The organism is Micromonospora sp. NPDC053740, assembly GCF_040677775.1.
GTDB classification, from domain to species: domain Bacteria; phylum Actinomycetota; class Actinomycetes; order Mycobacteriales; family Micromonosporaceae; genus Micromonospora; species Micromonospora alfalfae.
The window spans coordinates 677,266-734,936 of sequence record NZ_JBFASO010000003.1 but is presented as its reverse complement, the minus strand read 5'-3'; the positions used below and the strand labels follow the sequence as shown (position 1 = coordinate 734,936).

At 69.5% G+C, this 57,671-nt stretch carries 49 protein-coding genes (2 of these 49 only partly in view); 18 read left to right on the top strand and 31 right to left on the bottom strand.

Annotation, left to right across the window (positions count from 1 at the left end):
- Positions 1-438, top strand: partial view of a hypothetical protein gene (locus tag AB0K35_RS12240; protein WP_238668797.1) — the 3' portion only. It extends 141 nt beyond the left edge of the window; only the last 438 of its 579 coding nucleotides appear in the window; its start codon lies off the left edge, out of view; the stop codon is at positions 436-438.
- 253 nt (positions 439-691) lie between these two features.
- Positions 692-1,540: a phosphotransferase gene (locus tag AB0K35_RS12235; RefSeq protein ID WP_363885161.1), complete on the top strand. Its 849-nt coding sequence runs from the start codon at positions 692-694 to the stop codon at positions 1,538-1,540.
- Between the two features lie 60 nt (positions 1,541-1,600).
- On the opposite strand, the gene AB0K35_RS12230 is transcribed toward AB0K35_RS12235, so the two are convergent.
- The 10 genes from AB0K35_RS12230 to AB0K35_RS12185 form a co-directional block, all read right to left on the bottom strand.
- Complete coding sequence (locus AB0K35_RS12230) at positions 1,601-1,957, bottom strand: Rv3654c family TadE-like protein (protein WP_363885159.1); 357 nt, start codon at positions 1,955-1,957, stop codon at positions 1,601-1,603.
- Complete coding sequence (locus tag AB0K35_RS12225; protein WP_274525631.1) at positions 1,957-2,385, bottom strand: TadE family type IV pilus minor pilin; 429 nt, start codon at positions 2,383-2,385, stop codon at positions 1,957-1,959. The genes AB0K35_RS12230 and AB0K35_RS12225 overlap by 1 nt, the downstream gene beginning before the upstream one ends.
- Before the next feature lie 71 nt (positions 2,386-2,456).
- Positions 2,457-2,624 (bottom strand): DUF4244 domain-containing protein, encoded by a 168-nt coding sequence (locus AB0K35_RS12220; protein WP_081883916.1) that lies wholly within the window; start codon positions 2,622-2,624, stop codon positions 2,457-2,459.
- Between the two features lie 22 nt (positions 2,625-2,646).
- A complete protein-coding gene (locus AB0K35_RS12215; RefSeq protein ID WP_238668792.1) occupies positions 2,647-3,378 on the bottom strand; it encodes a type II secretion system F family protein in 732 nt (243 codons plus the stop codon).
- Entirely contained in the window at positions 3,375-4,670 is a 1,296-nt protein-coding gene (locus tag AB0K35_RS12210) for a hypothetical protein (protein WP_363885157.1), read from the bottom strand. Before AB0K35_RS12210 ends, AB0K35_RS12215 begins: the two co-directional genes overlap by 4 nt.
- The gene (locus AB0K35_RS12205) at positions 4,667-5,878 is read right to left on the bottom strand and encodes a TadA family conjugal transfer-associated ATPase (RefSeq protein WP_363885155.1); all 1,212 of its coding nucleotides are present in this window, start codon (positions 5,876-5,878) and stop codon (positions 4,667-4,669) included. The genes AB0K35_RS12210 and AB0K35_RS12205 overlap by 4 nt, the downstream gene beginning before the upstream one ends.
- Positions 5,875-6,978 carry a septum site-determining protein Ssd gene (gene ssd / locus AB0K35_RS12200; protein WP_363885153.1) on the bottom strand — a complete coding sequence of 368 codons (1,104 nt, stop codon included), beginning with the start codon at positions 6,976-6,978 and terminating at the stop codon, positions 5,875-5,877. The genes AB0K35_RS12205 and ssd overlap by 4 nt, the downstream gene beginning before the upstream one ends.
- A gap of 221 nt (positions 6,979-7,199) precedes the next feature.
- The gene (locus AB0K35_RS12195) at positions 7,200-8,201 is read right to left on the bottom strand and encodes a CU044_5270 family protein (protein ID WP_363885151.1); all 1,002 of its coding nucleotides are present in this window, start codon (positions 8,199-8,201) and stop codon (positions 7,200-7,202) included.
- Positions 8,201-8,755, bottom strand: coding sequence for a sigma-70 family RNA polymerase sigma factor (locus AB0K35_RS12190; RefSeq protein WP_363885150.1), 555 nt, complete (start codon positions 8,753-8,755; stop codon positions 8,201-8,203). Before AB0K35_RS12190 ends, AB0K35_RS12195 begins: the two co-directional genes overlap by 1 nt.
- A 111-nt stretch (positions 8,756-8,866) precedes the next feature.
- Positions 8,867-10,057: a serine hydrolase domain-containing protein gene (locus AB0K35_RS12185; RefSeq protein ID WP_363885148.1), complete on the bottom strand. Its 1,191-nt coding sequence runs from the start codon at positions 10,055-10,057 to the stop codon at positions 8,867-8,869.
- Positions 10,058-10,907: 850 nt separating this feature from the next.
- Between AB0K35_RS12185 and AB0K35_RS12180 the strand changes: the two genes are divergently transcribed.
- The 3 genes from AB0K35_RS12180 (at position 10,908) to AB0K35_RS12170 (ending at position 14,094) form a co-directional block, all read left to right on the top strand.
- Positions 10,908-11,405, top strand: coding sequence for a GNAT family N-acetyltransferase (locus tag AB0K35_RS12180; protein ID WP_363885146.1), 498 nt, complete (start codon positions 10,908-10,910; stop codon positions 11,403-11,405).
- A gap of 269 nt (positions 11,406-11,674) precedes the next feature.
- The gene (locus tag AB0K35_RS12175) at positions 11,675-13,222 is read left to right on the top strand and encodes a hypothetical protein (protein ID WP_363885144.1); all 1,548 of its coding nucleotides are present in this window, start codon (positions 11,675-11,677) and stop codon (positions 13,220-13,222) included.
- Complete coding sequence (locus AB0K35_RS12170; protein ID WP_363885142.1) at positions 13,219-14,094, top strand: DNA adenine methylase; 876 nt, start codon at positions 13,219-13,221, stop codon at positions 14,092-14,094. The genes AB0K35_RS12175 and AB0K35_RS12170 overlap by 4 nt, the downstream gene beginning before the upstream one ends.
- A 40-nt stretch (positions 14,095-14,134) precedes the next feature.
- Here the strand turns inward: AB0K35_RS12170 and AB0K35_RS12165 are convergent, their stop codons facing one another.
- The 4 genes from AB0K35_RS12165 to AB0K35_RS12150 all read right to left on the bottom strand — a co-directional run bounded on the left by AB0K35_RS12165 (position 14,135) and on the right by AB0K35_RS12150 (position 18,243).
- On the bottom strand, positions 14,135-15,361 hold the full coding sequence (locus AB0K35_RS12165) for a pentapeptide repeat-containing protein (protein ID WP_363885141.1): 1,227 nt from the start codon (positions 15,359-15,361) through the stop codon (positions 14,135-14,137).
- 589 nt (positions 15,362-15,950) lie between these two features.
- Positions 15,951-16,310 carry a hypothetical protein gene (locus tag AB0K35_RS12160; RefSeq protein ID WP_363885139.1) on the bottom strand — a complete coding sequence of 120 codons (360 nt, stop codon included), beginning with the start codon at positions 16,308-16,310 and terminating at the stop codon, positions 15,951-15,953.
- 62 nt (positions 16,311-16,372) lie between these two features.
- On the bottom strand, positions 16,373-16,918 hold the full coding sequence (locus AB0K35_RS12155) for a GNAT family protein (RefSeq protein WP_363885137.1): 546 nt from the start codon (positions 16,916-16,918) through the stop codon (positions 16,373-16,375).
- 14 nt (positions 16,919-16,932) lie between these two features.
- Complete coding sequence (locus AB0K35_RS12150; protein WP_363885136.1) at positions 16,933-18,243, bottom strand: hypothetical protein; 1,311 nt, start codon at positions 18,241-18,243, stop codon at positions 16,933-16,935.
- Between the two features lie 739 nt (positions 18,244-18,982).
- Between AB0K35_RS12150 and AB0K35_RS12145 the strand changes: the two genes are divergently transcribed.
- Positions 18,983-19,303, top strand: a complete 321-nt coding sequence (locus AB0K35_RS12145; protein ID WP_363885134.1) for a DivIVA domain-containing protein — start codon at positions 18,983-18,985, stop codon at positions 19,301-19,303.
- Positions 19,304-19,686: 383 nt separating this feature from the next.
- The gene (locus AB0K35_RS12140) at positions 19,687-20,490 is read left to right on the top strand and encodes an HAD-IB family hydrolase (RefSeq protein WP_030486293.1); all 804 of its coding nucleotides are present in this window, start codon (positions 19,687-19,689) and stop codon (positions 20,488-20,490) included.
- 132 nt (positions 20,491-20,622) lie between these two features.
- Here the strand turns inward: AB0K35_RS12140 and AB0K35_RS12135 are convergent, their stop codons facing one another.
- On the bottom strand, positions 20,623-21,369 hold the full coding sequence (locus AB0K35_RS12135) for an oxidoreductase (protein ID WP_363885132.1): 747 nt from the start codon (positions 21,367-21,369) through the stop codon (positions 20,623-20,625).
- A gap of 461 nt (positions 21,370-21,830) precedes the next feature.
- Between AB0K35_RS12135 and acs the strand changes: the two genes are divergently transcribed.
- The 4 genes from acs to AB0K35_RS12115 all read left to right on the top strand — a co-directional run bounded on the left by acs (position 21,831) and on the right by AB0K35_RS12115 (position 30,766).
- On the top strand, positions 21,831-23,795 hold the full coding sequence (gene acs / locus AB0K35_RS12130; RefSeq protein ID WP_363885130.1) for an acetate--CoA ligase: 1,965 nt from the start codon (positions 21,831-21,833) through the stop codon (positions 23,793-23,795).
- Positions 23,796-24,062: 267 nt separating this feature from the next.
- Positions 24,063-26,858, top strand: a complete 2,796-nt coding sequence (locus AB0K35_RS12125; protein WP_238668776.1) for an immune inhibitor A domain-containing protein — start codon at positions 24,063-24,065, stop codon at positions 26,856-26,858.
- A 333-nt stretch (positions 26,859-27,191) separates the two neighbouring features.
- Positions 27,192-29,633: an immune inhibitor A domain-containing protein gene (locus AB0K35_RS12120; RefSeq protein ID WP_238668907.1), complete on the top strand. Its 2,442-nt coding sequence runs from the start codon at positions 27,192-27,194 to the stop codon at positions 29,631-29,633.
- Positions 29,634-29,833: 200 nt separating this feature from the next.
- The gene (locus AB0K35_RS12115; RefSeq protein ID WP_238668775.1) at positions 29,834-30,766 is read left to right on the top strand and encodes an alpha/beta hydrolase; all 933 of its coding nucleotides are present in this window, start codon (positions 29,834-29,836) and stop codon (positions 30,764-30,766) included.
- Between the two features lie 4 nt (positions 30,767-30,770).
- On the opposite strand, the gene AB0K35_RS12110 is transcribed toward AB0K35_RS12115, so the two are convergent.
- Together AB0K35_RS12110 and AB0K35_RS12105 are read right to left on the bottom strand one after the other, a co-directional pair.
- Entirely contained in the window at positions 30,771-31,136 is a 366-nt protein-coding gene (locus AB0K35_RS12110) for a hypothetical protein (RefSeq protein ID WP_030334177.1), read from the bottom strand.
- Complete coding sequence (locus AB0K35_RS12105; RefSeq protein ID WP_363885128.1) at positions 31,133-34,027, bottom strand: SseB family protein; 2,895 nt, start codon at positions 34,025-34,027, stop codon at positions 31,133-31,135. The genes AB0K35_RS12110 and AB0K35_RS12105 overlap by 4 nt, the downstream gene beginning before the upstream one ends.
- A 152-nt stretch (positions 34,028-34,179) precedes the next feature.
- Here AB0K35_RS12105 and mycP point away from each other — a divergent pair, with 152 nt between their 5' ends.
- On the top strand, positions 34,180-35,403 hold the full coding sequence (mycP, locus tag AB0K35_RS12100; protein WP_363885126.1) for a type VII secretion-associated serine protease mycosin: 1,224 nt from the start codon (positions 34,180-34,182) through the stop codon (positions 35,401-35,403).
- Positions 35,404-35,572: 169 nt separating this feature from the next.
- On the opposite strand, the gene AB0K35_RS12095 is transcribed toward mycP, so the two are convergent.
- Positions 35,573-35,866: a WXG100 family type VII secretion target gene (locus tag AB0K35_RS12095; protein ID WP_238668772.1), complete on the bottom strand. Its 294-nt coding sequence runs from the start codon at positions 35,864-35,866 to the stop codon at positions 35,573-35,575.
- 21 nt (positions 35,867-35,887) lie between these two features.
- The gene (locus AB0K35_RS12090; RefSeq protein WP_091395516.1) at positions 35,888-36,208 is read right to left on the bottom strand and encodes a WXG100 family type VII secretion target; all 321 of its coding nucleotides are present in this window, start codon (positions 36,206-36,208) and stop codon (positions 35,888-35,890) included.
- Between the two features lie 480 nt (positions 36,209-36,688).
- Here AB0K35_RS12090 and eccE point away from each other — a divergent pair, with 480 nt between their 5' ends.
- The 4 genes from eccE (at position 36,689) to rarD (ending at position 40,458) form a co-directional block, all read left to right on the top strand.
- Positions 36,689-38,461: a type VII secretion protein EccE gene (eccE, locus tag AB0K35_RS12085; RefSeq protein ID WP_363885124.1), complete on the top strand. Its 1,773-nt coding sequence runs from the start codon at positions 36,689-36,691 to the stop codon at positions 38,459-38,461.
- Between the two features lie 61 nt (positions 38,462-38,522).
- Positions 38,523-38,909 carry a phage holin family protein gene (locus AB0K35_RS12080; protein WP_091395522.1) on the top strand — a complete coding sequence of 129 codons (387 nt, stop codon included), beginning with the start codon at positions 38,523-38,525 and terminating at the stop codon, positions 38,907-38,909.
- A gap of 128 nt (positions 38,910-39,037) precedes the next feature.
- On the top strand, positions 39,038-39,535 hold the full coding sequence (locus AB0K35_RS12075; protein WP_363885122.1) for a GNAT family N-acetyltransferase: 498 nt from the start codon (positions 39,038-39,040) through the stop codon (positions 39,533-39,535).
- A complete protein-coding gene (rarD, locus tag AB0K35_RS12070; RefSeq protein WP_238668767.1) occupies positions 39,532-40,458 on the top strand; it encodes an EamA family transporter RarD in 927 nt (308 codons plus the stop codon). Before AB0K35_RS12075 ends, rarD begins: the two co-directional genes overlap by 4 nt.
- 101 nt (positions 40,459-40,559) lie before the next feature.
- On the opposite strand, the gene AB0K35_RS12065 is transcribed toward rarD, so the two are convergent.
- Together AB0K35_RS12065 and AB0K35_RS12060 are read right to left on the bottom strand one after the other, a co-directional pair.
- Entirely contained in the window at positions 40,560-41,258 is a 699-nt protein-coding gene (locus AB0K35_RS12065) for a zf-HC2 domain-containing protein (protein WP_238668766.1), read from the bottom strand.
- Positions 41,255-41,749 carry a sigma-70 family RNA polymerase sigma factor gene (locus AB0K35_RS12060; RefSeq protein ID WP_238668906.1) on the bottom strand — a complete coding sequence of 165 codons (495 nt, stop codon included), beginning with the start codon at positions 41,747-41,749 and terminating at the stop codon, positions 41,255-41,257. Before AB0K35_RS12060 ends, AB0K35_RS12065 begins: the two co-directional genes overlap by 4 nt.
- A 249-nt stretch (positions 41,750-41,998) precedes the next feature.
- Between AB0K35_RS12060 and AB0K35_RS12055 the strand changes: the two genes are divergently transcribed.
- A complete protein-coding gene (locus AB0K35_RS12055; RefSeq protein WP_363885120.1) occupies positions 41,999-44,125 on the top strand; it encodes a PhoX family phosphatase in 2,127 nt (708 codons plus the stop codon).
- 132 nt (positions 44,126-44,257) lie between these two features.
- On the opposite strand, the gene AB0K35_RS12050 is transcribed toward AB0K35_RS12055, so the two are convergent.
- Positions 44,258-45,040, bottom strand: coding sequence for an IclR family transcriptional regulator C-terminal domain-containing protein (locus AB0K35_RS12050; protein ID WP_238668762.1), 783 nt, complete (start codon positions 45,038-45,040; stop codon positions 44,258-44,260).
- A gap of 154 nt (positions 45,041-45,194) precedes the next feature.
- Between AB0K35_RS12050 and AB0K35_RS12045 the strand changes: the two genes are divergently transcribed.
- A complete protein-coding gene (locus AB0K35_RS12045; RefSeq protein WP_238668761.1) occupies positions 45,195-46,424 on the top strand; it encodes an MFS transporter in 1,230 nt (409 codons plus the stop codon).
- On the opposite strand, the gene AB0K35_RS12040 is transcribed toward AB0K35_RS12045, so the two are convergent.
- The 9 genes from AB0K35_RS12040 to AB0K35_RS12000 form a co-directional block, all read right to left on the bottom strand.
- Positions 46,400-47,485: a polyprenyl synthetase family protein gene (locus tag AB0K35_RS12040; protein ID WP_238668759.1), complete on the bottom strand. Its 1,086-nt coding sequence runs from the start codon at positions 47,483-47,485 to the stop codon at positions 46,400-46,402. The genes AB0K35_RS12045 and AB0K35_RS12040 overlap by 25 nt on opposite strands.
- Positions 47,486-47,574: 89 nt before the next feature.
- On the bottom strand, positions 47,575-49,128 hold the full coding sequence (nuoN, locus tag AB0K35_RS12035; protein ID WP_238668757.1) for an NADH-quinone oxidoreductase subunit NuoN: 1,554 nt from the start codon (positions 49,126-49,128) through the stop codon (positions 47,575-47,577).
- Positions 49,129-49,180: 52 nt separating this feature from the next.
- Positions 49,181-50,716 carry an NADH-quinone oxidoreductase subunit M gene (locus AB0K35_RS12030; RefSeq protein WP_238668756.1) on the bottom strand — a complete coding sequence of 512 codons (1,536 nt, stop codon included), beginning with the start codon at positions 50,714-50,716 and terminating at the stop codon, positions 49,181-49,183.
- Between the two features lie 64 nt (positions 50,717-50,780).
- Positions 50,781-52,706 carry an NADH-quinone oxidoreductase subunit L gene (nuoL, locus tag AB0K35_RS12025; RefSeq protein ID WP_238668754.1) on the bottom strand — a complete coding sequence of 642 codons (1,926 nt, stop codon included), beginning with the start codon at positions 52,704-52,706 and terminating at the stop codon, positions 50,781-50,783.
- A gap of 11 nt (positions 52,707-52,717) precedes the next feature.
- The gene (nuoK, locus tag AB0K35_RS12020) at positions 52,718-53,035 is read right to left on the bottom strand and encodes an NADH-quinone oxidoreductase subunit NuoK (RefSeq protein WP_238668753.1); all 318 of its coding nucleotides are present in this window, start codon (positions 53,033-53,035) and stop codon (positions 52,718-52,720) included.
- Entirely contained in the window at positions 53,035-53,805 is a 771-nt protein-coding gene (locus AB0K35_RS12015) for an NADH-quinone oxidoreductase subunit J (protein ID WP_238668751.1), read from the bottom strand. Before AB0K35_RS12015 ends, nuoK begins: the two co-directional genes overlap by 1 nt.
- Positions 53,802-54,443 (bottom strand): NADH-quinone oxidoreductase subunit NuoI, encoded by a 642-nt coding sequence (gene nuoI / locus AB0K35_RS12010; RefSeq protein WP_091395563.1) that lies wholly within the window; start codon positions 54,441-54,443, stop codon positions 53,802-53,804. The genes AB0K35_RS12015 and nuoI overlap by 4 nt, the downstream gene beginning before the upstream one ends.
- Position 54,444: 1 nt before the next feature.
- Positions 54,445-55,794 (bottom strand): NADH-quinone oxidoreductase subunit NuoH, encoded by a 1,350-nt coding sequence (nuoH, locus tag AB0K35_RS12005; protein WP_238668750.1) that lies wholly within the window; start codon positions 55,792-55,794, stop codon positions 54,445-54,447.
- Positions 55,795-55,855: 61 nt separating this feature from the next.
- Positions 55,856-57,671 carry the 3' portion of an NADH-quinone oxidoreductase subunit G gene (locus tag AB0K35_RS12000; protein WP_238668749.1) on the bottom strand. It continues 692 nt past the right edge of the window, so 1,816 of the gene's 2,508 nt are visible here — the last part of the coding sequence; its start codon lies beyond the right edge, outside the window; it ends in the stop codon at positions 55,856-55,858.

The window sequence follows — 57,671 nt, the reverse complement described above, 5'->3', positions numbered from 1 at the left end:
CTCGCCTTCAAGGAGCAGGTGACCATCTACACGGATGACTCCAAGCAGCAGCCCCTGCTCGGCTTCAAGGCCCGCCAGCGCATCGACCTCGGCGCCACGTACGACGTCACCGACGCGGCCGGCAACCCGATCGGCCTGTTCCGCAAGGACTTCGCCCAGTCGCTGCTGCGCTCCACCTGGCACGTCGAGCAGGCCGGCCTGCCGCAGGTGACGGGCCAGGAGCGCAGCATGCCGGTGGCACTGCTGCGTCGATTCGTCGACTCGCTGTCCTGGCTGCCGTACCACTTCGACTTCACCGCGGGCGGCCAGCCGGTATTCACCGTGGTCAAGAAGTGGGGCCTGCGCGACAAGTACGTCGTCGAGGTGCAGAACCCGCAGATCGACCGCCGCCTGGTCATCGCGATGGCCGTCGCCCTCGACGCGCTCCAGGCCCGCTGACACACCCGGCCTCACCCCCCGTTTGCCCGCTGGCCGGGGCCTGGGCCTCCGCTGCCCGTGCCCCGGCCGGCAAGCTGCCGCTGCCCCGCTCCCTCGCCCTGCGCCCTCGCCCTGCGCCCTCGCCCTGCGCCCGCTCCCTGCCCTTCCCGCGCCCTGCCGCTGCCCGCGCCCTGCCCTGCCGTGGCACGGCACGGGTTCACGGGCCCGCTGCGGCTGGCTCGGCTCGGGTCCTCCCTCTTCTAGGATTCCCGCCATGGGCCCTGGACTCGCCAATCTCTCCGTGCGGCAACTGGCCCTGTTGGAGAAATGGCTTCCCGGTGCCAAGGTCGAGCGGGATCACAGTTGGGGCCTGGTGCAGACCACTGTCCTGGAGATGGCGTACGCCGGGTCACTATTCATCGTCAAAGCCGGCGGCGACGATGACCATCACGTCGAACGCGAACTTCACGCCCACCTCAACTGGCTGAGCCCGTGGACCAGGCTGGGCCGCGCGCCGATCATGGAGCATGGCGACGCGGCGGCGAAACTACTCGTCACGAGATACCTGCCGGGTGAGCTGGTGCTGGGCAGTGAACACGCCAATACTCCCGCGACCTACCGGGAGGCGGGCGAACTGCTCGCACTGCTCCACGCGCAGACCCGCATCACTGACGACGGCTACGAGAAGCGGGAGAACCGAAAGTCGCTCACCTGGCTCGACGGAGCGCACCGAATCGCTTCGAGCACTGTGCACCGGCTGCGCGCCGAGATAGGCAGTTGGCCCACGCCGGCAGCGCTGCTCGTGCCGACCCACGGAGACTGGCAGCCCCGGAACTGGCTCGTCCACAACGGCACCGTCAGCATCATCGACTTCGGTCGCGCCGCGATGCGCCCCGCCTACACGGACTTCACCCGGCTGTCGGTCCAGGACTTCCGCCGCGACTCGCAGCTTGAGAGCGCGTTCCTCGACGGGTACGGGGCCGATCCGCGCCGGACGCCCGCCTGGCACCGCACCCGAGTCCGCGAGGCGATCGGCACCGCAGCCTGGGCCTACCGCGTGGGCGACGAGTCGTTCGAGGCCCAAGGGCACCGAATGATCGCCGAGGCTCTCGCTTCGTCGTAGCGCCCACTGGCTTCGTCGTGGCCCCACTGGCTTCGTCGTAGCGCCCACTGGGCCGACCACTCACCCCCGCACCGGCCCGGCACGGGCCGTCGACGCCGCGACCCGGGTCAGGCCGGGCAGTGGCGTGACAGTCACCTCGGTGGTCACCAGCAGGTCCAGCCCGTCGAGACGACAGCCGACCAGCCGCGCGCCGTTGCGAACAGCGATGTCCACAGCTGACGCGCACGCCGCCGCCTCGCCATCGAGCGCCTTGGCGGCCCCGGCCAACGCCCCCAGGTCGGCGGCTACCGCCGCCCGCTGAGCCGCCATCGCAGCGCCGGCGACAGCAGCGCCGAACGTGCCCATCAGCACGAACACCAACCCCACTGCCAGCAGGATTACGGTCGCCCCACCCCGCTCGTTGTCAGGTCCCGGCATCACGGCATTCCCTCTCCGCCGCGGGGTTCGAGTGCCGCGACGGCGGTGGCGACCACTGTGATCCGCGGCAGTCGGCCGCCCAGCGCACGCACGGGTGCCCGAACCGTCGCCTGCGCGCGACCCCCGTCAATCGACACCGACACTTCCGCGCCCGACGGTGCCGCGTATCCACCGCCGCTGTTGTCCGCCTCGTCCCGAGCGGCGGCCAGCGCCGCCTCCCGGGCCGCGTGTAGGCAACTAGCCCTGGTGCTGACGGCGTTGACTGCGGTCAGACCGGCGAGCAGGAGTAGAAGCAGCGCCGGCAGGCCGGCCGCCAATTCGGCGGTGAAGGACCCTCGGTCTGCGTCGGCGCGGAATTCCCTCTCACCACCGCCGGATGCCCGGACGAATCTCCGCTCGTCGCCGGATACCCCGCCGACGAGACGCAATGTCCGGCTGCCGACGAACGTGCGTGCGGCGACCTCAGACCCCGGGACCCGGCCGGCCTGCCGGCGCCCGATCACTTCAGTGCCCGGTCGATGACGGCGGTCAGCGCCGACTGGACGTTGCCGGAGGTCAGCACCTTCAACAGGATCCCGGCGAAGGCGACCGCGGCGAGGGTGCCCACGGCGTACTCGGCCGTGTTCATTCCGGCATCGCCGCGCAGGCGAGCGATGAGTTTGCGCATGACTGTTTCCCTTCTCGATGGGTCAGAGCACATCGCCGAGAACGGCGACGATCACCGGCACGAGGCCGGCGAGAATGAACGCCGGCAGGAAGCAGAGCCCCAGCGGCAGGACGATGAGCACGCCCGCCCGACGGGCCGATGCCTCGGCGGCGGTGGCCCGGTCGGCGCGCAGGTCGTCGGCGAGCCGGGTCAGTGCGCCGGCCAGGGCGGCACCACTGTTTGCCGAGCGCAACGCCGCCGCGGTCAGGCGCTCAGCGCCGGGCACGCCGTTCAGCGCGGACCATGCCTCCGCTGGGCCACCACCAAGCAGCAGCGTGCGGCCAACCCGGGCCAACCGGCCGGCGAGCGGCCCGTCCAGTGCCTCGGCGACGGCCAGCACCGAGCGATCCACCGGCGCGCCCGCCCGCATCGCCGCCGCCAGCAGGTCGGCGGCGAGCGGCAGGTCAGCAGCCTCCTGCTGCCGCCGCCTACGCACGGCGGGCGACTCGATCCGCCGCAGCAGGACATCGAGCAGGAACGCGGCCGGGAAAGCGCCGAGCAGCCCGAGCCAACCCTCGACGACGATGGCCACGGCAAGCCCGGCCAACACCGCCACGAGCCGGATCACGTCCGGCCGTCGCCGACTGGTCGAGCTGGGCGGGCCCGCCGGGCTGGGCAGGCCCGCTGCCCTGAGTTGACCCGCCGAGCTGGGCTGACCGGCTGAGCTGGGCTGGCCCGCCGAGCTGAGGTGGCCGGCCGGGTTCCGGGCCGTCATCCGGCCCGCCCCGGTGTCGCGCCCAGCCGTTCTGCCCAGAGGAGGCCCACGATCTGCAGGGCGACCGCGACGACAGCGCAGGCTCCACCGACGGTGCTGTGCAGGAGCACCGCCACGGGGTCGACGCCGATCCCGTACCCGAGCCCGATCCCGCCAATCGGCAGCGCCGCGAGTAGCCAGGCCGTGGCCCGCGCACCCGCCGCCTGGGCTGCCGCTGCGGCCAGGCCCCTGTCGGTCGCCCGGGCGTCCGCCTCGATCCGCTCGACGAGCTCCGCCAGCGGCGCGCCGGTCCGGTCGGCCAATCGCACCGCCGCCGAGGTCAACTGATGTAGTCGGTCCGCCCTTCCACGTTCAAGGTCCGCGACATCGAACGCGTGCGGCACGGGCAGACCGGCCCGCAGGTCCGCCGCGAGGCCGCAGAGCTGGTCCAGCCCACGTCGCCTGTCCCGCTCGGCGCTCCGGTTCACTCGCCAACGCAGCGCGGCGCGCACGGCCAGCGTGCCGTACCCGGCCATCGCGACAGCGGCCACCGGACCCCCGACCACGGCACCCACACAGCCGCCGAGCAGACCGGCCACCGGCAGCACGCGGGCCGTCGATCGCGAGATGCGCAACGACGCAGGCGTACCTCGCCTTCCGGCGGTCGCGCCGACGCGCCCGTGAGCGCGGCAATCGGCGATCGCGCACCCGTCGGACGCCGCCCCGGCGGACGCGCCCCGACAGCAAGCGTCCAGGTCGCCGTGCCCGTCTGCGGTTGCCGGACCGGCGACGTCGTTCCGACCGGTCACGTCCACACCGTTGACGCCGATCGTGGTCGTGGCCGCCGAGGTGCCAGGCCGTTGTTCGGCGTCGAGCATGGTGGGGGCCAGTTCGGGGCGGGTGGTGCCGGTCGGGCGTCGGAGATCCCTGCGGGCCGGCGGGCGCGTCGGGCCCTCCGGACGCGTGAACCCGCCTGCCGCTCCCGGCCACCTCGGGCTGCCTGTGACGTCCCGGTCGGGCCAACCGAGTGCCGTCCGTCTTCCGTTGGCACCCGCGGTAGGTGCCGACTCGAACGCGATGCCGACCGCATGGCCGTTGGTCGGGGCGGCGCCAGCGCCGTCGACCGGCCCGTCCGGCGTGCGACCGAGCTCCCTGATCCACCGCACCAGGGCGTCATCCGGATCGGCGCCGCCGCCCCTCCGTCCCGGTGCCAGCACGCGACGTCGACGGGCCCGAATGCTCTGCACGGGCCACGCCACCAGGGCGGCGGCGACCAGGAGCAGCGCCGCCACCAGAATCGTCTCGGTGGTCATGCCGGACCCGCCGATCCGGGCCAGGGCTCGCTGAGGATGGGCGGGACCGCCACCCCACGCTGGCGCAGCAACGCTCCGAGGGCACGGGCGGCGAGACCGAGCCCACTGCCGCGTACCCAGGCGGGCACCACTGTCACCATCCGATCGGGCCCCTCGGGCAGCAGCAGGCAGACCGACTCCAGGACCCGACCACGGTCGCCGCGTCGCACCTGGAACAGCACCTGCAACGCGGCGGCCACCTGGGCGTGCAGCGCGGCGCGGGGCAGCCCACCCAACATGCCCAGGGCCTCCAACCGGGCCGGCACGTCCGACGGTGTGTTGGCGTGCAGGGTGCCGGCACCCCCGTCATGGCCGGTGTTGAGCGCGGCCAGCAGGTCGACCACCTCACCGCCCCGGCACTCCCCGACCACCAGCCGGTCCGGGCGCATCCGCAACGCCTGCCGGACCAGGTCCGCCAGGCTGACCACGCCCGTGCCCTCCACATTGGCGGTACGTGCCTGGAGCCCCACCACGTGCGGATGCCCCGGACGCAGCTCGGCGGCGTCCTCCACCAGCACGATCCGTTCGGTGGCCGGCACCATCCCCAGCAGGGTGTTGAGCAGTGTCGTCTTGCCCGACCCGGTGCCCCCGGTCACCAGGTACGCCAGTCGGGCCGCGACGACTGCGGCGAGCAGTGGTGCCAGCGGTCGCGGCACGGTGCCCTGGCGCACCAACTCGTCGAGGGTGAACGGCCGGTGCCGGAAGGTTCGCAGCGACAGGTAGGGGCCGTCGGTCGCCACCGGCGGCAGCACGGCGTGCAGTCGGGTGCCGTCGGGAAGCCGCGCGTCCGCGTACGGGGAGCCGTCGTCGAGCCGCCGCCCCGCGCTGGCGATCAGCCGCTGCGCCAACCGGCGAACGTCCTCCACCGAGCCCACCGGGACGGCGACCTGGTGCAGCCCCGACCCTCGGTCGACCCAGACCCGGGCGCCGTTGACGAGGACGTCGGTGACCTCCGGGTCGGCGAGCAGCGACGCCAACGGCCCGGCGCCCACGAGGTCGTCGCGCACCCGGTCGGCGATCCGCAGCATGGCGGTGTCACCGAGCACTGCGGCGGCGGGCTCGGCCCGTACCGCGGAGACGATGGCCGCCGCGGTGACCGGGGTGGTGGCGGCGGCGATCCGCTGCCGCACCCGGGCGGCGAGGGTGCCGTCCTCCGGCCCGGCGGTCATGCCGCACCCGCAGCGGGCACGCCGGTGAGGTCGCTGACGATCCGTTGGCAGAGGGCGGCCAGTGGGCCCTTGCCCCCGGCTGCCGGCGCCTCGCCCCGCTCCAGCCCACGGCAGAGCCCCGGCTCGGGGCGCAGCGTGCCGGCCAGTGGGAGACCCAACGCGCGTGCCACCTCGGACGCCCGCAACCGCCCCGGTGCAGGCCCGCGCACCACCACAGCGAGCGCAGCGCAGTGCGGGGCGGCAGCGGCCACCACCCGAGTGGCCGCAGCGGTGGCACGCAACTCGGCCGGCACGACGACGAACGCCTGGTCGGCGGCTTGCAGCGCCACCACTGCCGCGTCGTCCAGCTGTCGGGGTAGGTCGATCACCACGAAGTCCCGCCCGCGCCGGGCCGCGTCGACTGTCGCCGCCATGGCCGTCGCCGGTAACGCCAGCATCTCGCCGCGGTCCCAGGAGAGCACCACGAGATCACCCCGGCTGGGCAGGGCCTGCACCAGCGCCGGGGCGTCCACCCGCCCGTCGGCGCTGGTGAGGGACGGCCAGCGTAGGCCTTCCAACTGCTCCCAGCCCAGCACGAGGTCGAGGCCACCACCGAGCGGGTCGGCGTCGACCAGGAGGGTGCGCAGCCGGGCCCGGGCGGCGGTCACCGCAAGACCACCGGCGAGCACACTCGCGCCCGCACCGCCCCGACCACCGAAGACCGCGACGACCCTGGCGCCGATGCCGACCGGGCGGTCCGGGTCATGTTCGGCGAACCGGTCGACCAACCACGGCTCCGCAGCCGGCAGCGTGGCGACGTGCTCGGCCCCGATCAGCTCGGCGATCTGCCAGCCGGGGTCGAGCTGACCAGCCCGGCCGAGCAGCACCAGCCGTGGTCGTTGCGGCAACCGGGCGCGGAGGCAGGCCTGCGCCTGATCGGCACCGAGCAGCACCAGGGGCGCGGGAAGCCACCGGGTACGGGCGGCCGCTGGATCGCGGGCGAGCTCCACCTCGGTCCCGCCGACGGCGGCGAGCCGGAGCACATCATCGAGCAGATCGTCGTCGCCGGTGACGACAAGCGGGAGCCGGCGGATCGGCGGAACCGTTGTACGGGGTGGCATCGCGGCCTCCAGCGGTCGGGCTCTGGTATGCCGCCGACCCTGCTCGGAATCCGCCCCCCGGACCGTCCGGATGTGGTCGCCTGTGGACAACCTGGTGGGCTGTGGATAACCCCCACTCGAACAGTTGATCTGCTACGAGCGCGGGCAACTCCGCAGCTACTGCCGCTGCGGAAAAGGACAGCGGGGCCGCTCCCGGAAGGAGCGGCCCCGAGCGTCGGCGATCAGCCGACCCGGTCGGTCCGGGCGGCGTCGAGGATCACCTGGTACGAGCTGATCCGCACGAGCGACAACGTCAACCGCTCGTGAGCGAGCAGTTCGCCCGTCCTCGGATCGAAAACCAGAAGAGATTGCGCGTCGTGTTCGCTGTCGTCGAAGGTGACGGCGACTCCATGTCGGCCGGCGCGGTCCGTGACCTGCCCCCGCCAGCGGAAGCCGGGCACGTCGGCGAGGACCCGCAGGACCGCCGCACGGGTCGCACGCGGTACGACGTACCGGCCATAGAGCGTGCTGACCTCCTTGCTCGCCGCGGCGGGACCGTACTCAACCTTCAACAGTTCCCGCAGCTCGGACGGGACAGCCGTCGGTGGGCTGAGGTCCATGGGCGGCAGCGGATACCCGTTGGGAGCGGGGGTGCTGCCGGCCGCTGGCTGCGAGTCGAGTCTGCGCTGCCAGTAGGTCCGTGACTCCTGATCGGGGTACTGCGGCTCCAGTTGGGTGTTGACCTGGCTACCGGTCCCGTCGGCGGCCTGCCAGACCTTCGTCTCGCCGGCGAAGGCGACGAGGTGGCGACCGTCGGCCGAGGTCATCACCGGATCGCCCCACACCTTCGTGTGGTGGTACATGTAGCGTCCGCGCTGGTGGTCGTACGCCGCATCTTTGATCTTGTCGGCAAGCATGCGTAGCTGCGGACCGGCGGCCGGCGGATCCGCGTCGAACTGGTACGCGACCGGCACGAGTACCGTGCCCGTCGCCGACCCCGGGGTGTCCGGTGTGGCCGCACCGAACGGCTGGAGCACCGCCACGGCACCGGCCGCGACCGCCAGCGTCCCGGCCGTCAGGACCAGCCGCCTGGTCGGACGTACGCGACGACGCCCGGCGACCGTTTCGGTAGCGTCGGCGCGGTCGATCAGTTCGCGCGCCGAGACCAGCGGCGGCTCGACGGCGACGTTCCGGGCCGGGTCGGCCGGGCCCAGAAGAGTACGGGTGCGCACTGCTCCGAACATCACAGATCCTCTCGAATGGTCGCCAACACCGGTCGACGTCGGGTCTGCGCGAGCCGGGCCGACATCGCTTCGGCAAGACGACGGCGGGCGCGATGCAGGCGCACTGTGGCGGTCGCCCCGGTGCAACCGAGAACCTTGGCCGCCTCGGACACCGTCAGCTCCTCCCAGCCGACCAGCCGGAGGATTTCCTGGTCGAGGTCGTTGAGGGTGGCCAGGGCGGTCCAGATGTCGGCGACCCCGACGCCCGTGTCGGCACCCGACGATCCGGCCAGTCGCTCGAGGTCGACTTCGGTGATCGGGAGGAGGTCCGGTGCGGCCCGCCGCGACCGCCAGTGGTTGGCGAGGAGGCGCCGGGCCACCCCGTACAACCAGGGCAGGCTGCGCTCCGGCACCTCGGCGCGGCGACGCCAGGCGACGACGAAGACCTCCTGGGCAAGTTCCGCCGAGGCATCCCGGTCAGCGAGCCGGCGCAGGCCGTATCGCACTATGTGCTCGTACTCTGTGGCGTAGAGGCTGGTGAACCAGCCCTCGTCCCGCGTCTTCGGTGGACCCACCCGAACCCCCATTGCCTCGGCGACTCTCACATTGGCTTGTGTCGCTGAGGACCAGAGGATTACCGCGCGGCCGAGGGCGGGTGCCGCCCAGCGGGAGAACGAGCGTTGCGGTCAGTCGTCGATCGCCTGGTAGACGGTGGTCCAGAAGTCCTGCCACATCGGCAGCCGCTGGTCGCCCGCGTGCGCCCGCTGCATGAACACGATCGTCGTCAGGTCCTCGGCGGGATCGTTGTACCAGGCGGTGCCGTAGAAGCCGGGCCATCCGTAACTGCCGACCGAGGGCCCGAGGTGCGTACGGCGGGTCCGGACCGACATTCCAAAACCCCAGCCGATGGCGTCGAAGTAGCCGGGCCAGAACCCGGAGACGGCCTTCTGCGTCGGGGTCAACTGGTCGCTCGTCATCAGCGACACCGCCGGCCGCGACAGCACCCGCTCGCCGCCGTGGGCGCCGCCAGCGAGCAGAGCCGAGGCGAACGCGAGGTAGTCCTGGGCGGTCGAGACGAGACCGCCGCCACCGGACTCGAACATCCGCGGTCGACTGAACCGCCCGTCGGGGGCGTCTTCGACAACCGGCTCGCCGGTGGCGGCGTTGTCCTGCTCGTACGCCGTCGCGAACCGGTCGATGCTCTCGCTACCCACGTTGAAGGCGGTGTCGGCCATTCCCAGTGGCTTGCAGACCCGCTCACGGATGGCGTCGCCGAAGGACATGCCGGTGGCCCGGGCGATGAGCACACCTGTCACGTTGGCGGCGGTGTCGTACATCCAGCGCTCACCTGGCTGGTGCACGAGCGGAAGGGCACCGAGCTGGCCGATCCACTCGTCCGGCGACCGATACTCGAGTGCGTCCAGCGCGTCGGCGATCGGCACGGTTCCCGGCTCGGCGGGGACCATGCCGGTGCCAAGGGTGCCGTCCAGGACGTCCCGCAGCGTTATCGGGCGTTCCGCCCTGACGGTGTCGTCCAGCGGACCGTGCGGATCGGCGAGCACCGTCATGTCCGCCAACTCCGGCAGGAGATCGTCGACCGGGTCATCGAGGCGGACTGTGCAGTCCTCGACGAGGGTCATCGCACACGCGGCGACGATCGGCTTCGACATCGAGCCCAGGCGACAGATCGTGTCGGCCGCCATCGACGTCTGCGCCCCTGGGCCCTCGAACGCGAGCTGACCCGTCGCCTCGATGTGCACCTCGCCGTGCCGGGCCAGGACGACCACCACGCCCGGGACGAAGCCGGACTCGACGTGGCGCTCAAGCAGCCCTTGCAGCCGAGCCAAGCGCTTCGACGAGAAACCGCCAGCAGCCACCTGTTCCCTCCCCAGCTCGTCCCGCTTGGCAAATTACACGCCACGCGTCGATCGCACGGTCCGCGACAAGGTGGAGGGATCCCGTCCGAGCAGCAGCCCTCTTCACCGGGGCGCTCCCGCGATGGAGCGTTTCCAGCAGAAAGGGACGACCCCCGTCGGGGGGAAAGTGACCTGACGTAGCAGCGAGTGTGATCCAGTGCCGTGGCGCGTGGTCAGACGTACCGGTCGTGCCGTCGAGCATGATCGAGTTGGACCATGCGGTACGGCGTTCGCTGACGATCCGCTGACTTCTGGATGACGCACTGCGGGTGTCAGCCGGCCGGCCCGCGAAGCGGCTGCCAGCCCCACCCGTCGAGCTGCTCGATCCCCTTAAGCAGTTCGCCCGTCCACGCCTCTCCACGCGTCGCCGGACGATCACAGTCATTCACCACGCAACTCAGCATCAGAGGATGCTCTCTCGCCCGCGATCCCCACACCATCAGTTTCGAAGATCGTTTTTGGTTGTCGTGATCTGTCCGGATCGCCTGGTCAGCGGCGGTGACGTGGCGCCCGATCGTGACCGCTGTTGACCGTCTGCGACACCGGCTACTGGCACGCGGCACAGCGGCACAGCGGCGCATTGGACGCGCGGCTGTCCGGCGGCGTCCGGCTTACCGCCCCCGGCCCTCGGGCCGGGGGCGGCTTGGCGTGTCGTCGGCCCTCCGCGCGCCTGGACCCCGGTACCCGATGGCAAGCCGCGAAGCGGCGCGGCAGCCGATCGCCCTGCCCCAGGCGGCGTCTGCTTACCCCGCGATCGTCACGGCCTCTCGGTGGATGCCGGGTGCCATCCCCAAGATGATCCAATAGTCCAATGGAGATGCCACTCTCGAAGCCCGTGACAGTGCGGTTGGCGCAGGGAGACGAGCGAGAACACTACATCTCCCTCTTCGAGGAATGCGGCCTCGACGTGTACTACATGCGCATGGAGTCGAACGATAACAAGTACGTCGTCTACGTAGCTGAAGATGCCTCTGGCACCATCGTCGGTGCCCTTGAAGGCACCTTTGACGCAGGCTACCCAGACGACGTGCCTCCCGGCGTCGAGATGCCTCAGGCTTGGCTCAGCAACCTAGGCGTCTTGCCTGACAACCGTCGCCAAAACGTCGGAAGGATGCTGGTGCACCGTTTCGCCCAGGACGCAACGGCGCGAGGCCTGACCTACGTGGCCGGCCTGCCCGACCAGCACACGGACGACCAGGGACGGCTCGGCTTCTTCGAGCGCTGCGGCCTAACGGTGATCACCTCTGACAGCGATCCCGGAAAGGCAGTCGGTGGCTACCTTCAGGATGTCCTTCGTTTGACTAGCTGAGGGCTGAACGACAGCCGTTGGTGCTGGCAATGGACGGCTGCGGGTGGTCGATGCCGGCCGAAGGCCGCCAGCAGGCCACCCGCAGCCGGTGGGCCGCGCCTGCGCGGCCCCTTGATCCAAAAGAGACCAATTCGGCAGCACATTCAAGGCTAGCCAAAGAGCCGAACAAGCGCTAAAAATCTCACCTATGGACGAGATGGATCATTTGTGCTAATATCGCCAAATATTTTTAGCTCGCAACGAGTACGAGGGCTTGGATGCTACTAGACATGAGAACGTGGCCAGAGCGTAAGGTCAACGTTCTGACGGGTGTCATGTTGGATCCGCTGAACGTGCGTCTTGGGCTGACCGGAGAAACCCCGCCGTCATTGATTATAAATGACTTATTCGCTAACGCTAAGGTTTTGGATCTCGTTCAAGCCATCACGCAACTGGGTTTCCTAACGCATGAGGTCCCGATTGTTGTCCGGCGAGGAAAAGATCTCGTTGTTGTTGAGGGAAACCGTCGCTTCGCTGCTTTAAAGGCAATCCAGAATCCAATTCTTGTTCCGGCCTACGCCTCCGGCGTGAAGAAGTACGTGGACGCTATGGATGCTGCCGACAGGGATAGCCTTCTTAAGGTCTCCGTGAAAGTCGCACCGAGCCAGGAGCAGGCAGATAAACTTATTGCAGCGCTGCATACCAGCAATCCGCGACTAGCATGGTCTCCGGACAGGCAGGCGGCGTTTTTTGAGGCCCAGCTTAACGCGGGTTTGAGTCTGGATCAGCTGCTAGAACTATATCCCACTGTTCCGGTGCGGGATTTTGTTGTGCGCGCCGAGGTCCTGAAGCTCTTTAAGTCGGTGCCCTATCAAGACCAGCGTAACGCGAAGGCTGTTCACGAAGGCAAGTCCGTCAAAGTTTCAATCCTTGAACGACTTTATGAGTACGAGGGATTCCAGCGGCTTGCAGGTATCGAGGTAATAGCTAAGACCGCCTCGGTTAGAGTGACGGGGAGTAAGCGCATATTCTTCGCGGTCGCGGAGAAGGTTGTCGAGGATGTAATCGAGGGCCGACTCAATACGCGAACGCTGAATAGGCAGGACGGCGACTTTTACCAGGCGTATATGCGCGAGCTGCACGCTTTTGTTGACGCTCTGCCACCTTCGCCTGAGCCTACCTCCGACTTTACGCGTAGCGCTGATGCCGATCGTCAAGTAGAGCTAGTTGATCCTGGCAAAGGTGCGTCTCCTGCAGACGGTCCTTCGTCCCGTCATGCGCCTACAAGCAGAGGTGCGCTACCTGCTTCGGTTAACACTTCTGGCATCCCCGCAGAGGAACTGAAGGCTACTGATCAGGCACCTGTTGAAAAGGATCGACCCAAGCGCGCTACCAAAAAGCTCGATGTTTCAGGTCTCGAAGTGCCGGCTAGCATGGCAGTCTCAGCGGTGCCGGCTCTCTTGCGTGAATTGGGTCAACTAAATGTTGATATATTTCCGAATGCGACATATGATCTCCTGCGCACGGTGACTGAGAAAACCATCAAGAAGTATGCCGACGTTGTTGGTGCTGACATCACCGTCGAGTTGAATACGGGTAAGCGCGTAACGTTGGATAAGTGTTTGGAATGGCTGCAGAAGCGGGCGGCTTCTTCGACCAGGGATACAAACGTCGCCGAGCTTATTAAGAAAGTTAAGCACGGTCCGCTAGCTGAATTCCCGATGACGACACAGATGAACGCTATTAATCACAACCCGCTCGTGCTCGCTGAACCCTTCGAAGTAAGAGCCGCGTGGACTTCGGTTAAGCCGATTCTCGAGTGGGTGCTTAAGGCATGACGGGCTTCACTCGGCGTCAGGACTTGAGGCGGCTATCCGTTTCGCCCCTTAGGTATCCAGGGGGCAAAGGGTCACTCTTGAGCACCTTGCGGGCTCTTGTGCGGTCGAACCGGCCATCCAACACGACCTACGTTGAGCCGTACGCCGGCGGAGCAGGTGCTGCTCTGGGCCTGCTTGCCTCCGGCGAGGTAAAGCGAATTGTTATCAATGACCTAGACCCAGCCGTATACGCTTTTTGGCGTGCTGCTACGCAAGAGCCCAAGGCTTTCTCGGCACTGGTGAAGAACGCGACTCTGAATGTGGAAGAGTGGGAGCGTCAAAAGGAAGTTTACCTGACAGTGCAGGACGACTTCCTCAAGCTGGGGTTCGCTACCTTCTACTTGAATCGCACGAATCGTTCGGGTGTTCTTAATGGCGGTCCGATCGGCGGTAAAGACCAATCCGGTAACTATAAGATCGATGCTCGTTTCAACAAAAATGCACTGGGTGAACGTCTTCGAATCATAGATCTGTACTCAAAGTATATAACAGTCAGCAATGTTGACGGCCTCGACGTCATTCGAGAATATGCGCGTCAGTCGAACACTTTTATTTATGCTGACCCACCGTACTTCGAGAAGGCAGGGTCGCTCTATTTGAATGCCTTCGACGAATCTGATCACATAGCGTTGGCAAATTGCCTTAACAAGCATTCCGAGAGCATGTGGGTTCTTACATACGACAACGTACCGCAGGTGGCGCGTCTCTACGAACAACGTCGTAGGAATGTTTTCGCTTTAAACTATTCGGCTCATAGAGTGGTTAAAGCGAATGAGATTATGGTGTTTTCGGATGCTGTAAGCGTTCCGGAAGTGCAGGAATCTCTGTTCTAGAAGCCAGGCTGCGTCCGTTTGGGTCTTGGTGGGGTGATACCTACGCGGGGCGCTGTCTCAGCCGGTCTGCCACGGATTGGTCAAAATGGGCGTTCTGCCAGTTGTACGACAGCCGCAGGCTTTCTATAGCGGCGCTGTCGAGGGTTGCCCCTGTGAAGTAGGCGTTGTTGACGTTAGCCCGTTCGAATCGGGCGCCTCGCAAGTCCGCTCCCTCGAAGTGGGCAGACTGCAATTTCGCTTGCTGAAATCCGGCGCCTTTAAGCTTCGCCTCCTTAAGAGAGGCTGAGACTAAGGTGGCCCTATGGAAATGGGCGCCTTCAGCGGAGATTTTATTTAGTCGCGCTTCTGTGAGGTTAGAGTTTGAGAACCTAGAGCCGTCTGCTATCGCAGCATAGCCAAGCGCTCGCGGAATCGAACTGTTCGTGAAGTTGCTATCTTTCATACTTGCATATGCTATGTCGATTCTAAGCTGAGATAGGTCGATCCCCTCAAGGTTGATGCGGGGAATAGTGGAACGCGATAGGTCGAGGAGGCCGTCCAGCATTTGATAGCACCCATCAACTTGAGATGCGCGGTGCAAGCAGCGTTGAAGGGTGGTCACCAGTAGTTTGCTCATTGCCGGAGAGTGCTCAATCTTCAGATTGGCAATGGTTACAGTTATAAGATCTGGTAGAAACTCATCGTGGCGTGGGCGCACCAGAGCCGATAAAGCCGCGGCAGCATTTAACTGTAAGGCTTCTGAGCCAGAACCGAGATTCTGCATAGTGATCGCAAGGTTTTCGTCGAAACGCCGAAGGCTTTCGGTTTCGCGCTGCTGCCTGTCGGCCTCCCTTTCGCGCTTTTCGGCAATTCTTGCATTTTTGCGCTCTTCCATTTCGGCATTACGCAGTCGTGTGAATTCTCGGTTCTGGTTCGAGTTTTCGCTGATTTGCTTCCAAAAAGTCAATACCAGTCCGATGATGCCGACTAGGACAGCCAGAGCTGGCCCGAAAAGAGCGAGCCATCCAGCGATTCCTGTTGTACGCTCGTTCTCTTGTTTAAGCTTCCGGACTTCCTCTTTGAGCTTTTGTTGTTCGAGTTCAGGAATTGGTGACTGCTTCTGTGATGGTTGCGGAGAAGTCGTGGAGGTCTCTGATGGCTGGATGCCAGCAGCCATCGTGGCCGTCGTCGGAGTTAGCGCCGTCAACATGCCAATCAACACACTCAGCACACGATGGCGTTTCTTATATCCACGGACGTGCCGGTGGCGCGGTACATTGGTCTGCACATGCCCTCTTTCTGTGGGCCACCACGGACACTCGCTCCACACGCATGGGAAGCTGGCAAAGGGACTGAGCCCGGGTCCGTACCCCTAGCACGCCAGACGCACGGCAACTTCCCGGACTCAGCCGACACAATGGTCGGTGGTGCGCGTCCGCCAGTCAAGCCCAGTCATCGGCCGTGGGGCCGCCTGAGATGAATGTGTTCGAGCGGTATATCCCGGTTGAGCTGGCGGTGCTCTGTGGCTCGAGCACAGTAGGCGCCTTGCCGGACTGACGATTGACACCGCAGAGGGTGTCCTACATCGGAACGTCGCCGTGCTCCGCATAGGCTGTCGTACTATCATGTTTCGCACTGATCGCGGTGCGGAGCCGACGAACGAGGCCGCCTGGTAGAAAGCTGTCTAGGTCGCACCCGTCACCGGCCTGTCGTTCTGCGGCGGCCCCCTTGGGCTTTCGCTCTCCGCGCCAGCCGCCGGGCGTGTTGCGTGACCGGAGTCGGAGCGCCAGCGGAGCGACGGACGCGCGCCCAGGCGGCGGCGCGTGCGGCCCGTTCAGGGCCGCCTTGAAGACGTATGAGATTCGGCGCAGTCGGTGCTAACCGCACGCTTTTTGGAGTCGTTCGACCGCGATAAAGATCTGCTGTTCGGGGCCAGGTCGGCTCGGCCGCCACTCAGCAATTACGGGTCTGACGGCGTCGACGAGCCCGGCGAGTTCCTGGTCAGTCGCCGGCTCGGGTAGTGCGTCAAGGGCCGCCAGTGCGACCACGGTCGCCTGATGCCGGTAAGCGTTCGTCGGTGTGTCTTGCCAGCCTGGCGAGTCTCGCCATTCCTGCACACGCTGGCGTACCTCGGCTGCGGCGGTTCGGATGACGGCCGCTCGTTGGCGAGGTGTGAGTTCGGTGCGGGCGTAGGGGCGGTCGGCGGGATCCTGCGGCGGCGTGTCGGCGTCGCGCATGGCGGCGATCGTACCGGTGCCATGATCGGAATTGCTCGCCCGCGTGCTGAGCGACGATGGCGTCAGCCGGCGGTGTCGTTCCACTCTGGGGCGAGGATCGAGTAGAGCTGGGAGTCGCGCCAGGCGCCGTTGGTGAAGACGTGATCGCGTAGCCGGCCTTCGTACTGCATCCCGAGCCGCTTGGCGACGCCGATGGAGGAAGCGTTGTCGGGGCCGATAGCTGCGGTGATGCGGTGAAGCTTCAGCTCTCGAAAGCCGTAGTCGATGATGGTTCGGGCTGCATCGGTGGCGTAGCCGTGGCCCCAGTGTTCCGCTCCGATGGCGTAACCGAGCTTGGCGGCCTGGTGCCCGCTGAGTCCGAGGCGAGCGAAGCCGATCATCCGATCTGAGGCGTCAGCGACCGCTAGGTAGTACTCGATGCGCGGGTCGAGCTGCGCGCGGCTTACCGCTCCCTCAACCATGGCGACAGTGGCGGCGTGGTCGCGGCTGTCGAACGAGAGCCACTGCGTGACCCGATCGTCACCGACGATCGCCAAAGCGTCGGCCGCGTCATCGGGTCGCAGTTCGCGAAGAGTGATGACGCGGCCGGGGATGGTGATCGGGTACATGTGCTGATGGTGCCTTATCGAGGAAGGGCGTTGGCAGGCGTGCGCGTGAAGTGCTCGATGCCATCGATGAGGTCACGAGCGTCATTGGCGTGGCCGGCACGAGTGATGGCCTGGTGGACACGGCGGACCGAGTGGATGACGCCGTTGATGCGCTGATCGGCGGGGAGATCGAGCACGGGGGCGAGGGCATCAGTGGCGGCATCGAGCTCTCCGCTGGCGACGCGGGCAATGGCAAGGTTGGTGTGGGAGCCGGCCTGGTCGCCGAAGGCCCACGCCGGGTCGTAGCGGTCGGAGTACGCCTGAACGGCACGCAGGGCGTAGCGCTCGGTGGCGTCGGCTTCGCCGGACAGCCAGGCGAGGGCGTCGCTGGCGTAGTAGAGCGTGCGGGGCTGGTTGAAGGTGCAGATGCCGCCGATCTCGTCCATCTCGTCGGGGCGTACCCGTGACCAGGTGTCCTCAGCCTCGGTGATGGCGGCCTTGGCCTGTTCCGCATTACCGAGTGCGGCGTAGCCGCGTGCAGCGCTGACGGGCAACCAGACGGCCGAGGTGCCGCCTGCTTGGGTGGCGTACTCGCGTCCCGCCTCGGCATAGCGGACCGCTTCGGCGTACCGACCGGCCCAGTAGGCGACCAGCGATTGAAGTCCGCGGAGCCAGGCTTGCAACCCGGGATGGCCCGACTGGTCGGCGCAGAGGACAGCGGTTCGGGCTTGCAGCATCGCGGAGTGCGGGTCGGCCATGTCGTGCGAGACTTTGGCGAGCAGGCCGCTGGTGATGCCAGCGAGGAAGTGCAGGTCACGCGACTGGGTCGGCTGTTGGCGACGTTCGAGCAGCGTGAACAGGGTGTCCTGAGTCTCGGCCAGGTCCGGCAGGATCTGGCTGACCGGTCGTTGTGGGTAGGCCAGGGCGAGGCGCTGAACGTCCTCGGTGAGCTGGTCGATGGCTGCCGGGGAGGTGGCTTCGGCGGCGAGCATTGCGTACTGGCGGGCGCGTTGTGCGGCCATGGCGAGGAGGTTCCTTTCCGGGCCGGCGCCGGTGGGCTCGACGATGAGGTGTCGGGCCGGCGCAGGGGTCAACTGGTGGGATGCCCAGGGGCGCTGCAATTCATCGACCGGCTTGCCGAACATGGCCTGCAACGCGCGCCGGGTGGCGGGGTTTGACGAGGCCAGGTCCCGTTCGCCGCGTGCCAGCCGCCCGAGGTGCCGCGCGCTGATCGCCGCGCGGGAGTCCATGCGGCTGAACTCGTCGGCCAGTTCCTCGTACGTACGGTCGCTGCACTGGATCAGGTACTCCAGGACGGTTCGAGGTTCGCGGCGATCTCGGGCCATCGTCGACGCCTTCCTGATGGGCTATCTCCACGCTCACCTGCGCGAGGTCCTGACCACAAGACAGGTCCTCATGGTGTCCGCCCGAGGTCCGCCAGAGGTGCTGTTTCGGTCCTCGATCGGTCTCCACAACCGGGTGTTCCATCTCCACCATGGACTTCTCACCCACCGCAATTGTGCGCGTACTGAACGCTGAGATGCACGTATCAAAACGGCGTCCGACTCCTCGCGCCTGCGCCGATTCGGCCGCAACAACGGAAGTGCCCGGACTACGCCGGCACCGGCCGTCCTTGTCGTAGCGGATGCGTCCTGAGCAGGGCACCGGAGCAGGTGCAGGCAGGCGATTCGCGGTGTCGGCCGTGGCCACAGCCCGCCTGCTTCGGTGCCCATCCACTGATCGAGGGCGGGCAGTGATGGTTCCAAAGCCGGGCGATGTTCTGCACGTCGGCAGCGACGCGTCGGTGCAGTTCGGCGGGGATCGCGCGCTGATCTTCCGAGTCATCAAAGTCTGCGACCGGCCGACGTACGACGGCTGGGTCTGGCTGACCGGCTACTCACTCGACCGTACGGGCAGGGCAGTCGACCGGCGAGAGATCTTCGTGCAGCGCGCCGGGTTGCGAATGATCACTCCGGCCGCCCCTCCCGCCACCGGGCGGATACCACCCGATCCTCCATCCCCTGCCGGCCTGAGCAGCGCGAGCCGGAAGACCCGCACGACGGTTTCAACATCGAGGAGGCTGCAATGAGGTTGCATTCGGTAGGCGTCGTCCGGGCCGCGTCGCGCCTGGCCCGGCTCTGCCCCGAGCAGGTCAAGCGAATCCGCTTCGGTCGCGCGAAGCTCGGGCGACGCGGCCTGGCCGAGGAACAGGTCTACGCCTTCCTCCGGGCCGTCGTTGACGAACTGACCGCGCGGGATGGCGTAGAAGGCGCCCTTCGGGCGGAAAATGCTCGCTTGAAGACTGCTTTGAGTCGTTGGCAGGGCAACTTCACCCCAGAGCCGAGCCGGATGGCGAACGCGGGGCGAGGTGCACGCCTGAGGAGTACACCGAGCGAGTTCGGCTGACCTTCCCTAGTCACTCCGACCGGAAGATCCAGGAGGCACATCTTCACCTGGCCGAAACCGCTCCCGGGAAAGGGACGACCCCCGTCGGGGGGAGACGGGGGTCGTCGGAGGTTCGGCTCCGGGGGGGTCGAGCCGAACCACTCAGCGGTCACGGGGGGTGCAACCGCTGAGGGTCTGCCTGTTTCGAGGATGTGAAAGCTCGTCGTACGGACAAGTCTGCCTGAGCGGGCCCGTCACGTCGAGTGGTGCTGCCTCCACTCACTGCGAAAATCTCCTCGCAGAGTGTGAGCGTGATCACGCGGAGCGGAGAGCCCGCAGGTCTGAGGGGTGGCATGACCCCGGGCACCCGCCGACGATAGACCATCCGGCTAGACTTTCGCGCCGTGGGCCGAAGTGCCGCTTTCTTCGATCTGGACAAGACCGTCATCGCCAAGTCGAGCGCCCTGGCGTTCGGTCGGCCGTTCTACCGGGATGGGCTGATCACCCGGCGTGACGTGGTCAAGTCGGCGTACGCGCAGCTGATGTTCCGGCTGGGCGGCACCGACGAGCAGACCATGGCCCGAACACGGGACTACCTGGCTGCGCTCTGCAAGGGCTGGCAGGTGGAGCAGGTCCGCCAGATCGTCGCGGAGACGCTGCACGAGCTGATCAACCCCTACGTGTACGCCGAGGCCGCCGCCCTGATCGAGGAGCACCAGGCGGCCGGGCGGGACGTGGTGCTGGTGTCGGCGTCCGGTGAGGAGATGGTCCGGCCGATCGGCGAGTTGCTCGGGGTGACCGACGTGATCGCCACCCGGATGACCGTGCGGGACGGCCGGTACAGCGGCGAGGTCGAGTTCTACGCGGCCGGCCCGAGCAAGGTCGAGGCGGTCAGCGAGTTGGCCGCCGCCCGGGACTACGACCTGGCTGATTCGTACGCCTACTCCGACTCGTACAGCGATCGCCCGTTGCTGGAGTGCGTCGGCCACCCGAGTGTGGTCAACCCGGACCGGCAGCTGCGCAAGCTGGCGTCGGAGAACGCGTGGCCGGTGCTGGAGTTCCGGCACCCGATCCCGCTGGGCCGGCGGCTGCGGGAACGTCCTGCGGTTCCGGTGGCCGCTGCGGCCCTGGGGGTCGGGGTGGGCGTGGCCATCGGCATCGCCTGGTACGGCCGGCACCGCCGAACCCGAGCAGCCACCACCGCCTGACCACCCGGCCCCACCCCGTCCAGGTCGATCATGGGCTTGTGGTGGGCGCCTTCGGCCAATTGGCACCTTTTGCGGGGCACCACAACTCCATGATCGACACCGCGAGGACGGGCCGGCGGAACCGATCGCCGCTCAGGCGGCGGCGAGGATCTCGTCTCCGATGGCGGTGAGCTGGTCGGTGCCGACCTCGACGGCGGCCATGTAGTGGCGTAGCCAGGAGCGCAGTCCGTCCGGGGTGCCGGTGGCGAAGGCACCGGCCGCGCCGACGTACTCGGGCTCCCGCTCGCGGTGCCCCACGTCGACGGGGAGCAGGCCACGCGGGTCGAGGCCGCTGGCGAGCAGCACCAGCCGGGCCGCCCCGCGGGCCACCACGCCGGACGGCCCGGCGAAGGGGCGCAGGTTCAGCAACTCCCCGTGTACGACAGCGGCGAGCACCAACGGGGAGACCTTCGTGCCGCCGGCGACGAGGCCGGCCAGCCCGTCCAGCCGGGTGGCGACCACCGGGTCGGTGACCGGGCGGCCCAGCTCGGCTTCCGACACCAGGTCCCGTGCGGCGAGTACGTGCAGTTTCGCGAGCGCCTGGCGGGGCGCCTTCGGCCACAGCTCGCTCAGGCCCGGCAGCGCTCCGGCGACCCGCAGCGCCCCCTGGAGCACCGGGTCGGTGACGGTGCCGGCCCGGACCGCCTCACGCTCGTGCCCGGCCCCCTCAAGGGCCGCACTGGCCACCGCGGAACGGAGGCTGACCTCGGCGGCGACCTGTCCACCGTGCCGGCGCAGCGCCCGGTGGCCGAGCGCCTGGTCGAACCGCGCGCGCGCCTGCTCGACGGCGGCGGCGATGTCGGCGAGCGCGAGCAGGGGCGCGAGCGGGTCGGTGGTCACCCCGCCACGCTAACGACCCGGTCCGGCGCGGCGGGCCGCACCCGCCCGCAACGCGACCCGGACCACCCGACCGGCGCGGCACCTCCCGACCCGGCACAGCCGCAAACCGACCCCGGCGCGACCACGCAACCGACCCGGCGCGGCCGCAAACCGAGCCGGCGCGGCCACACAACCGACCCGGCGCGGCAGTCTCGGCAAGGTCAACACGGGTTCATGGAAATCGCGGTGTCCAGGTCAGGCGGACACCGCGATTTCCGTGAACCCGTGTCGATCAAGGCACTCGGCCCACGCACGCCGGCACGGCTCGTGTCGATCGAGGCACTCCGCGCAGGGACGGGCCGCCGGGCGCGCGGCGGGGGCCACTCGGCGCGACGCAGTGGGCAGCCGTGGCCGGTTGCATGCCCCGCGACTACCCTCGTGCCATCGAGACCCAGGTCACCCCGAGGATGAGGAGTCACGGCATGAGCGAGGCATTGGCCAATCTGCTGAACGAGACGCGCCAGTTCCCCCCGCCGGCCGAACTCGCCGCGCACGCCAACGTCACCATCGATGCGTACGCCGAGGCTGAGGCCGACCGGCTGGCCTTCTGGGCGAAGCAGGCGGATCGGCTGGCCTGGTCGAAGAAGTGGGATGAGGTGCTCGACTGGTCGAACCCGCCGTTCGCGAAGTGGTTCGTGGGTGGGCAGCTCAACGTCGCGTACAACTGCCTGGACCGGCACGTCGAGGCGGGCCGGGGCGACAAGGTCGCGATCCACTGGGAGGGCGAGCCGGGCGACACCCGCACCATCACGTACGCGGACCTGCACGAGCTGACCTGCCGGGCGGCGAACGCGCTCACCGACCTGGGGGTGACCGCCGGCGACCGGGTGGCGATCTACCTGCCGATGATCCCGGAGGCGGCGGTGGCCATGTTGGCGTGCGCCCGGATCGGGGCCGCGCACAGTGTGGTCTTTGGTGGCTTCTCCGCCGACTCGTTGAGCAACCGGATCCAGGACGCCAGCGCCAAGGTGGTGATCACCGCTGATGGTGGTTACCGGCGGGGCAAGCCGTCGGCGTTGAAGCCCACTGTGGACGAGGCGGTGGCGAACTCCCCGTCGGTGGAGCACGTGCTCGTGGTGCGCCGCACCGGCGAGGACGTGGCGTGGTCGGAGAAGGACCACTGGTGGCACGAGACGGTGGAGACCGCGTCGGCCGAGCACACCGCGCAGCCGTTCGACGCCGAGCACCCGCTGTTCATCCTGTACACCAGCGGCACCACGGCCCGCCCGAAGGGCATCCTGCACACCACCGGCGGCTACCTCACCCAGGCTTCGTACACGACGCATGCCGTGTTCGACCTGAAGCCGGAGACGGACGTCTACTGGTGCACTGCCGACATCGGCTGGGTCACCGGGCACTCCTACATCGTGTACGGCCCGCTCTCCAACGGCGCCACGCAGGTGATGTACGAGGGCACCCCGGACACGCCGCACAAGGGCCGGTTCTGGGAGATCATCGACAAGTACGGGGTGAGCATCCTGTACACCGCTCCCACCCTGATCCGGACGATGATGAAGTGGGGCGACGACATCCCGGCGGGCTTCGACCTGTCCTCGCTGCGCCTGTTGGGCAGCGTCGGCGAGCCGATCAACCCGGAGGCCTGGATGTGGTACCGGAAGCACGTCGGCCGGGGCGAGCTGCCGGTGGTGGACACCTGGTGGCAGACCGAGACGGGCGCCATCATGATCTCGCCGTTGCCGGGGGTGACCGCGGCCAAGCCGGGTTCGGCGATGACGCCGCTGCCGGGCATCGTGGCCGACGTGGTGGACGACCAGGGCCAGTCGGTGCCGAACGGCGGTGGCGGCTATCTGGTGCTGCGCGAGCCGTGGCCGTCGATGCTGCGCACCATCTGGGGTGACGACGACAGGTTCATCGACACGTACTGGTCACGTTTCCAGGGCATGTACTTCGCCGGCGACGGTGCGAAGAAGGACGACGACGGGCACATCTGGCTGCTCGGCCGGGTGGACGACGTGATGCTGGTGTCCGGGCACAACATCTCGACCACCGAGGTGGAGTCGGCGTTGGTGTCGCATCCGTCGGTGGCCGAGGCGGCTGTCGTCGGCGCGACCGACCCGACCACCGGTCAGGCGATCGTCGCGTTCGCCATTCCGCGCGGCAGCACTGACATCGCTGGCGAGGCGGGCGAGCAGCTCATCGCCGACCTGCGCAACCACGTGTCGAAGACGCTGGGCCCGATCGCCAAGCCGCGGCAGATCATGCTGGTGCCGGAGCTGCCGAAGACCCGCTCCGGCAAGATCATGCGCCGGCTGCTGCGGGACGTGGCGGAGAACCGGTCGCTGGGCGACGTGACCACGTTGCAGGACTCCTCGGTGATGGACCTGATCTCTTCGGGGATGAGCGGTACGAAGTCCGACGAGGACTGACGGTAGGCGTACTCATTGGAGGGTGGCGGTCCGTGCGGACCGCCACCCTCCGTCATGTCTTACGGGCACGGTCCGCGCCGGCTCACCGCTGTCACATCGGTCGGTCGGGGGAGTCTGGAGAAGCTGAACGGGCACAGGCGTAGATCACCTCTGTCCTTTCGGCCAGTTGTGCTTTAGGTTCACGCAGGTTGGAAGAGTTCGACACACATCGCTTCGATGGTCGGCCACGCCAACGTCCTCCTCCCCATGCCCGAGAAACGGAGCGGCATGAACCACAAACCGCAGTCCAGGGCGCGGCGACGACTACTCGTCGCGCTGCCCGCCATCGCCCTCGCGGCCACGTCACTGACCGTGAGTGGCAGCGCGGCGGCCCAGTCGCCGTCCGGCACCCCCCAGGCGGTGATCGGCGCCGACGAGCACTACATCAACTACGCCGAGCCCGAGGTGCAGCCGGACACCACCGGCCGTGAGGTGAAGGGCAAGGGTGGCATCTACACCCCTGCCGCGGAGTCCGCGCGCGCGTTCGACCGCAAGCACGCCCGGGGCAACCCGGTGACCGCACGGCAGCTGGCCAAGGACGAGGCCAAGTCGCTGAAGACGGGTCAGAACCCCCGCAAGTTCAAGAAGGCGCCGACCACCCAGACGGCGAAGCTGCTGACGCTGCTTGTCGAGTTCAACGACAAGGCCAACGACGACTTCACCGGCGTGATGGTCCCCAAGACGGTGTTCGAGGACCGCACCTGCGTCCCCGGCACCGTCCAGAACGGCCCGAAGCACAACAAGATCCCAGACCCGGCGCGCCTGCCCCACGAGGACAACAACTCGATGTGGGTGCCGGACTTCTCGCCGCAGCACTACAACAAGATGCTCTACAGCAAGAAGGGCATCACCGAGCGGGTCCGCACCGACCTGAAGGGCCCGGACGGCAAGAAGGGCATCGACCTGTCCGGCCGCACCATGCACAACATGTACCTGGAGATGTCCAAGAACGCGTACACGGTGGACGGGCAGTCCAGCCCGTGGATCACGGTGCCGCACTCGGAGGGCTGGTACGCGGCCAACCGCTGCTTCCAGGACGAGACCGGCGCGTGGGTTCCCGGCCGTGAGCAGTCGATGAACGGCCACCCGGACAACCCGGCCGGCGCGGGCCGCCTGGCGACCGACGCGATCGACGCGCTCGTCGCGAAGGACCCGAACTTCCCGTGGGCCGACTACGACATCGAGGACCAGGCCGACCGCGACGGTGACGGCAACGTCTTCGAGCCGGACGGCGTGATCGACCACCTGGTGCTGGTGCACGCCGGTCAGGGCAAGTCGCGTGGCGGCGGCGCCGAGGGCGTGTACGCCGTGTGGGCGCACTCCTCCACTGTCGCCGGTGGTTACACCATCCCGGGCACCAACCTGAAGGCGTCGAACTACATCGTGCAGCCGGAGGACGCCGGCGTCGGCGTCTTCGCCCACGAGTTCGGCCACGACCTGGGCCTGCCGGACCTCTACGACACGTCCGGCAACGCCGACTCCGACGTGGACTTCTGGGACCTGATGGCCTCGGGCTCGCACTCTGGTGAGATCTTCCAGGCGCTGCCGACGCACATGGGCATCTGGGACAAGTGGGTGCTCGGTTGGGCCGACCCGCTGACCATCCGCCCCGGGTCGAACCCGCGCGAGGTGAAGCTCGGCCAGACGTCGCGCACCCCCATCGACTCCGAGGACGGCATCAAGGTCGACCTGCCGGACAAGGTGACGACGCTGGCCACCCCGCACAGCGGCACCAAGATGTGGCACAGCAACAACGACCAGGAGTGGGCCGACGTCAAGCTGAGCCGCTCGGTCGACGTGCCCGCGGCGGCCGACTCGAAGTTCTGGATGTGGAACAACTACATCATCGAGGAGGACTGGGACTACGGGTTCGTCGAGCTCTCCACCGACGGCGGTACGACCTGGACCGAGCAGAAGGTGTACGACGAGGGCGGCACGGTGGTCACCACGCCGGACGGCTACCCGGACCCGAACGGCCGCATGAACGACTTCGGCGGCAAGAAGTACGGCCTGACCGGCAGCACCGACGGCTGGCGGCACGACTACGTCGACCTGTCGGCGTACGCCGGTACGACGGTCCAGCTGCGGCTGCGCCAGGCCACCGACGAGGCGTTCGAGGAGCGCAACTGGTTCGTCGACGACTTCTCGGTCACCGGCGGCGGCGCCACCACCTGGAGTGACGACGTCGAGGGCGGCGCCAACGGCTGGACGGCCACCGGCGGCACCTTCGTCGACACCACCGGTGGGGGCTGGAAGGTCTCCAGCGGCACCGAGGTGCACGCCCAGTTCTACCTGGCGGAGTGGCGCAACTTCGACGGCTTCGACAAGGGCCTGAAGTACGCCTACGACACCATCTACTCGCACGAGGCGTGGAAGGTCGACCGGATCTCCTACAACGCGCCGGGCATGCTGGTCTGGTACCGGGACACCGCGCTGGGCGACGTCAACCACGTCACCGGGCAGATGACCGCGCTGCCCAGCTACGGCGCGAAGGGCGGGTTGCTCATCGTCGACTCGCACTTCGACCCGTTGCGGCGCACCGGTGAGGCGGCAGTGAAGGACCCGTCGGTGACGGACAACCTGCCGAGCCGCCCGCAGTCGTCGAACGCGGCCTTCACGTTGCAGCGGACGTACCCGTTCACCGAGTGCCTGGAGGCGGCCGACGAGCCGTACAGCGCCTACTGCACGAAGTTCAAGGGACTGCCGCCGGTGAAGGCGTTCACCGACGCCAAGGGCTACTACCCGGGCATCGAGATGCGCGACGGCGCTGCCTACGCCCGGGACAACGACGCGTCGGTGGTCCTGCCGTCGCGCAACAACGCGCCGTACACCACCCGGGTCACCAACCCGGACGGCAGCCCCGCGCCGGAGTTCTACGGCGTGACCCTGGGCGGCGGCGCGATCGTGCTGGGCACCGGTAACCCCGGCGACCAGGGCGTGAACTACGGCGTCTCGCTGACGATCAAGAAGGCTGCCGGGGACAACTCGTCGGCCATGATCTACGTGACCCCGGCGAAGAAGTAACTGTTTCGCGGATCGACAACTGACTGTGGGGCCGGTGGCGGAGACGCTGCCGGCCCCACTGTCGTATGTGCGATCAGCTTGATCGAAAAATGTCGTTGTATACGTTCGCGTCCGGGTCCACGCTGGTCAGCGTGGCTGATGAACCGGCGGGGTGTGACGGTGAAAAGCGTTCCCAACAAAATCTTGCAACAAATCGACGCGTTCGTCTTCCCACCCGTCCCGCCAGTAACTATGTTCACCAATGGTCCCACTAGTGGGATCGATCTCCCACCGGCCCGTACCCCCGTTGGGCCGGTTCCCTCACACCGGAGGTACCACGTGCGCAAAGTCGCAGTGGGTCTGCTCGGGCTCTCACTGACGGCGACAGGCCTGGCTTTCGGCCCGTCCGCCTCGGCGGCGCCTCAGCCCAAACTGCCGGCAGCAGCACCGGCCGCTGCCGAACCACAGGCACTGAAGGATGAGCTCCCCGACAAGCTCGAGGACAAGCGCCGCGAGCTGCGTGAGCAGGGTCTCGCCGACGTGCTGAGCGGGCGCAGCAAGCCGATCGAGCGCAACGGCAGCACTGTCGTCAAGGTCGGCCAGGTCGGCAAGACGGGCACCAACGCCAAGGCGCGCTCCGCCGCCGGCGGCGGCCAGGAGACCAGGGATCAGTACGTCGAGCTCAAGCGTGAGCGGACCGACAAGATCTTCGTGATTCTGGCCGAGTTCGGCGACGAGCGCCACCCGTCCTTCCCGGACAAGGACATGAACCCGGACATCGCCGGACCGGCGACGTTCGACGGTCCGTTGCACAACAAGATCCCCGAGCCCAACCGGGCCGTGGACAACTCCACCATCTGGCAGCCGGACTTCAGCCCGGAGCACTTCCGCCAGCTCTACTTCGGCACCAACCCGGGCGACGAGTCGCTCAAGCAGTACTACGAGGCACAGTCCTCGGGTCGCTACACCGTCGACGGTGAGGTGACCGACTGGGTCAAGGTCAAGTACAACGAGGCCCGCTACGGGCGCTCCGACGACCCGATCGCGGACGACTCGGACGACCCGGCCAACGACCCCGCCGTCTGCGCCGACAACGTCTGCTCGAACACCTGGGCGCTGATCCGCGACGCCGCCAACCAGTGGGTCGCCGACCAGAAGGCCAAGGGCCGGACGGACGCCCAGATCGCCGCCGAGATGAAGTCCTTCGACCAGTGGGACCGTTTCGACTACGACGGTGACGGCGACTTCAACGAGTCGGACGGCTACATCGACCACTTCCAGATCGTCCACTCCGGCGGCGACCAGGCCGACGGTGACCCGCAGCAGGGTGAGGACGCGATCTGGAGCCACCGTTGGTCGGCGTTCAACAGCTCGCCCGTGGGCCCGCCGAACTTCCCGATCGGCGGCACCCAGATCGGCAACACCGGCATCTGGATCCGCGACTACACGATCCAGCCGGAGAACGGCGGCCGCAGCGTCTTCTACCACGAGTACGGCCACGACCTGGGCCTGCCGGACGACTACGGCCCCGCGGACAACAGCAACGAGCACTGGACCCTGATGGCCCAGAGCCGGCTCGGCGCCAAGAACGACGCCGGCATCGGCGACCGTGGCGGCGACCTCGGCGCGTGGAACAAGTTCCAGCTCGGTTGGCTCGACTACGAGGTGGTCGCGGCGGGGCAGAAGCAGACGCTGAAGCTCGGCCCACAGGAATACAACTCGAAGGAAGCACAGGCCGTCGTGGTCGTGCTGCCCCAGAGGGAATACACCTTCAACTACGGTCCGCCGTTCGAAGGCTCCAAGCAGTACTTCTCCGGTAACGACGACAACCTCGACAGCAAGATGACGAGGACGTTCGACCTCACCGGCAAGTCCGCGGCGGCGCTGTCGCTCAAGGGCAAGTACAGCATCGAAGCGGGTTACGACTACCTCTACTTCGAGGCGTCGACAGACGGCGGTCAGTCCTGGACCGACCTGGACGGCACTGTCAACGGCAAGCCGATCGGCGTGGACGGTGCCGGTCGCCCGGCCCTCGCCGGCAGCAGCAACGGCGCCTGGGCGGACATCAACATCCCGCTGACCTCGGTCGCCGGCAAGTCGGCGCAGGTCCGCCTGCACTACGTCACCGACGGTGGCGTCTCCGAGGGCGGCTTCTTCGGTGACGCGATCACAGTGACCGCCGACGGCCAGACCGTGTTCAGCGACGGCGCCGAGACCGACGCCGGCTGGAACCTGGAGAAGTTCGAGGTGGTCGGGGCGACCTACACCCAACTGTTCGACAACTTCTACATCGCCGGCAACCGGTCGTACGTCTCGTACGACAAGTACCTGAAAACCGGCCCGTACTTCTTCGGCTACGCGAACACCCGCCCGGACTGGGTGGACCACTACGCGTACCAGGAGGGCCTGCTCATCTCGTACTGGAACACCCGGTTCTCCGACAACAACACCGCCCCGGCCTCCCCGACCAACCCGGGTGGTCACCCCGGTGAGGGTCGCAACCTGTACATCGACGCGCACCCGCGCCCGATCTACAACCTGACCGGGGCACCGTGGCGGGCCCGCGTCCAGATGTACGACGCGCCGTTCAGCCTGAACAAGGCCGACTCGTTCACCCTGCACCTCAACAGCCAGCCGCAGTACATCCGTGGCCAGGCCGCTGAGCCGCTGTTCGACGACACCAAGAAGTACTTCTACGAGGAGCTGCCGAACCACGGCGTCAAGCTCCCCGCGACCGGTGTCAAGATCAAGGTTCTGGAGCAGGACGGCACCTCGATGAAGATCCGGATCAGCTGACCACTGATCCCGCACCAACCAGCGACGCCCGGGCAGGTCACCTGCCCGGGCGTCGCCCTTTCTGCGCCACCTCCCCGGTGGCCCGGACCGAGTTGGTCGAGCCGGTTCCCCTGGTCCCGGTCCGGGGCAACCCGGGGCTTTCCCCTGTTCAACGCGACCGCCAGGGTCGCCTGCGGCAACCGGGTCCTAGGCTGTCTGCCATGACCGACCAGCGCGGCGGGGCCGTCGACGAGTCCTGTGTCCTCACCGAGGGGCCGTGGACGCACCGTTTCGTCGGCGCCAACGGCAGCCGGTTCCACGTGGTCGAGGGCGGCACCGGGCCGATGGTGCTGTTCCTGCACGGCTTCCCGGAGCACTGGTGGGCCTGGCACCAGATGCTGCCGGCGGTCGCCGACGCCGGCTTCCGGGCGGTCGCCGTCGACCTGCGCGGCTACGGGGCCAGCGACAAACCACCCCGGGGGTACGACGGCTACACCCTCGCCGCCGACATCGCCGGGCTGATCCGCGCGCTCGGTGAACGGTCCGCGACGATCGTCGGCAGCGGCCTCGGTGGCATGGTGGCCTGGACGGTGGCCTCGTTCCACCCGTCACTGGTCCGCCGACTCGTGGTGCTGGGGGCACCGCACCCGCTGCGACTGCGCGCCGCCATCTTCGCCGACCCGCGCGGGCAGTTCACCGCCTCCACTCCGGCGTTGAAGTTCCAGCTACCCCGCTACGAGCACGTCCTGACCCGCGATGGCGCGGCGGCCGTCGGCGAGATCGTGCGCCGCTGGGGCGGCCCACAGTGGGTGGCCGGGCCGGACTTCGAGGCGTACGCCGAGCGGTGCCGGGAGGCGATGTGCATCCCGCAGGCCGCGTTCTGCGCGCTGGAGGGTTACCGGTGGGCGTTCCGCTCGCTGCTGCGACTGCACGGCTACCGGTTCGTCCGTCTGATGCAGAAGCCACTGTCCACCCCGACGCTGCAACTGCACGGCGCCCTGGACACCGCCTCCCTGCCCCGCACCGCCCTGGGTTCCGGCCGGTACGTCGTCGCCCCCTACGAGTGGCGACTGCTCGACGGGGTGGGGCACTTCCCGCACCTGGAGGCACCGGAGTTGGTGCTCGGCGAAATCCTGCGGTGGGCGAAGACCTGACCGGTCAGACCCGCTGCTCCCGCAGGTCGGTGACCTCGGCAGCGGGCGCCCAGCCCTGGTAGACGCCGAAGTCGAAGACCTCCAGCCGCATCGCCTCGGCCACCGGCCACCGGCCACCTGTGTACTCCACCCGCAGCCAGGCGTCGTGCTCGCCGAGCACTATGAACGGCTGCCCCTTCCAGGTGCAGGTGGTCCGCACGTACGCCAGGTCCTCGATCTCGCTCGCCGGCAGCACCCGGACGTAGCGGCCCGCGCGGACCTCCTCGAAACCCTCGCCCGGCTCGGGCTGGTAGAGGCGGATGTCGTCGCCATCCGGGCTGGCCTGGTACTCCCGGCCCTGCCAACGGGCCACGTAACCGTCGCGCATCACGCCTCCCCGACCCGTCGCCAGGTGACCGAGTCGGTGTCCAACTCCGCGACCACCCGCTCGCTGCCGTCCGCGCCGATGCGCCAGAGTTGGGCGCCGTGCGGCAGCCGCGCGCTGTCCACCTTGAACTCCGCCACCACGTCGCTGCTCTCACCCGGGGCGAAGCCGTTGCCCCGGAACGGCGGGCGTTCGATGACCCAGCCCTCCATGGCCCGCATCGCCGGCTCGTTCTGACCGCCGTACGGGATGCGGTAGAGGCTCGGCCGGTGCGCCGGCCAGCGCAGCACGTAGATCTCCTCGGCGTCCGGTGCGAACGGCGAGCCGGGGTAGCTGAGGCCCAGCGCGTCGTGCAGCTGAGCCGGTGTGGTCAGGTGGGACAGCTCACCGGCCCGGTGCACGAACCCGGACACCCGGTCGTACCCACGATCCAGGTAGTACGCGAGCTGGCTGGGGGCGATCGCCTTCTGCATGACCGTCGGCCGGGTCGGGTCGACCGCTGCGGGGGCGTACCGGGGACGGGCGGCGGGTTCGGCAACGGCCGGCGCTTCCGCCTGGTCCACTTCCAGGTCGTCCCCGAGCCCCACCTCGGCAGCCCAGTTGGCCAACGCGACGATCTGCTCGCCCGGCAACTTGGCACCCACCGGCGTGCCCGGGTTGACGGCGAACGACCAGTCCTCGTCGGGCCAGCGCCGGATCAGTTGGGCGAACTTCACCCGGACCGTGTCGACGTCCCCCTCGACATGGTCGGCGAGGCGCTCCGACGACGTGTAGACCACCACGTACGTCTCGCCGTCGAGCTGCCCGGTACGCCAGACGAAACCGGGATCCCCGGGGCGGCTCCCCCGCACCGAGTCCGGTGCCGCCGGCAGTAGCACCCGGGCCAGCAGCAGGGTGGACAGGAACGTGTCGGTGCTGCCCGAGCCGGCGGCGCTGAGCAGGTCCTCCTCGACCGTGTTGGCCGGCTCGAACTCGACCGGCGGCGGCTCGTCGGCCGGCGGGTGCGGACCGTCGTCAGCGATCACGCTCGCGCCGCCGGCCTGGTCCGTACCGGCCGGTCCGGTCGACGAGACAGCACTGTTGGCGCGGTCGTCACGGAGCGGGGCGTCGCCACTGTCGTCGATGCGCGGATCGCCCAGGCCACCGCCGACGTCCGTCGGAGTCACGGGGTGCGGGGCGGACGGGCCCGGGGCGGACTGACCGGGGCTGAACGACGCGGGCCCGGATGGGCTGGAACCGAAGGACGACGGACCGAACAGGCCCGGGTCGGAGGACGTCGAGCCGTACGGTGGCGGGGCGGCCTCGGCGGGGCTGGGCGACGACGGGCCGAACAGGCCCGGACCGGGGGACGTCGAACCGAACGGCGGGGCGGCCTCGGCGGGGCTGGGCCGCCGGGGCGCGTCGACCGGCGCGCTGCTCTCGATCGGGTCGGTGAGGTCGCGGGACTCGATGATGGTGCCCTCGATGACGATGGGCGTGAAGCCGCGGCGCGGCGCGGGCGGCCCGGAGACCGGTTCCGCGACGGACACCGGCAGATCCTCCGTCGGCTCGAACCGGCCCGGCCGGTCCTGAGGAATCGCCTGCGTCTCCTCCGCCGACGGCCGCCCACGCGCACCGGTCAGGGGAGGCTCACCGGTCACCCGGAACGCGCGGGTGGGCTCCTCGGCCAGCGGGTTGTGCCGGCGCGGCGGCAGCGGCTGGGTGATCTCCTCGCCGGATGGCGGCGCGTCCATCCGACGGGACGCGCCGAGGCCGCCCTCCGGCCGTCGTATCGGTTGGGTGGCGGCCGGGTCCGCCGCCATCGGAAAGGCCCGCGTCGCGGTCTCGTCGGCCGGCGCGTCGGCTGGGCGGCGGCGAGGGAAGGGCTGGCTGCCTCGCCCGAACCGGGTCGGCGGGGCCGCCCGGTCACCGGGGCGTCCTCCGCTCGCGGCCGGGTCGCGGGCCGGGCTGGGGTCGAAGAAGGAGCGCCGAGGGGCGGCCTGGGGGCCACCGTTGCCGTTACCCGGGGCGGGGCCGTCGACATCGCCCGGCCGGGTCCCTGTCGGCCAGCCCACGCCCGGCCCGGCCTGGTCGGCGGTGGGGCCGGCGGTCGCCAACGGGGTGAACCGGGACGGCCGTCCGGTGCGGGGCAGTGCTCCGTTGCCCGGGGCGGGCCGCGGCGGTTCGGTCGGGTGCCGCTGACCGGCGGCGGGCAGGTCCTCCTCGCCAGGTCGGCGCGGCGGCTCAGCGGAAGCGGGTGGCCGGGGTGCCCAACCCGACACCGGCGGCTCAGCGGAGGCGGGTGGCCGGGGCGCCGGACCCGGCACCGGCGGGGCACCCACCCGAGGGCCCGGGCTACGCGCGGGCCTTCGGGGTGCGAGCGGAACGCTCTCGGGCGCGGACGGGGCCGCCCCCGTCACGGGGGGCGATCCGGCGGCTGGGGCGGCGTCCCGCAGTGGCGCGCCGGGCCGGGTGCGCGCCAACGTCTCGGCCCGCTCCAGGCGGGCGCGGGCACCCATGGCACGGCCGGGCAGTCGCACGTCGCCTCGGGACAGCTGCGACACGAACCACGCCGGCAGGTAACCCTCGACCGGCAGACCCGGATTGACGGCGAGCCACCACTCGTGGTTGGGCCAGCTGGCCGCGAGATCGGCGAAGGGGATGCGTCGGTTGCTGCCGGCGTGATCGCCTAGGCAGGCTCGCAGGGCGGCGGCGGAGGTGAAGGCCAGGACGTGGGTCCGGCCGCCGGTGGTCCAGGTGCCCCATCCGGCGGGTGGCTGGCCGGGCTGCGTCGGCGCGGAGACCGGCAGCAGCACATCGGTGCGGGACAGGAGCCGGAAGTAGAGCTCCTGGTCGTTGGCGCGCAGCGCGTCGCGCATCGCCACCTCGGCCTCCGTGGCCGGCTCCCATGCGGTCACGGCCACCTCCCCTTCCGAGAACAGGCCACAGGTATCGCGTACAACCTACAAGGTGGTACCAAGATCACAATGGCTGGCCGGCGGCGGCCAGCCGGGGACCGGAGGAGGCGATAACATCCCGTTCCGGAGCCGATACGATACGGAGGGTGTCGATGTCCCAATCGATCGCGCGCCCGGTCCTCGCAGGTCTGGCCGTCGGCCTGTTGACCGTACCGGCCCTTCCGACAGTCGCCGCCACCGCCGGGCTCCGGACGGCGCCGGCCTGCGCGACAGCACTCGCCCCCGTCCGGCCGGTCGCGGCCAGGCCCTGGCCACAGCAACGGTACGACCCGGCGCGGCTCGCGCCCCTGGCCACCGGTGCCGGGGTGACAGTCGCGGTGGTCGACTCCGGGGTGGACCGGGTGCACCCGCAGCTGGCTGGGCGGGTGCTGGCCGGCATCGACCTGCTCGACCCCGGCGGGGACGGCGGTCGGGACTGCGCCGGGCACGGCACCGGTGTGGCGAGCATCATCGCCGCGGCACCCCGCCCTGACGTCGCGTTCCGCGGCCTGGCACCGGGTGCCCGAATCCTGCCGGTGCGGGTGAGTGAGCAGCAGGTGGTGCAGGGGCGGGAGTCGGGGCGTACGGTCAGCGCCGACGAGTTCGCCCGGGCCATCCGGTGGGCCGTCGACAATGACGCCGACGTGGTGAACCTGTCCGTGGTGCTGTACGCGGACGACCCCGAGGTCCGTTCGGCAGTGCGGTACGCGGTCGACCGGGACGTGGTGCTGGTGGCCGCCGCCGGCAACCTGCACGACAGCGGGGACCCCCGACCGTTCCCCGCCGGCTACGACGGGGTGCTCGGCGTGGGTGCGATCGGGGCGGACGGCGGGCGGGCGACGTTCTCGCAGACCGGCCCGTACGTCGACCTCGTGGCTCCGGGCAGCGAGGTGCTGACCGCCGCGCCCGGTGCCGGCCACCATCGGGTCGAAGGCACCAGCTACGCGGCGCCCTTCGTGGCCGCCACCGCCGCGTTGCTGCGGGAATACCGGCCGGAGCTGACCGCCGCCCAGGTGGCGGAGCGGATCATCGCCACCGCCGATCCAGCTCCGGGCGCGGGCCGGGGCGGCGGGTACGGCGCCGGAGTGTTGAACCCCTACCGGGCGGTCACCGAGACCAGTGGCGGCCGTGCGGCCGGCGCACGGCCGGTCGCCGCTCTCGCCGACGATCGGGCCGACCCGACGCAGCTCGCCCGCCAGGCCCGTCGGGCCGCCGCACGGGACCGAGCCCTGCTGATCAGCGCGGTGGCCGGCATAACAGCGGTCACAGTGGCGCTGCTCGCCCTGCTGGCGCCCCGGGGCGCCCGTCGACGCTGGCGCCCGGCCGGCCCGGCCTGAGCCCACCTGCGCACGGCCTGAGGCCGCCGACGTGCGGCCTGAGCCCACCTGCGCACGGCCTGAGGCCGCCGACGTGCGGCCTGAGCCCGCCCGCGTGCAGCCCTGACCGTGGACCGGCTGCGGGCGGGGCGCTGGCCCGGACACGGTCAGCGCTCCCGGCCCACATCGCTCACTGGAACAGCCCGGTGTTCTTCTTCTCGGTGTCCAGGTAGTCGGTGGCGGAGTCGTTCACCGCCAACCTGATGTCACGCAACATCCCCTGCAGGTCCTGCGAGGCCGAACGCCACCGCGCCTGCCGCTGCTCGTAGGCCTGCCGCGCGTCGCCCGTCCAGCTCGCCACCAGCGGGGCGGCGTCGCGTTCGAGTTGGCCGAGTTGCGCGTCGAGGGTGTTCAACGCCTTCTGAATGTCAGCGCCGGCCTGCTGCAGCGCGGCGAAGTTGACGACCAGCACACCATGGTCCATCGGATTCCCTCCCCAGCGGGATCAGAGCGGCAACTGGATGCCGCCGCGGTTGGTGCCGGCCACCCGGCTGGCCACCTCGTCGTCGGACGCGTGGTACTGCCGACCGGCGGTGCGGATCGCACCGGCGGTCTCGCGCAGCGCGCGGTGCAGCGCCGCCTGGTCCTGTGACCACTGCTGCTTGACCTGCTCGAACGACCGGCCACCAGCGCCACGCCAGGCCTGCTGCAACACCTCCAGCTCGGCCAGCAGGCCGGTCAGCATGGACTGCAACGACTGGTCCACCTGCTCGAACTTCGCGGCAGTCTGCTGCATCACCGCTGCTTCTGCCTTGGTTTGGGACATCCGGACGTCACCTCGTCTCTCGGATCGCACCTGGCCGTCGACGCGTCCACCCCCGGGGCGACGCGTCGTCGCTTGGCCCGGTCGTCGAGCACTGAGACCCGGGTCAGCGAAGGACTTCGTGGCTGACGGTAGCGACCTCGTAGCGGTTCTGCTACCCCGCCGGCTTCCCCTGTGGACAACCGAGGCGGCCATCGGTCGCTTACGATGTGCCGCAGCCACGTCGCGGCGCGTGACGGGCCGCCGGAGGGCGGACGGCCGCCCGACCCGGTCCCCACTGGTCGAGGAGGCACGGTGCCGGCGATCACCACCGGAGGGCCGCACCCACCGACCCCGGTCGGGTCCGAGGCAGGTGCCTTCCCACTGTTGGGCGGGCCCGGCCGATCCACCGACCGCAGTCCGGGGCCTGCCGATCAGCGCACCCCCCGTCGCCGTTCGTCGACGGCCCACTGGGTCGCACTCAGCCGTCGTGCGGCTGCCGGAGTGCGAGCCGGCCAACTGGTCACCGCACAGGTCGCTGCGGCGCTCGTGCTCGTCGCCCTCGGCCGACCCGCACCGGTCGTCGCGGCGGCCGTGCTGGTGGCCGTGCTGCTGGTGGCCGCCGCCTGGGTGCCGGTGCGGGGGGGGTGGCTGTTCGAGTGGCTGGGCACCGCCATCGGGCACCTCAGCCGTCGGCGGGGGTTGACCGGGCCGGCCGACGCGGCCGAACTGCTCGACCTGGTCGCCCCGGGCACCGTGGTCCGCTCGACCGAGTTGACCGGCGGGCCGGCGGCCGTCCTGGAGGACACCACCGGCATGGTCGCGCTCCTGGAGCTCGGCGACCCCGGCGACCTGCTGGGCGACGTGTCCCAGGCGATCCCCGCCCCGGCCGCGTTGCTCCCCCCGACCGGTCCGGACCAACCCCCGCTGCTGGTCCAACTGCTGCTCGCCGGTGCGCCGGCGCCGGTGCCGAGCGCCGGTGGCACTGTCGGCACGTCGTACCGGCAGCTCACCGACGGGCGGCTCGCCGGGCGCGAGCGGGCGGTGGTGGCGGTCCGGGTGCTGCGGATGAACGGTTGGTCCGAGGAGGACCTGCGCCGGGTCCTCTCCGGCACGGTCCGCCGGATCGTCCGCCGGCTCGGGCCGTTGGCCGCGCGGCCGCTCGGGGTGCCGGCGGCGCTGCGCGTCCTGGGTGAGCTGGCCCACCACGAGGGCGAGCCGGTCCGGGAGTCCTGGCCGGCGATCCGGTCCGGCACTCTCGTCCAGGCCACCTTCCGCCTGCTCCACTGGCCCGACGCGGGCGCTGTGGCTGGACGTCGGCTGGTGCCCCGCCTACTCGCGCTGCCGGCGACGGCCACGACGGTGTCGATCTGCTCAGGCCCGTCGCCGACGATGTCGACGTCGTCGGGTCCGGCGGCGGCCGGCGGAGTGCCGACGGAGCTGATCGTACGCCTGGCCGCCGGGACGACGGCCGAGTTGGCGGCTGCCAGCGAGGCGCTGGTCCGCCTGGTGACCGACCTTGGCGGAAAGCTACGACGACTCGACGGCGCCCACCTGAGCGGGCTGGCCGCCACGCTGCCGTTGGCGCTGGCGGCGCCCGGGGCGCAGCCCCGCCCACCGGCGGCCGGGGCGCGACCCGGCCCGGCCGTGGACGACTGGGAGCTGTCAGTGGGCGACGCGGGAATGATGGTCGGCACCAACCGGCACGGCCGCGCCGTAACCGTGCGACTGTTCCGGCCGGAGAGCACCCGCGTCCTGCTGGTCGGCGGGGTACGGGCGGCCCAGCTGGTGGCCCTGCGCGCCCTGGCACTCGGCGCCCTGGTGGTGGTGCAGACCGCCCGGCCACGCGCCTGGGAACCGTTCATCCGAGGGGTTGGCGCGCCGGGCGGCACGATCCCGCTGCTCCCTCCCGGTCGGGCGGTCGCCGACGGGGTGGGCACCGCGCTGCGTCCGTTGCTTCTGATCGTCGACGCCGGGCCGGTGGCTGCCGAGGCCGCGCCGGGCCCGCCGTGGCGGGCCACGCTTGTGGTACGCGACGAGCTGACCCCGGCCGATGTGGACGCGTTGAGCCGCGCCGACCTGGCGTTGCTTCAGCCACTGTCCTCCGCCGAGGCCACCCTGGCCGGAGCCGCGCTGGGGCTGGGCGGCTCGGCCGAGTGGCTGACCCGGATCCGGGAGGACATGGTGGCGGTGGTCAACCGGCGGGCGCTGCGCTGGGCACTGCTCTCCCCCACTCCGATCGAGGCGCAACTGATCGGGCCGCCGACGCGCGGCTGATCCACCGGGACGGCCAGCCGGCGGGTTACGTCGGTGCGGTGTCCGTGGCACGATCCCCGCCATGGGTTTTCTGAAGGGTCTGCTGATTCGGCTGGCCAGCACAGCTCTCGCTTTCTGGCTGGCCACGCTCCTCATCCCGGGCATCTCCCTGGATTCGAACTCGGCCACCGAGACGGTGACCACGCTGCTCCTGGTGGCGGTGATCTTCGGCGTGGTCAACGCGGTTCTCCAGCCGATCATCAAGACCGTCGGTTGTGGCTTCTACCTGCTGACCCTGGGTCTCATCGCCCTGGTGGTGAACGGGCTGCTCTTCCTGCTCACCAGCTGGATCGCCGACCAGGCCGGGCTGCCGTTCTCGGTGGACGGTTTCTGGCCGGCGGCTGTGCTCGGCGCGCTCTTCGTGAGCATCGTGACCTGGATCCTCGGCGCGGTCCTCGACCGGGACTGACCGCCGACCAGCCAGCACCGACCCGGTCCGTCCGGGGCTCCGACCTCGGTCGGGGCCCCGGCGGGCCGATGACCAGAGTTCGGGAATGTGGCGGCCGGACTGCCCACCTCGGCGGTTAGCGTCGCTGTATGTTCTCGCTGACCTGCCCCGACGGCCACCTGCTCAGCACCGATCCGGCGCGGATCGACCTGGATCTGGTGCACCACTGGTTGTCCACCGACGCGTACTGGGCTCTCGGACGAGACCGGGAGACCACCGAGCGGTCGTTCGCCGGCTCACTTCCGTTCGGCATCTACCGGCCGGAGGACGGCCGCCAGGTCGCTGTGGCCCGGGTCGTCACGGACGGTGCCACCTTCGCCTGGCTCTGCGATGTGTACGTCGACCGGCCCGCCCGGGGTCGCGGGCTGGGCGGATGGCTGGCCGGCGCGGTCCGTGACCACCTGGCCGAGCTGGGCGTACGCCGGATCCTGCTCTGCACCAACGACGCGCACCAGGTGTACGCGGGGGTGGGCTTCACCCCGCTGGACGCGCCGCAGCGGTGGATGCAGCTGGACCGACGACCCCCGGTGACCCCGATCACCGGAAAGGAACAAAGCAGCACTACGCCCCTTACGGTGGAAGCGTGACGCCACTCCGCCTGGGATACCTCTACGGCCTCGGCGCGTACCTGCTCTGGGGTTTCTTTCCGCTCTACCTGAAGCTGCTGCGACCCGCCGGCCCGCTGGAGATCCTGGCCCACCGGATCGTCTGGTCGGTGCTCTTCGTGGCCCTGCTGCTGGCGGCGCTGCGCAACGTCGGCTTCCTGCGGGCGCTACTGCGCCGCCCCTGGGCGGTGGCGGGGATCGTCGCCGCCGCCGCGCTGATCGCTGTCAACTGGGGCACCTACATCTACGGGGTCAACTCCGACCGGGTGGTGGAGACAGCGCTCGGTTACTTCATCAACCCGCTGGTCGTGGTGCTGCTCGGGGTGACGGTGCTGCGGGAGCGGCTACGCCCGGCGCAGTGGGTGGCGCTGGGGATCGGCGCGTCGGCGGTGGCGGTACTCGCTGTGGACTACGGCCGGCTGCCCTGGCTGGCGTTGACCCTGGCGTTCAGCTTCGCCGGCTACGGCCTGGTGAAGAAGCGGCTCGGGCTGCCGGCGGCGGAGGGGCTGTTCGTCGAGTCGGCGGTGCTGGCGTTGCCGGCGCTGGGTTACCTGGGCTGGCTGACGGCGAAGGCCGACCTGACCTTCGGGCACGTCTCGGCCGGGCACACCGCGCTGCTGGTGCTGGCCGGCGCTGCCACGGCGATTCCGCTGCTGTTGTTCGCCGGGGCTGCCAACCGGCTACCCCTGAGCAGCCTCGGCATGGTCCAGTACCTGGCGCCGATCCTTCAGCTCGGCTGCGGGGTGCTGATCTTCCACGAGCCGATGCCGCCGGCCCGGCTGGCCGGCTTCGCGTTGGTCTGGCTGGCCCTGATCGTCTTCACCGCCGACGCCGTCCGAACCTCCCGCCGCACCCGCCAGTCCCACCAACCCACCAACGTCCCCGCCCCTCTCCCCACCCCCTGACCCCGCGATCTTGCAGTTTCGGTCGTCGATACGCCTGCCATGCCCCTTTTGCCAGGGCAGAAAGTGCAAGATCGCAGAGGACCGGGTGGGGCGCACCGGGGTTAGGGGACGGCGTAGGTCAGTAGGGGCGTGCCGTCGGCTTTTTGCAGCTCCACGCTGACCAGTTCGGCGTCGGTGAACCTCGTCGCGCCGGTGAAGCTGAGGTCGTCGCCGGGTGCCGCCAGCCAGGAGCCGATCTGCTCGGTGGCGCCGTTCGGACCGCGCGCCACCAGCCGGAACGGGTACGCCTTGCCGTAGCTCGCCCGCGCGTCGTACCCGCACCGCATTTTCACCTCGGTGCCCCACTTGGTGCCGGTCAGCCCGAGGTCGGCGTGCACCGGCCCGGCGGCGGCCACCGGTCGCATGGCCACCATCGACACCTGCGGGGCCGGGTTGCCGGGCGGGCCGACCGGTCGAGGCAGCGCCACGGCGGTGCCCACCCCGACCAGCAGCGCCAGTCCGGCGGCGGCCAGTGTGGTCAGTGCGTACCGTCGCCGGTCCGCGGCGCGTTCCCGACGACGGCGCTGGCGGGCCTCGTCGAGTAACGCGGGCACCCGGGGCGGGGCCGGCGGCGGCAGGATCTGCTCCAACCCCGCCGGGTCGAGGCGCCCGAGCAACCCGGGTAGGACGGCGATCTCGGCGACCGCCTCCCGACACGAGGCGCAACCGCCGAGGTGCCGCTCGTAGGCCGCCCGCTCGGCGGGGGCCAGGGCGCCCAGCACGTACGCGCCGTCGTCGTACGCGAACTCGCACCGGGTCATCCCGTCACCCCCATCTCGGCCAGGACCAACCGTAGAGACCGCAGCGCGTAGTGGGTGCGGGATTTGACGGTCCCTGGCGGTACGCCCAGGCGGGACGCCGCTTCGGCAACCGACCGCCCCTGGTAGAAACACTCGACCAGCACCTCCCGGTGGGTCGGGCTGAGCCGGTTCAGGGCCTCGGCGACGGTCCACGCCTCCACCGCCCGTTCGGCCTCGTCGATCACGTCGGGCGGTTCGGGCAGGTCGTCAGTGAACACCTCGCCGACCCGGGTGGATCGCCGCCGCCAGGCGTCGATGGCCAGATTGCGGGCGGTGGTGAACAGCCAGGACCGCACCGATCCGCGATTCGGGTCTAGTGACTCCGGATGTCGCCAGGCCCGCAGGAGCGTCTCCTGCACCAGGTCCTCGGCCCGCTGCCGGTCCCCGTTGACCAGCCGCAGGGCGTGGGCGTACAGCGCCTCCGCGTGCTCGTCGTGCAGCGCGCGCAGCAGTTGGGCGTCGTGGTCGCTGATGGCGGTCTCCCTCGCTTCCGGCGCGCGTCCGGCGGTGCGTCCGCTCGGGAATACGTGCTGTCACGCCGATCGGTTCAGCCCGAGGTCAGACCGGTTGCGTGTCGGTTGCCATCGACGAAGGTGTTCACGCCTGGTTCACATCGCGGCCGACGAGCGCTCACCACGTCCTCCTAGCGTCCGGCTGGTACGCCGCCTGTCGTTCCACCGACTTCTCTGGAGGCCTCCCCCATGAGCGACCGCCCCCGGCTGCTCCCCCTGTTGAACGGCACCCGCCATGGCACCCGTGATGCCATGACCTGCCTGTACCGGTGCGGAAACGCCTGTGACCACCCGGTACCGAACACCTCCGACAACGCGTACTTCGGTTACGTGGTGAAGGCCGAGGTGTCGCGGCGTGGCGTGGTCCGGGCCGGCGCGGTCGGCGCGCTGGTGCTCGGTTTCGGCGGCGCGGCAGCCGGCGCGCTCGCCGGGGCGGCCCCGGCCATGGCCACCCCGACCGCCCCGGACGTCCCGGAGAACCTCGGGTTCGGTCGTCCCGGCACCGGGGTCGGCAGCGGCGCGCTGACCTTCAAGCCGATCCCACCGAACAAGCTGGACACCCTTGTCGTGCCGAACGGCTACGACCACGCCGTGGTGATCAAGTGGGGCGACCCGGTGCTGCCGGGCGCGCCGGAGTTCAACCTGCACCACCAGACCGCCGCCGCGCAGTCGAAGCAGTTCGGTTACAACAACGACTTCGTGGGCGTGCTGCCGCTGGACAAGCAGGGCAAGCGGGCGCTGCTCGTGGTCAACCACGAGTACACGAACGAGGACCTGATGTTCCCGGGCTTCCCCGGCCTGGACGGGCTCTCGGTGGAGCAGCTGCGCACCGCCATGGCCGCGCACGGCATGTCGGTGGTGGAGCTTGAGCGGGTCGCTGGCACCGGGCAGTGGAAGCCGGTCGGCAAGGGCCCGCGGCCGTACAACCGGCGGGTCACCGCCCTGAGCACCAAGTTCGACCTGACCGGCCCGGCCGCCGGCTCGGCCTGGCTGAAGACCGCCGCCGACCCCAGGGGCCGCACCGTCGTCGGCACTCTGAACAACTGCGCCGGTGGCGTGACCCCGTGGGGCACTGTGCTCTCCGGCGAGGAGAACTTCAACCAGTACTTCGTCGGCGCCGACGCCGTCCCGGCCGAGCTGAAGCCGAAGCTGGACCGTTACGGCATCAGCACCGCAAGCCGCTACCCCAGCGGCAGCCGCAGGTGGGAGCGCGCGGACGAGCGCTTCGACCTGGCGAAGCACCCCAACGAGGCGCACCGGTTCGGCTGGGTCGTCGAGATCGACCCGTTCGACCCGGAGAGCCGCCCGCGCAAGCACACCGCGATGGGCCGGTTCAAGCACGAGGGCGCCAACGTGATCGTCGCGAAGGACGGCCACGTGGTCGCGTACATGGGCGACGACGAGCGGTTCGACTACCTCTACAAGTTCGTCTCGGACAAGAAGTTCATGGCTGGCAACTCCTGGGCTGCCCGGAAGCACAACCTCACCCTGCTGGAGTCCGGCACGCTCTACGTGGCGAAGCTCGACCAGAGCAGCGCCGCCGAGATCGACGGCACCGGCAAGCTCCCCACCGACGGCGCGTTCAACGGTCGGGGTCGCTGGATCAGGCTGGTCAGCGGCAACCGGTCGTTCGTCGACGGGATGACCGCCGCTGACGTGCTCACCTTCACCCGGCTCGCCGGTGACAAGGTCGGCGCGACCAAGATGGACCGCCCCGAGGACGTCGAGCCGAGCCTGCTCACCGGCAAGGTGTACGTGGCGCTGACCAACAACACCAACCGGGGCGTCGGCAGCAACCCGAAGGCCGACGAGGCCAACCCCCGCACCGCCAACAAGCACGGGCAGATCCTGGAGCTGGTCGAGGACCGCAACGACAACACCTCGGAGACCTTCGCCTGGTCGCTGCCGATCGTCTGCGGCGACCCGACCGACCCGTCGACCTTCTTCGCCGGGTACGACAAGACCAAGGTCTCCCCGATCTCCTGCCCGGACAACGTCGCCTTCGACGCCACCGGCAACCTCTGGATCTCCACCGACGGCAATGCGCTGGGCAGCAACGACGGCCTGTTCGCCACCGCCGTGGAGGGTCCGGAGCGGGGTCACCTCAAGCAGTTCCTCACAGTGCCGCTCGGCGCGGAGACCTGCGGCCCGTTCATCACCGAAGACAACCGCTCGGTCTTCGTCGCCGTGCAGCACCCGGGCGAGATCACCGGGGCCTCGGTGGAGAACCCGGCCTCGAACTGGCCGGACGGTGACTACGCCAAGCCGGGCGTGGTGGTCACCTGGCGCCTCGACGGCGGCCCGGTGGGCAGCTGACACAGCACCCGCGGCGAAACGGCCGCTGACGTTGCACACGCCGCCCGGTGGGTCGCTGACGTTGCTCCGGCGGTCCGGCGCTCGACCGCCCCGAGGGGCCCTCTCCCAGCCCGGGAGAGGGCCTCTCGGCGGTCAGTTGTCGGTGGCGATGCCGTCGGCCACGCCGCGGGCCACTGTGAGCAGCTTGGCGCGTACCACCCGGGCGGAGGTCATCATCTCGCTGGCCGGCAACGCGCAGGCCAGCACGACGCGGCGTTCCATGTCCTTGTCCGGCGCGACGAGCACCGCGGCGCAGGCCACCCCCTGGCGGAACTGCCCCATCTCCAGTTGCATGCCGCGCCGGTCGCCGGCCGCCAGGTCGGCCTCGAAACTCTCGGTGGTGGTCAGCGTGGCGGAGGTGAACGGGCGCATGCCGTACTCGCGCAGGTAGCGGTAGCGCTGGTCGGTCGTCAGGGTGGCGAGCAACGACTTGCCGAGCGCTGTGGCGTGCGCCCCCTCGTCGAAGCCGGGGACCAGATCCTCCAGGTAGGGCGAGCGGTGCCCCTCGGCGACAGCGGTGAGGGCCACCTGACCGCCGACGAACCGGCCGAGGTAGTGGCTGTAGCCGGTGTCCACGGCGGCCCGCCGCAGCGTCTCACCGACCGCCGGCGGGCCTCGGAACGCCGTCACCAGCTCCCGGTACCGGTCGGCCACCTCCAACCCCACTATGTACGTGCCGTCCTCGCGACGGATCACGTAGCCCTCGTAGGCGAGGGTGCGGACCAGGTGGTAGGTGGTGGCCACGGTCAGCTCGCAGCGCCGGGCGATCTGCTTGACGGTCAGGCCCTTCGGGGCGCGACCGACCGACTCCAGCACCCGTAGCGCTCGGGACACGCTGCGAATCAGGTCCGAAGGTTCTGCCAAGGGGTCGCGCACAACCACCTCCGCCGCCGGGGACTTACACCATATGAAAAACAGGCCCGGTGCGAAATGCCTGTTCGGGTCGAGGATGCCAGATCACCATCCACAGCTTGTGCCCCGCCGGTCACCAGGAGTGCTGTGAGCGGGGCTCGCGTAGGTTTGCCGAACGATGACCGACACCTCCAACACCCCCGATCCGGCCGTTGCCCGACCCCGTCCGGTCCGGGCCAGCGCCGGCGCAGTCGTCACCACGGTGGCCTGCGTACTCCCCGTCTTCCTGCTCGGCGGTCTCGCCGTGCAGATGGGCACGGACCTCGGCTTCTCGCCGGCCGGCCTGGGCCTGGCCGTCTCCGTCTACTTCGGGGTCAGCGCGCTGGCCTCGGTGCCCTCCGGGCGGCTGGTCGAGCGGTACGGTCCGGCTCTGGTGGCCCGCTGCGGCATTCTGCTGGCCGCTGGATCGATGCTCGCCGTGGCCGCCTTCGCCCGGTCGTATCCGGTGCTGGTGGGCCTGCTGGCCCTCAGCGCCGCCGCGAACGCGCTCGGCCAGTTGGCCAGCAACGCCGCGCTGGCCCAGCACGTTCCGGCCCGGCGGCAGGGACTGTCGTTCGGTGTCAAGCAGGCCGCCATCCCGGTCTCCACCCTGCTGGCCGGGGTTGCGGTGCCCACCATCGCGCTCACCGCCGGGTGGCGCTGGGCGTTCGTGGCCGCCGCCGTGGCCGCGCTGACGACGCTGGCCGCCGTACCCCGGCAGTTACCCAATCCCGCTCGGCGGGCCGGAGCCGGGCGCGCCGGGCGGGCGACGGCAGCGCTGGTGGTGGTCGGCGCGGCGGCGACGTTGGCCTCGGGCGCGGCCAACTCGTTGGGCACCTTCCTGGTGGACTCCGCAGCGGCCCGGGGTCTGTCGCCGGGTCTCGCCGGCCTCACCCTGACCCTGGGCAGCGCGGTCTGCGTGGCGGCTCGTGTGGGCGTCGGCTGGTTGGCCGACCGCCGCGACACCGGCCACGTCGCAGTCATCGCCGCGATGCTGCTCGTCGGCGCGGTCGGGTTGGGCCTGCTCGCGTTGACCGGCCCGGTGCCGTTGGTGGTCGGCGTGGTGCTCGGCTTCGGTCTGGGCTGGGCCTGGCCCGGGCTGATGAACTTCGCGGTGGTCCGGCTCCACCCGCAGTCACCGGCCGCCGCCACGTCGATCACGCAGACCGGGGTGTACGCGGGCGGCTGTCTCGGCCCGCTGAGCCTGGGCCCACTCGCCGCGCACCTCGGCTACCCGGCGATGTGGGCCATCGCGGCCGTGGCGATGCTGCTCGCCGCCGCACTCATGCTCGTCGGCAGCCGACTGTTGACCCGCGCCGCCGCCGCGGCGGGCCGGGGCGTGGATCAGCTGGTGCGGTCGGCGATGTAGTCGCAGAGCGACTCAAGTGCGCTGCGGGACGGGCCGTGCGGCAGCGGGGCGAGCTGCGCGCGGGCCTCCTCGGCGTAGCTGCGCACCGTCTCCCGGGCCCGCTTGAGCGCCGGGCTCTCCCGCAGCAGCCCCAACGCCTCGGCGTGCAGCACGTCGTCGGTCAGCGGGCCGGTCGCCAGGATCTCCCGCAACCGCACCGACGACGCGTCGGAGTCGTCCGCCTCGCGGGCGTAGAGCACCGGCAGGGTTGGGACACCCTCGCGCAGGTCGGTGCCGGGGGTCTTGCCCGACTGCACCGACTCGGAGGCGATGTCCAGCAGGTCGTCGGAGAGCTGGAAGGCGACACCGATCGTCTCGCCGTACCCGGCGAGGGCCTCCACGTACTCCGGGGCGGCGCCACCGAACATGCCGCCGAACCGGGCGGACGTGGCGATCAGCGAGCCGGTCTTCTCGGCGATCACGTGCAGGTAGTGGGCCACCGGGTCGTCGTCGGCGCGCGGCCCGACCGTCTCCGCGATCTGGCCGTGCACCAGCCGGGCGAAGGTGCGCGCCTGCAACCGGACCGCCTCGGTGCCCAGGTCGGCGGCGATGTCCGCCGCGCGGGCGAAGAGGTAGTCGCCGACCAGGATGGCGACCGAGTTGGTCCACCGGGAGTTCGCGCTCGGCGCGCCCCGACGGACGGCGGCCTCGTCCATCACGTCGTCGTGGTAGAGGGTCGCGAGGTGAGTGAGCTCCATCACCACTGCGGCCGGGACCACCTGCGCACCGGTCGGGTCACCGAACTGGGCGCCGAGCGCCACCAGCAACGGCCGGAACCGCTTACCGCCGGCCTCGACGAGGTGCCGGGCGGCCTCGGTGACGAACGGGTCGGCACTGGACACGCTGGCCCGCAACTCGACCTCGACCGTGTCCAGAAGCCCCAGCACTGACGCCTCGACACGGGGATCGGCGAGATGGAGGCCAAGCGCGCCGAACTGACTCGTGCTCGCCCGACCCCGCCGACCGCCGGAGCCGGAGGCACCTGAACGCTCGCCCGCCGGTTTCACCACGCTATCAACCATGCCACACCCGTTCGACCTGCTCCGGCCCGGGGATACGCACCGGGGGCCGGCACGTGAACACGCGCCGACCCCGGTGATCGATCCTTCGGTCATCGAACAAATTCGGCGGCTCCGGCAGCCAGATCGAGCAGCGGCGCCGGTGCGACACCCAACACCAGGGTCGCCAGCACACCGATCATCAGCGCGGCGGAGGTGAGCCCACCGGGCACCGTGACGGTCGGGGTCGACTCGCCCGGCTCGGAGAGCCACATCATCACCACGACCCGCAGGTACGGGAACGCGAGAATCATGCTGGTCAGCACACCGGCGATCACCAGCCAGGCCTGGCCACCCTCCAGCGCCGGCCCGAAGATGGCGAACTTGCTGGTGAAGCCGCTGGTCAGCGGAATACCGGCGAAGGCGAGCAGGATGAACGTGAACAGCGCGGCGAAGAACGGCGACCGACGGCCCAGCCCGGCCCAGCGGGACAGGTGGGTGGCCTCGCCGTCGTCGTCGCGTACCAACGTCACCACGGCGAACGCGGCGAGCACCGAGAAGCCGTACGCGACCAGGTAGAACATCGTGCCGGCCAGCCCGTCGCGGCTCGGCGCCAGCACACCGACCAGCAGGTAGCCGGCGTTGGCGATCGAGGAGTACGCGAGCAGCCGCTTGATGTCGGTCTGGGTGACCGCGAGCACCGCACCCACCAGCATGGTCAGCACCGCCACCGCGCCCAGGACCGGCGTGAAGTCCCAGTTGGCGTCGGCGAACGCGACCTGGAAGACGCGCAGCAGGGCACCGAACGCGGCGACCTTGGTGCAGGCCGCCATGAACCCGGTGACCGGGGTCGGAGCGCCCTGGTAGACGTCCGGGGTCCAGACGTGGAACGGGGCCGCCGCGGCCTTGAAGAGCAGACCGATGGCGAGCAGCGCCATGCCGGCGAAGAGCAGCACCGGGCTGGCCGGCGACTCGCCCACCGCCGCGTGGATGGTGGCGAAGTCGACGCCGGACGGGCGACCCGGGATGCCGGCGGTGAAGCCGTAGATCAGGGCCACACCGAACAGGAAGAACGCCGAGGCGTACGCGCCGAGCAGGAAGTACTTCATCGCCGCCTCCTGGCTCAGCAGACGCCGGCGACGGGCCAGCGCGCAGAGCAGGTAGAGCGGCAGGGAGAAGACCTCGAGTGCGATGAACATGGTCAGCAGGTCGTTCGCCGCCACGAAGATCAGCATGCCGCCGATAGCGAACGTGGTCAGCGGGTAGACCTCGGTGAGGCCGTTGCGCCCCTCGGCCTGCCGCCGGTCGTCGGCCGACTCCGCGGTCACCGCGGCCTGGGCGACGAACGCCCCGCCCCGCTCGACCGAGCGGTCACCGATCAGCAGCAGCGCCATCGCGGCCAGCACCAGGATCGCGCCCTGGAGGAAGAGCGTCGGCCCGTCGATCGCGAGCGCCTGACCCGCGGTGATGATCCGCTCATCGGCGCTGAGGACCACCATGGTCAGTGCCGCGAGCACCGCGAGCAGCGCCAGCGTCAACTGCACCACGTGCCGCCAGCGACGAGGCACCAGGGCCTCGACCAGCACGCCGAGCAACGCCGTACCCAGCATGATCAGGATCGGAGAGATCGCCGCGTAGTCGATCGACGGCAGCTTCAACTCGGTCACGGTGCCGACCTTTCGTTCGCGACTGCGGGGCTCGCAAGCTCACTCCTCGCGCTCACCGAGCCGCCTCCTGGACGGTGCCGCCCACGGACGGCGCCGGGTCGGTTCTGCCGATGTCGTCCATTGTCGCCTGGACGGCGGGGTTGATCACGTCAGTGACCGGCTTGGGGAAGAAGCCGAGCAGCACGATCAGCGCGATCAGCGGGGCGACGACCACCTTCTCGCGCAGGTTGAGGTCGCGGCGCATGCCGTCGACCTCGGTCAGCGCCGGGTTGAGGGTGCCCTGGGTGGTGCGCTGCACCATCCACAGCACGTACGCGGCGGCCAGGATGATGCCGAGCGTGGCGATGACCGCTACCGGCTTGTTCACAGTGAAGGTGCCGATCAGCACCAGGAACTCGGAGATGAACGGCGCCGTGCCGGGCAGCGCGAGCGAGGCGAGACCGGCGAAGAAGAGCACCCCGGCGAGCAACGGGACCAGCTTGCCGGCACCACCGAAGTCGCTGATCAGCGACGAGCCCCGCCGGGAGATCAGCATGCCCACCACCAGGAAGAGCAGGCCGGTGGCCAGCCCGTGGTTGAGCATGTAGAGCACCGCGCCGGTGCCGGCCTGGGTGGTGAAGGCGAAGATGCCCACGCCGATGAAGCCGAAGTGCGCGATCGAGGTGTACGACACCAGCCGCTTGAGGTCGTTCTGGCCGACCGCCAGCAGCGCGGCGTAGACGATGCCGATCACGCCCAGGGCCAGCGCCCACGGCGCGAACCACTTCGACGCCTCGGGGAACAGCGGCAGGCAGTAGCGCAGGATGCCGAACGTGCCGACCTTGTCCAGCACGCCGACCAGCAGCGCCGCCGCGCCCGCCGGGGCAGCGCCACCGGCGTCGGGCAACCAGGTGTGGAACGGGAAGAACGGCGCCTTGATGGCGAACGCGAGGAAGAAGCCGAGGAACAGCCACCGCTCGGTGCCGGTGCTGATGTCGACCTGCGACAGCGCCTGCCAGTCGAAGGTCTTTCCGCCGACCACCCACAGGCCGATCACCGCGGCCAGCATGAACAGACCGCCGACGAGCGAGTAGAGGAAGAACTTCACCGCCGCGTACTGCCGCTGGTGGCCGCCGTAGCTGCCGATGAGGAAGTACATCGGCACCAGCATGACCTCGAAGAACACGTAGAACAGGAACACGTCGGCGGCCGCGAAGACGCCGATCATCGTGCACTCGAGGACCAGCAGCAGCGCGAAGTAGACGGGCACCGACCGCTTCGACGACTCGGCGTCGTGCCAGGACGCCAGGATCACCAGCGGCACCAGCACCGCGATCAGCATCAGCATCACCAGCGCGATGCCGTCGGCGGCGAAGGTGAAGCTGACCCCCCAGTTCGGAATCCACGAGTACGACTCGTGGAACTGGAACCGCTGGCCGCCGGCCTTGAAGCTGACCCACATCACCACCGAGAGCACCAGCACGAGCAGCGACCAGGCGAACGCCACCTGCTTTGCCAGCTCCGGGCGGTGGCGCGGCAGGAAGGCCACCACCAGGGCGCCCACCAGCGGCGCCACGGTGAGCACCGAGAGGAACGGGAAGTTGGACATTATGCGGCCTTACCTCCGTCGTGGATGCGTGGTCCGCCGGCGGGGGCGGGCGTATTGAGGTCGATCACGCCAACCACCCCGCCTGCACCGCCAGGAACGCCGCCATCACCAGCAGCGCACCGGCCAGGATCGAGGTGGCGTACGAGCGGACAAAGCCGGTCTGCATCCGGCGGAGGCGGCCCGAGCCCCCGCCGACCGCGGCGGCGAGCCCGTTGACGAGCCCGTCGATGCCCCGGTTGTCGAGGTACACCAGCGCCCGGGTGAGGAAGATGCCCGGCTTCTCGAAGACCGCCTCGTTGACCGTGTCGGTGTAGAGGTTGCGCCGGGCGGCGGTGACCAGCACCCCGGCCGGCTGCGGCACGGTGGCCGTGCCGGCCCGGAAGAGGAACCAGGCGAGCCCGGCACCGAGCACTGTCACCAGCAGCGACAGGATGGTGATCACGGTGTGCGAGAGGACCGCCGCGTGCTCCGCGTGCTCGCCGCCCAGCCCGGCGGTCTCCGTCAGCCAGTCCGGAACGGACGTGGCGAGCAGGAAGCCGGCGCCGACCGACCCGACGGCCAGCAGGATCAGCGGGATGGTCATCAGCTTCGGCGACTCGTGCGGGTGCTCGATGTCCTCGGTCCACCGCTGCGGCCCGTGGAACGTGAGCACGAACAGCCGCGTCATGTAGAACGCGGTGAGCCCGGCGCCGAGCAGTGCCGCACCGCCGAAGAGCCAGGCGGTCCAGTCCTCCCGCTCGAAGGCGGCCACGATGATCGGCTCCTTCGAGAAGAAGCCGGAGAAGGGGAACATGCCGATGATGGCCAGCCAGCCCATCATGAAGGTCAACCAGGTGATCTTCATGTACTTGGACAGTCCACCGAAGCGGCGGATGTCGACCTGGTCCTTCATTCCGTGCATGACCGAGCCGGCGCCGAGGAACATGTTGGCCTTGAAGAAGCCGTGCGCCAGCAGGTGCACGATGGCCAGCGCGTAGGCCGCGCCGCCGAGGCCGACACCGAGGAACATGTAACCGATCTGGCTCACCGTCGACCAGGCCAGCACCCGCTTGATGTCGTCCTTGGCCGCGCCGATGATGCAGCCGATCAGCAGGGTGAGCGCGCCGACGCTGACCACCACGAGTTGCAGCGTCGAGTTGGCCGAGAAGATCGGGTTGGACCGGGCGATCAGGTAGACGCCAGCGGTGACCATCGTGGCGGCGTGGATGAGCGCCGACACCGGGGTCGGGCCCTCCATCGCGTCCGGCAACCATGCCTGGAGCGGGAACTGACCGGACTTGCCGGCCGCCCCGAGCAGCAGCAACAGGCCGAGGACCAGCACCGTGGTGCCGGTCAGCGCGCCGACACCGTTGAACACCTCGTCGTACTGGGTGGTGCCCACTGTGGCGAACATGATGAAGATGCCGATGGCCAGGCCGGCGTCGCCGACGCGGTTCATCAGGAACGCCTTCTTGCCGGCGGTGGCCGCGCTCGGCCGGTCGGTCCAGAAGGAGATCAGCAGGTACGACGCCAGACCGACGCCCTCCCAGCCGAAGTACAGCATCACGTAGTTGTTGCCGAGCACCAGCAGCAGCATCGCCGCGACGAACAGGTTGAAGTACGCGAAGAACCGACGACGGCCCGCGTCGTGCGACATGTACTCCACCGCGTACAGGTGGATCAGGAAACCCACCCCGGTGATCAGCAGTACGAAGACCGCGGCCAGCGGGTCGAAGAGCAGGCCGAAGTCGACGCGCAGATCACCGACAGCGATGAAGTCCCAGAGGCTCAGCTCGACCGACTTGTTCTCCAGGCCACGCAGCTGGAAGAAGAAGCTCAGGCCGAGCACGAACGCGGCGCCGATGGCGGCGACGCCCAACCAGTGCCCCCAGCGGTCGGCCCGGCGGCCGAGCAGCAGCAGGATGGCCGCGCTGACCAGCGGGATCGCCACCAGCAGCCAAACGCCCCCGAGTAGCCCCGTGGCCTGGGCGTATTCCACAGTCTCTTCCACCGGTGGACCCCTCAGTACTTCAGCAGGTTGGCGTCGTCGACACTCGCCGAGCGTCGCGTCCGGAAGATGGACATGATGATCGCGAGCCCGACCACGACCTCGGCCGCCGCCACCACCATCACGAAGAACGCCATGATCTGGCCGTTGAGGTCACCGTTGATCCGGCTGAAGGTGACCAGAGTCAGGTTGGCCGCGTTGAGCATCAGCTCCACGCACATGAACAGCACGAGCGCGTTGCGCCGGACCAGCACCCCGGCGGCGCCGATGGTGAACAGCACCGCGGCGAGCACGAGGTAGTAGGTCGGCTCGACCGAGAAGAACGTCTCCATTATTTGTCCGTCCCCTTCAGCGAGGTCTCCTCGGCGGTCAGCTCGCGCTGCGGAAGGATCGCCGGAGTGCTGCGGTCGGTCAGGCGGCCGTCGGGCAGCCGGGCCGGGGTGGCCACCGAGGAGGAGGTCGCGAAGACGCCGGGGCCCGGCTTCGGGCCGGGGTAGTTACCCGGGGCGAAGCGTGCCTTCATTGTCGACACCTGGTCGATCTTGTCCTGCTTACGCCGCTCGACGTGGGCCAGCACCATGGCACCGACCGCCGCGGTGATCAGCAGCGCCGAGGTCAGTTCGAACGCGAAGACGTACTTGGTGAACAGCAGCCGGGCGATGCCCTGCACGTTCCCCTCGGCATTGACCTGCTCCAGACCGACCGTGTTGGTCCGGTCCAGCGCCTGGTAGAGCCCGGTGCCGACCAGGCCGGCGAAGCCCAGGCCGAGCACGATCGCGGCGACCCGCTGGCCGCGCAGCGTCTCGATCAGCGAGTCCGTGGAGTCCCGACCGACCAGCATCAGGACGAAGAGGAAGAGCATCATGATCGCGCCGGTGTAGACGATGATCTGCACCATGCCGATGAACGGACCGGCTTGGAGGACGTAGAACACGCCCAGGCAGAGCATGGTCAGCACCAGCCACAGCGCCGAGTGCACGGCGTTGCGCGCGGCCACCATCCCGATCCCGCCGATCAGCGCGAGCGGGGCGAGGATCCAGAAGGTGACCGCCTCGCCGGTGGAGACCGAACCCGCGGCGGCGAGCACCGTAGACGTGGTCATGCTTCCTCTCCCTTGCCGGCCGCCACGCGCTGGGCGGCCTGCTCGGCGCCCGGGAACGTCACGCCGGGGTGCTCCTCGACCTTGTAGCGGCCGGGGCCCATCGGGGACGTCTCCGCACCGGCTGAGGTGCCCGGGTTGTCCAGCGCGCCGACGTAGTAGTCCTTCTCGCTGTCACCCAGCCGCATCGGGTGCGGAGGCTGCTCCATGCCCTCCAGCAACGGCGCGAGCAACTGCTCCTTGGTGAAGATCAGGTCCTGCCGGTTGTCCCGCGCCAACTCGTACTCGTTGCTCATGGTGAGCGACCGGGTCGGGCAGGCCTCAATGCACAGCCCGCAGAAGATGCAGCGGGCGTAGTTGATCTGGTAGATGCTGGCGTACCGCTCACCCGGCGAGAAGCGCTGCTCGTCGGTGTTGTCGCCACCCTCGACGTAGATCGCGTCCGCCGGGCAGGCCCAGGCGCACAGCTCGCAGCCAATGCACTTCTCCAGGCCGTCCGGGTGCCGGTTGAGGATGTGCCGCCCGTGGTAGCGCGGCGCCGACACCGGCGGCTTGAACGGGTAGTCGGTCGTGACGACCTTCCTGAACATGTGCGAGAAGGTGACACCGAATCCCTTGAACGTTCCGGTGATCGCGCCCACGTCACACCTCCCTGGAGTCCGAGCCGGCAACGATGTTGGCCGGCTCCCGCTCGGCGACCACGCGCGTGATGCGCGGGCTCGGTGGTACCTGAAGATCCATCGGTGGCAGCGGGAAGCTCCCGTGCGGCCGGTTGTCGACCTGTTCCTGCGTCGTCGGCTTCGGCTTCGGGCGCCGGCTGGGCCAGAAGATCGTGGCGATCAGCAGGATGCCGGCCGGGATGCCGACGGCGATCACCTTGCCGCGGGTGTCCCAGTCCTCGATGGAGCGCAGGCCCGACAGGACCAGGATCCAGACCAGGTTGATCGGCAGCAGCACCTTCCAGCCGAGCCGCATGAACTGGTCGTACCGCAGCCGGGGCAGCGTGCCACGCAACCACACGAAGACGAAGACCAGCGCGATCACCTTGCCGAAGAACCAGAGCATCGGCCACCAACCGGAGTTGGCGCCCTCCCAGATGGTGATCGGCCAGGGTGCTCGCCATCCGCCCAGGAACAGCGTGGTGGTGACCGCGGACATGGTCACCATCGCGACGTACTCGCTGAGCATGAAGAGCGCGAACTTCAGCGAGCTGTACTCGGTCATGAAGCCGGCGACCAGCTCGGACTCAGCCTCGGGCAGGTCGAACGGCGCCCGGTTGGTCTCACCCACCGTGGCGATGAAGAAGATGATGAAGCTCGGCAGCAGCAGGATCGCGTACCAGCCCGGCGCCGGGATGGTCTGGCCGAAGACGGTCAGCTGGGTGCCGTCGCCCTGAGCGGCGACGATCCCGCTGGTGCTCATCGTGCCGGCGGTCATGAAGACCGCCACGATGCTGAGCCCCATGGCGACCTCGTAGGAGATCATCTGGGCGCTCGACCGGAGACCACCCAGCAGCGGGTACGTCGAGCCGGAGGCCCAGCCACCTAGCACGATGCCGTAGACACCCATCGAGGAGCAGGCGAGCAGCAGCAGCACCGCCACCGGCACATCGGTGACCTGCAACGGCGTGTGGTGACCGAAGATGCTCACCATCGGGCCGAACGGCACCACCGACAGGGCGGTGACCGCGCAGATCACCGAGATGGTCGGGGCGAAGAAGTAGACGACCTTGTCGGCCGCCTTCGGGAGGATGTCCTCCTTGAAGGCCATCTTCAGGCCGTCGGCGAGGGTCTGCAGCAGGCCGAACGGGCCGACCTGGTTGGGGCCGGGCCGCACCTGCATGTAACCCACCACGCGCCGCTCGAACCAGACGCCGAGCAGGGTGGCCAGCAGACCGAAGGCGAACGCGAAGACAATCTTGCCGAGAACCAACCACCACGGATCCCGGCCGAAGTCGGCCAGCGTCGGATCCTGGGCGAGGAGGGGACTCACAGTGCCCACCTTTCGTTCGCGACTGCGGGGCTCACTCGCTGCGCTCGTTCACTCCTCGCGCTCACTGGTTACCCCCGGAGTTGAGGAGCGGACCCGGGAGACCGGTCTCGTCGGCCGCCACGCGTCCGGCCGGGATGGCCGTACTCGGTGCGGGAACGGAGATCCGGACGACCGCGCCGGACGTCGCCCCGAGGCTGCGCCGCACGGTCGAGCCGGGTGAGTTGGTCGGCAGCCAGACCACGCCGTCCGGCATCTCGGTGAGTTCCGCCGGCAGGGTCAGCGCCCCGCGGTCGGTGCCGACAGTGACCGCGTCACCGTCGACCACACCGAGAGCCTCGGCGGTGCCCTTACCCAGCCGGACCACCGGCGGACGGGCGGTCCCGGCGAGGTTCTCGTCGCCCTCGGTCAGGGTGCCGAGGTCCACCAGCTGGTGCCAGGTGGCCAGCACGGCCTCCCCGGCGTTCGGCTGCGGCACCCGGCCCGGTGCGACAGACGGCGCGGACGGGCGGGACATCCGCGTCGCCGGCAGCGTGCCCAGCTCACGACGCACGCTCAGCACATCGGCCGTGCCGAGGCGCACGTCGAGCAGGGCGGCCAGCGCGTCGAGCACCCGGCCGTCGGTCATCGCTGCGGTGTTCAGCACCGCCTCGAACGGGCGCAGCCGGCCCTCCCAGTCCAGGAAGCTTCCGGCCTTCTCGGCCACCGGGGCGACCGGCAGGACCACGTTCGCCCGCCGGGTCACCGCGCTGGCGCGCAGTTCGAGGCTGACCAGGAACGGCACCGCGTCCAGGGCGGACTCGGCCAGGCGCGGGTCGGCCAGGTCGGCCGGGTCGACACCGCCGACGACCAGTGCGCCGAGCTGCCCGTTGGCGGCCGCGGTCAGGATGCCGTCGGTGTCCCGACCGGCCTGGCTCGGGATCACCCCGGCCGGGATGTCCCACGCCTCACCCAGCTCGGCCCTGGCGGCCGGCTCGGTCACCAGGCGTCCACCGGGGAGCAGGTTGGGCAGGCAGCCGGCGTCCACCGCGCCGCGGTCACCCGCGCGCCGCGGCACCCAGGCCAGCTTCGCGCCGGTACGCCGGGCCACGTCGGCAGCGGCGGAGAGCCCACCCGGCACGGAGGCCAACCGCTCGCCGACGATCAGGATCGCGCCCGGTGCGCTCAGCGCCTCGCTGACGGTGGCGTGCTCGGCGAGCACGCTGGCCTCCTCGCCCGGCACCACCCGGGCCAGCTTGGCACCGAGCTTCTCCAGGCCGCGGGTGGCGAAGGGCGCCAGCGCGTACACCGTAAGGGTCTTCTTCAGGTACGCCTTGCGCAGCCGCAGGAAGAGGATCGGGCACTCCTCCTCGGGCTCCAGGCCCACCAGCACCACCGCTGGCGCGTTCTCCACGTCGGTGTAGGTGACGTCGGTGACCCCGGCGACCGAGCTGGCCAGGAAGTCGGCCTCCTCGCGGGAGACCGGCCGGGCCCGGAAGTCGATGTCGTTGGTGTTCAACGCGACCCGGGCGAACTTGGCGTAGGCGTACGCGTCCTCGACTGTCAGCCGACCGCCGGTGAGCACGGCAGTGCCCTGCCCGCTCTCCCGAGCGATGTGCAGCCCCTCGGCGGCGACGGTGAGCGCCTCGCTCCAGGACGCCTCGCGCAGCTCACCGGTGTGCTCGTCGCGGACCAGCGGAGTGGTCAGCCGGTCGGCGGCCCGGGTGTACTGGAAGCCCCAGCGACCCTTGTCGCAGTTCCACTCCTCGTTGACCTGCGGCTCGTCGCCGGCCAGCCGGCGCAGCACCTTGCCGCGCCGCCAGTCGGTGCGCTGCCCGCAGCCCGCCGAGCAGTGCTCGCAGACGCTCGGGCTGGAGACCAGGTCGAACGGGCGGGCGCGG

Bases quoted from the DNA above. Each gene is read 5' to 3' on its own strand.
- AB0K35_RS12055 (WP_363885120.1), top strand. From the start codon at position 41,999: ATGAGCGACCGCCCCCGGCTGCTCCCCCTGTTGAACGGCACCCGCCAT.
- nuoK (WP_238668753.1), bottom strand. From the start codon at position 53,035: ATGGAGACGTTCTTCTCGGTCGAGCCGACCTACTACCTCGTGCTCGCC.
- AB0K35_RS12080 (WP_091395522.1), top strand. From the start codon at position 38,523: ATGGGTTTTCTGAAGGGTCTGCTGATTCGGCTGGCCAGCACAGCTCTC.
- AB0K35_RS12235 (WP_363885161.1), top strand. From the start codon at position 692: ATGGGCCCTGGACTCGCCAATCTCTCCGTGCGGCAACTGGCCCTGTTG.
- AB0K35_RS12150 (WP_363885136.1), bottom strand. From the start codon at position 18,243: ATGGCCCGAGATCGCCGCGAACCTCGAACCGTCCTGGAGTACCTGATC.
- AB0K35_RS12230 (WP_363885159.1), bottom strand. From the start codon at position 1,957: ATGCCGGGACCTGACAACGAGCGGGGTGGGGCGACCGTAATCCTGCTG.
- AB0K35_RS12215 (WP_238668792.1), bottom strand. From the start codon at position 3,378: ATGACGGCCCGGAACCCGGCCGGCCACCTCAGCTCGGCGGGCCAGCCC.
- AB0K35_RS12160 (WP_363885139.1), bottom strand. From the start codon at position 16,310: ATGCGCGACGCCGACACGCCGCCGCAGGATCCCGCCGACCGCCCCTAC.
- AB0K35_RS12145 (WP_363885134.1), top strand. From the start codon at position 18,983: ATGAGGTTGCATTCGGTAGGCGTCGTCCGGGCCGCGTCGCGCCTGGCC.
- AB0K35_RS12170 (WP_363885142.1), top strand. From the start codon at position 13,219: ATGACGGGCTTCACTCGGCGTCAGGACTTGAGGCGGCTATCCGTTTCG.
- AB0K35_RS12045 (WP_238668761.1), top strand. From the start codon at position 45,195: ATGACCGACACCTCCAACACCCCCGATCCGGCCGTTGCCCGACCCCGT.
- AB0K35_RS12115 (WP_238668775.1), top strand. From the start codon at position 29,834: ATGACCGACCAGCGCGGCGGGGCCGTCGACGAGTCCTGTGTCCTCACC.
- acs (WP_363885130.1), top strand. From the start codon at position 21,831: ATGAGCGAGGCATTGGCCAATCTGCTGAACGAGACGCGCCAGTTCCCC.
- AB0K35_RS12205 (WP_363885155.1), bottom strand. From the start codon at position 5,878: ATGACCGCCGGGCCGGAGGACGGCACCCTCGCCGCCCGGGTGCGGCAG.
- AB0K35_RS12220 (WP_081883916.1), bottom strand. From the start codon at position 2,624: ATGCGCAAACTCATCGCTCGCCTGCGCGGCGATGCCGGAATGAACACG.
- mycP (WP_363885126.1), top strand. From the start codon at position 34,180: ATGTCCCAATCGATCGCGCGCCCGGTCCTCGCAGGTCTGGCCGTCGGC.
- AB0K35_RS12095 (WP_238668772.1), bottom strand. From the start codon at position 35,866: ATGGACCATGGTGTGCTGGTCGTCAACTTCGCCGCGCTGCAGCAGGCC.
- AB0K35_RS12155 (WP_363885137.1), bottom strand. From the start codon at position 16,918: ATGTACCCGATCACCATCCCCGGCCGCGTCATCACTCTTCGCGAACTG.
- AB0K35_RS12195 (WP_363885151.1), bottom strand. From the start codon at position 8,201: ATGTTCGGAGCAGTGCGCACCCGTACTCTTCTGGGCCCGGCCGACCCG.
- AB0K35_RS12125 (WP_238668776.1), top strand. From the start codon at position 24,063: ATGAACCACAAACCGCAGTCCAGGGCGCGGCGACGACTACTCGTCGCG.
- AB0K35_RS12040 (WP_238668759.1), bottom strand. From the start codon at position 47,485: ATGGTTGATAGCGTGGTGAAACCGGCGGGCGAGCGTTCAGGTGCCTCC.
- AB0K35_RS12090 (WP_091395516.1), bottom strand. From the start codon at position 36,208: ATGTCCCAAACCAAGGCAGAAGCAGCGGTGATGCAGCAGACTGCCGCG.
- AB0K35_RS12030 (WP_238668756.1), bottom strand. From the start codon at position 50,716: ATGTCCAACTTCCCGTTCCTCTCGGTGCTCACCGTGGCGCCGCTGGTG.
- AB0K35_RS12180 (WP_363885146.1), top strand. From the start codon at position 10,908: ATGGAGATGCCACTCTCGAAGCCCGTGACAGTGCGGTTGGCGCAGGGA.
- AB0K35_RS12015 (WP_238668751.1), bottom strand. From the start codon at position 53,805: ATGACCACGTCTACGGTGCTCGCCGCCGCGGGTTCGGTCTCCACCGGC.
- AB0K35_RS12065 (WP_238668766.1), bottom strand. From the start codon at position 41,258: ATGACCCGGTGCGAGTTCGCGTACGACGACGGCGCGTACGTGCTGGGC.
- AB0K35_RS12075 (WP_363885122.1), top strand. From the start codon at position 39,038: ATGTTCTCGCTGACCTGCCCCGACGGCCACCTGCTCAGCACCGATCCG.
- AB0K35_RS12210 (WP_363885157.1), bottom strand. From the start codon at position 4,670: ATGACCACCGAGACGATTCTGGTGGCGGCGCTGCTCCTGGTCGCCGCC.
- ssd (WP_363885153.1), bottom strand. From the start codon at position 6,978: ATGCCACCCCGTACAACGGTTCCGCCGATCCGCCGGCTCCCGCTTGTC.
- AB0K35_RS12175 (WP_363885144.1), top strand. From the start codon at position 11,675: ATGAGAACGTGGCCAGAGCGTAAGGTCAACGTTCTGACGGGTGTCATG.